The 55737-nt window shown below is 65.7% G+C and carries 55 protein-coding genes and 1 tRNA gene (2 of these 56 only partly in view); 39 read left to right on the forward strand and 17 right to left on the reverse strand.

Annotated features, from left to right (window positions below):
* A protein-coding gene (locus tag ACP97_RS11435; protein WP_049997940.1) for a TspO/MBR family protein crosses the window boundary here: on the reverse strand, positions 1 to 299 show its 5' portion. The gene continues 205 nt to the left of window position 1, outside the view; 299 of the gene's 504 nt are visible here — the first part of the coding sequence; its start codon is at positions 297 to 299; the stop codon falls past the left edge of the window.
* Between the two features lie 152 nt (positions 300 to 451).
* Between ACP97_RS11435 and alaS the strand changes: the two genes are divergently transcribed.
* From alaS to ACP97_RS21060, 6 genes are all read left to right on the forward strand, one after another.
* A complete protein-coding gene (gene alaS / locus ACP97_RS11440; protein ID WP_049997941.1) occupies positions 452 to 3232 on the forward strand; it encodes an alanine--tRNA ligase in 2781 nt (926 codons plus the stop codon).
* Between the two features lie 72 nt (positions 3233 to 3304).
* Positions 3305 to 4816 carry an NADH-ubiquinone oxidoreductase-F iron-sulfur binding region domain-containing protein gene (locus ACP97_RS11445; protein ID WP_049997942.1) on the forward strand — a complete coding sequence of 504 codons (1512 nt, stop codon included), beginning with the start codon at positions 3305 to 3307 and terminating at the stop codon, positions 4814 to 4816.
* Position 4817: 1 nt separating this feature from the next.
* A complete protein-coding gene (locus ACP97_RS11450; protein WP_049997943.1) occupies positions 4818 to 5768 on the forward strand; it encodes a 2Fe-2S iron-sulfur cluster-binding protein in 951 nt (316 codons plus the stop codon).
* Positions 5761 to 8109: a formate dehydrogenase subunit alpha gene (fdhF, locus tag ACP97_RS11455; RefSeq protein WP_049997944.1), complete on the forward strand. Its 2349-nt coding sequence runs from the start codon at positions 5761 to 5763 to the stop codon at positions 8107 to 8109. The genes ACP97_RS11450 and fdhF overlap by 8 nt, the downstream gene beginning before the upstream one ends.
* A complete protein-coding gene (locus ACP97_RS11460; RefSeq protein ID WP_049997945.1) occupies positions 8109 to 8378 on the forward strand; it encodes an FmdB family zinc ribbon protein in 270 nt (89 codons plus the stop codon). Before fdhF ends, ACP97_RS11460 begins: the two co-directional genes overlap by 1 nt.
* A gap of 56 nt (positions 8379 to 8434) precedes the next feature.
* The gene (locus ACP97_RS21060) at positions 8435 to 8569 is read left to right on the forward strand and encodes a hypothetical protein (protein WP_272913450.1); all 135 of its coding nucleotides are present in this window, start codon (positions 8435 to 8437) and stop codon (positions 8567 to 8569) included.
* Positions 8570 to 8587: 18 nt separating this feature from the next.
* On the opposite strand, the gene ACP97_RS11465 is transcribed toward ACP97_RS21060, so the two are convergent.
* A tRNA-Gln gene (locus tag ACP97_RS11465) sits at positions 8588 to 8660 on the reverse strand.
* A 90-nt stretch (positions 8661 to 8750) separates the two neighbouring features.
* Between ACP97_RS11465 and ACP97_RS11470 the strand changes: the two genes are divergently transcribed.
* The 6 genes from ACP97_RS11470 (at position 8751) to ACP97_RS11495 (ending at position 14803) form a co-directional block, all read left to right on the forward strand.
* Positions 8751 to 9323 carry an IMP cyclohydrolase gene (locus ACP97_RS11470; protein ID WP_049997946.1) on the forward strand — a complete coding sequence of 191 codons (573 nt, stop codon included), beginning with the start codon at positions 8751 to 8753 and terminating at the stop codon, positions 9321 to 9323.
* A 25-nt stretch (positions 9324 to 9348) separates the two neighbouring features.
* A complete protein-coding gene (locus ACP97_RS11475) occupies positions 9349 to 10008 on the forward strand; it encodes a metallophosphoesterase family protein (protein ID WP_049997947.1) in 660 nt (219 codons plus the stop codon).
* Between the two features lie 136 nt (positions 10009 to 10144).
* Complete coding sequence (locus tag ACP97_RS11480) at positions 10145 to 11119, forward strand: TackOD1 domain-containing metal-binding protein (protein WP_154020001.1); 975 nt, start codon at positions 10145 to 10147, stop codon at positions 11117 to 11119.
* The gene (locus tag ACP97_RS11485) at positions 11116 to 12234 is read left to right on the forward strand and encodes a DUF2334 domain-containing protein (RefSeq protein WP_049997949.1); all 1119 of its coding nucleotides are present in this window, start codon (positions 11116 to 11118) and stop codon (positions 12232 to 12234) included. The genes ACP97_RS11480 and ACP97_RS11485 overlap by 4 nt, the downstream gene beginning before the upstream one ends.
* Entirely contained in the window at positions 12231 to 13697 is a 1467-nt protein-coding gene (locus tag ACP97_RS11490) for a glycosyltransferase family 2 protein (RefSeq protein WP_049997950.1), read from the forward strand. Before ACP97_RS11485 ends, ACP97_RS11490 begins: the two co-directional genes overlap by 4 nt.
* Positions 13643 to 14803, forward strand: coding sequence for a glycoside hydrolase family 26 protein (locus ACP97_RS11495; RefSeq protein WP_049997951.1), 1161 nt, complete (start codon positions 13643 to 13645; stop codon positions 14801 to 14803). Before ACP97_RS11490 ends, ACP97_RS11495 begins: the two co-directional genes overlap by 55 nt.
* A 79-nt stretch (positions 14804 to 14882) precedes the next feature.
* On the opposite strand, the gene ACP97_RS11500 is transcribed toward ACP97_RS11495, so the two are convergent.
* Positions 14883 to 16064 carry an aspartate kinase gene (locus ACP97_RS11500; protein ID WP_049997952.1) on the reverse strand — a complete coding sequence of 394 codons (1182 nt, stop codon included), beginning with the start codon at positions 16062 to 16064 and terminating at the stop codon, positions 14883 to 14885.
* A gap of 157 nt (positions 16065 to 16221) precedes the next feature.
* Between ACP97_RS11500 and ACP97_RS11505 the strand changes: the two genes are divergently transcribed.
* Positions 16222 to 16605, forward strand: coding sequence for a GNAT family N-acetyltransferase (locus ACP97_RS11505; protein WP_049997953.1), 384 nt, complete (start codon positions 16222 to 16224; stop codon positions 16603 to 16605).
* Positions 16606 to 16611: 6 nt separating this feature from the next.
* Here ACP97_RS11505 and ACP97_RS11510 read toward each other — a convergent pair whose 3' ends face one another.
* Positions 16612 to 18168, reverse strand: a complete 1557-nt coding sequence (locus ACP97_RS11510; RefSeq protein ID WP_049997954.1) for a DNA-directed DNA polymerase II small subunit — start codon at positions 18166 to 18168, stop codon at positions 16612 to 16614.
* A gap of 85 nt (positions 18169 to 18253) precedes the next feature.
* On the opposite strand from ACP97_RS11510, the gene ACP97_RS11515 reads away from it, so the two are divergent.
* On the forward strand, positions 18254 to 19183 hold the full coding sequence (locus tag ACP97_RS11515; protein WP_049998493.1) for a S24/S26 family peptidase: 930 nt from the start codon (positions 18254 to 18256) through the stop codon (positions 19181 to 19183).
* A gap of 8 nt (positions 19184 to 19191) precedes the next feature.
* On the opposite strand, the gene ACP97_RS11520 is transcribed toward ACP97_RS11515, so the two are convergent.
* Entirely contained in the window at positions 19192 to 20778 is a 1587-nt protein-coding gene (locus ACP97_RS11520) for a Cdc6/Cdc18 family protein (protein WP_049997955.1), read from the reverse strand.
* A gap of 749 nt (positions 20779 to 21527) precedes the next feature.
* Between ACP97_RS11520 and ACP97_RS11525 the strand changes: the two genes are divergently transcribed.
* The 5 genes from ACP97_RS11525 to ACP97_RS11540 all read left to right on the forward strand — a co-directional run bounded on the left by ACP97_RS11525 (position 21528) and on the right by ACP97_RS11540 (position 24472).
* Complete coding sequence (locus ACP97_RS11525; protein WP_049997956.1) at positions 21528 to 22160, forward strand: Era-like GTP-binding protein; 633 nt, start codon at positions 21528 to 21530, stop codon at positions 22158 to 22160.
* Positions 22160 to 22558 carry a DUF2073 domain-containing protein gene (locus ACP97_RS11530; protein ID WP_049997957.1) on the forward strand — a complete coding sequence of 133 codons (399 nt, stop codon included), beginning with the start codon at positions 22160 to 22162 and terminating at the stop codon, positions 22556 to 22558. The genes ACP97_RS11525 and ACP97_RS11530 overlap by 1 nt, the downstream gene beginning before the upstream one ends.
* A 69-nt stretch (positions 22559 to 22627) precedes the next feature.
* Positions 22628 to 23221 (forward strand): OapC/ArvC family zinc-ribbon domain-containing protein, encoded by a 594-nt coding sequence (locus tag ACP97_RS11535; RefSeq protein WP_049997958.1) that lies wholly within the window; start codon positions 22628 to 22630, stop codon positions 23219 to 23221.
* Positions 23222 to 23602: 381 nt separating this feature from the next.
* On the forward strand, positions 23603 to 23692 hold the full coding sequence (locus ACP97_RS21430; protein WP_449404922.1) for a hypothetical protein: 90 nt from the start codon (positions 23603 to 23605) through the stop codon (positions 23690 to 23692).
* On the forward strand, positions 23693 to 24472 hold the full coding sequence (locus ACP97_RS11540; RefSeq protein ID WP_049997959.1) for a DUF7089 family protein: 780 nt from the start codon (positions 23693 to 23695) through the stop codon (positions 24470 to 24472).
* Here ACP97_RS11540 and ACP97_RS11545 read toward each other — a convergent pair.
* Both ACP97_RS11545 and ACP97_RS11550 read right to left on the reverse strand, forming a co-directional pair.
* Positions 24469 to 25047 (reverse strand): DUF7090 family protein, encoded by a 579-nt coding sequence (locus tag ACP97_RS11545; RefSeq protein WP_049997960.1) that lies wholly within the window; start codon positions 25045 to 25047, stop codon positions 24469 to 24471. The genes ACP97_RS11540 and ACP97_RS11545 overlap by 4 nt on opposite strands.
* A 41-nt stretch (positions 25048 to 25088) precedes the next feature.
* Positions 25089 to 25514 (reverse strand): DUF2391 family protein, encoded by a 426-nt coding sequence (locus ACP97_RS11550; RefSeq protein ID WP_049997961.1) that lies wholly within the window; start codon positions 25512 to 25514, stop codon positions 25089 to 25091.
* A gap of 105 nt (positions 25515 to 25619) precedes the next feature.
* On the opposite strand from ACP97_RS11550, the gene ACP97_RS11555 reads away from it, so the two are divergent.
* Entirely contained in the window at positions 25620 to 26297 is a 678-nt protein-coding gene (locus ACP97_RS11555) for a class I SAM-dependent methyltransferase (protein WP_049997962.1), read from the forward strand.
* Between the two features lie 14 nt (positions 26298 to 26311).
* Here ACP97_RS11555 and ACP97_RS11560 read toward each other — a convergent pair whose 3' ends face one another.
* Positions 26312 to 26449 carry a YHS domain-containing protein gene (locus tag ACP97_RS11560; protein ID WP_049997963.1) on the reverse strand — a complete coding sequence of 46 codons (138 nt, stop codon included), beginning with the start codon at positions 26447 to 26449 and terminating at the stop codon, positions 26312 to 26314.
* Between the two features lie 247 nt (positions 26450 to 26696).
* Here ACP97_RS11560 and ACP97_RS11565 point away from each other — a divergent pair, with 247 nt between their 5' ends.
* The 7 genes from ACP97_RS11565 (at position 26697) to ACP97_RS11590 (ending at position 34628) form a co-directional block, all read left to right on the forward strand.
* Entirely contained in the window at positions 26697 to 27584 is an 888-nt protein-coding gene (locus ACP97_RS11565) for a sulfurtransferase (RefSeq protein ID WP_049998494.1), read from the forward strand.
* Between the two features lie 50 nt (positions 27585 to 27634).
* Entirely contained in the window at positions 27635 to 28045 is a 411-nt protein-coding gene (locus ACP97_RS19925) for a hypothetical protein (RefSeq protein ID WP_154020002.1), read from the forward strand.
* A gap of 75 nt (positions 28046 to 28120) precedes the next feature.
* Entirely contained in the window at positions 28121 to 30190 is a 2070-nt protein-coding gene (uvrB, locus tag ACP97_RS11570) for an excinuclease ABC subunit UvrB (RefSeq protein ID WP_049997964.1), read from the forward strand.
* An 84-nt stretch (positions 30191 to 30274) separates the two neighbouring features.
* A complete protein-coding gene (locus ACP97_RS11575) occupies positions 30275 to 32818 on the forward strand; it encodes a ribonucleoside-diphosphate reductase subunit alpha (RefSeq protein WP_079977621.1) in 2544 nt (847 codons plus the stop codon).
* Positions 32818 to 33813 carry a ribonucleotide-diphosphate reductase subunit beta gene (locus ACP97_RS11580; protein ID WP_049997966.1) on the forward strand — a complete coding sequence of 332 codons (996 nt, stop codon included), beginning with the start codon at positions 32818 to 32820 and terminating at the stop codon, positions 33811 to 33813. Before ACP97_RS11575 ends, ACP97_RS11580 begins: the two co-directional genes overlap by 1 nt.
* A gap of 95 nt (positions 33814 to 33908) precedes the next feature.
* A complete protein-coding gene (locus tag ACP97_RS11585) occupies positions 33909 to 34364 on the forward strand; it encodes an acyl-CoA thioesterase (protein ID WP_049998495.1) in 456 nt (151 codons plus the stop codon).
* A gap of 57 nt (positions 34365 to 34421) precedes the next feature.
* Positions 34422 to 34628, forward strand: a complete 207-nt coding sequence (locus ACP97_RS11590) for a hypothetical protein (protein WP_049997967.1) — start codon at positions 34422 to 34424, stop codon at positions 34626 to 34628.
* Between the two features lie 38 nt (positions 34629 to 34666).
* On the opposite strand, the gene ACP97_RS11595 is transcribed toward ACP97_RS11590, so the two are convergent.
* From ACP97_RS11595 to ACP97_RS20820, 3 genes are all read right to left on the reverse strand, one after another.
* Positions 34667 to 36403 (reverse strand): excinuclease ABC subunit C, encoded by a 1737-nt coding sequence (locus tag ACP97_RS11595; RefSeq protein WP_049997968.1) that lies wholly within the window; start codon positions 36401 to 36403, stop codon positions 34667 to 34669.
* 26 nt (positions 36404 to 36429) lie between these two features.
* Positions 36430 to 37599, reverse strand: coding sequence for a helix-turn-helix transcriptional regulator (locus ACP97_RS11600; protein ID WP_049997969.1), 1170 nt, complete (start codon positions 37597 to 37599; stop codon positions 36430 to 36432).
* A 215-nt stretch (positions 37600 to 37814) separates the two neighbouring features.
* A complete protein-coding gene (locus tag ACP97_RS20820) occupies positions 37815 to 38372 on the reverse strand; it encodes a hypothetical protein (RefSeq protein ID WP_237561154.1) in 558 nt (185 codons plus the stop codon).
* A gap of 209 nt (positions 38373 to 38581) precedes the next feature.
* On the opposite strand from ACP97_RS20820, the gene ACP97_RS11610 reads away from it, so the two are divergent.
* Together ACP97_RS11610 and ACP97_RS11615 are read left to right on the forward strand one after the other, a co-directional pair.
* Positions 38582 to 39535, forward strand: coding sequence for an ABC transporter ATP-binding protein (locus ACP97_RS11610; RefSeq protein WP_049997970.1), 954 nt, complete (start codon positions 38582 to 38584; stop codon positions 39533 to 39535).
* Complete coding sequence (locus ACP97_RS11615) at positions 39532 to 40371, forward strand: ABC transporter permease (RefSeq protein WP_049997971.1); 840 nt, start codon at positions 39532 to 39534, stop codon at positions 40369 to 40371. The genes ACP97_RS11610 and ACP97_RS11615 overlap by 4 nt, the downstream gene beginning before the upstream one ends.
* A 15-nt stretch (positions 40372 to 40386) precedes the next feature.
* Here ACP97_RS11615 and ligA read toward each other — a convergent pair whose 3' ends face one another.
* Positions 40387 to 42516 (reverse strand): NAD-dependent DNA ligase LigA, encoded by a 2130-nt coding sequence (gene ligA, locus ACP97_RS11620; RefSeq protein ID WP_049997972.1) that lies wholly within the window; start codon positions 42514 to 42516, stop codon positions 40387 to 40389.
* Positions 42517 to 42634: 118 nt separating this feature from the next.
* Between ligA and ACP97_RS11625 the strand changes: the two genes are divergently transcribed.
* Complete coding sequence (locus ACP97_RS11625) at positions 42635 to 43804, forward strand: pyridoxal-phosphate-dependent aminotransferase family protein (protein ID WP_049997973.1); 1170 nt, start codon at positions 42635 to 42637, stop codon at positions 43802 to 43804.
* Between the two features lies 1 nt (position 43805).
* Here the strand turns inward: ACP97_RS11625 and ACP97_RS11630 are convergent, their stop codons facing one another.
* On the reverse strand, positions 43806 to 44279 hold the full coding sequence (locus ACP97_RS11630; protein ID WP_049997974.1) for a hypothetical protein: 474 nt from the start codon (positions 44277 to 44279) through the stop codon (positions 43806 to 43808).
* A gap of 125 nt (positions 44280 to 44404) precedes the next feature.
* Between ACP97_RS11630 and ACP97_RS11635 the strand changes: the two genes are divergently transcribed.
* The 3 genes from ACP97_RS11635 to metX all read left to right on the forward strand — a co-directional run bounded on the left by ACP97_RS11635 (position 44405) and on the right by metX (position 47547).
* On the forward strand, positions 44405 to 44887 hold the full coding sequence (locus tag ACP97_RS11635) for a peroxiredoxin family protein (RefSeq protein WP_049997975.1): 483 nt from the start codon (positions 44405 to 44407) through the stop codon (positions 44885 to 44887).
* Positions 44888 to 45055: 168 nt separating this feature from the next.
* Positions 45056 to 46339, forward strand: coding sequence for an O-acetylhomoserine aminocarboxypropyltransferase/cysteine synthase family protein (locus tag ACP97_RS11640; RefSeq protein ID WP_049998497.1), 1284 nt, complete (start codon positions 45056 to 45058; stop codon positions 46337 to 46339).
* Positions 46336 to 47547, forward strand: a complete 1212-nt coding sequence (metX, locus tag ACP97_RS11645; RefSeq protein ID WP_049997976.1) for a homoserine O-acetyltransferase MetX — start codon at positions 46336 to 46338, stop codon at positions 47545 to 47547. Before ACP97_RS11640 ends, metX begins: the two co-directional genes overlap by 4 nt.
* Positions 47548 to 47549: 2 nt before the next feature.
* Here the strand turns inward: metX and serB are convergent, their stop codons facing one another.
* Positions 47550 to 48182 carry a phosphoserine phosphatase SerB gene (gene serB, locus ACP97_RS11650; RefSeq protein WP_049997977.1) on the reverse strand — a complete coding sequence of 211 codons (633 nt, stop codon included), beginning with the start codon at positions 48180 to 48182 and terminating at the stop codon, positions 47550 to 47552.
* Positions 48183 to 48297: 115 nt separating this feature from the next.
* Here serB and ACP97_RS11655 point away from each other — a divergent pair, with 115 nt between their 5' ends.
* Genes ACP97_RS11655 through ACP97_RS11670 form a run of 4 tightly spaced genes read left to right on the forward strand, consistent with a single transcriptional unit; the run spans position 48298 to position 52215 of the window.
* Positions 48298 to 48687: a hypothetical protein gene (locus tag ACP97_RS11655; RefSeq protein ID WP_049997978.1), complete on the forward strand. Its 390-nt coding sequence runs from the start codon at positions 48298 to 48300 to the stop codon at positions 48685 to 48687.
* Between the two features lie 59 nt (positions 48688 to 48746).
* A complete protein-coding gene (serA, locus tag ACP97_RS11660; RefSeq protein ID WP_049997979.1) occupies positions 48747 to 50339 on the forward strand; it encodes a phosphoglycerate dehydrogenase in 1593 nt (530 codons plus the stop codon).
* Positions 50340 to 50389: 50 nt separating this feature from the next.
* Positions 50390 to 51952: a Na+/H+ antiporter NhaC family protein gene (locus ACP97_RS11665; RefSeq protein ID WP_049997980.1), complete on the forward strand. Its 1563-nt coding sequence runs from the start codon at positions 50390 to 50392 to the stop codon at positions 51950 to 51952.
* Positions 51949 to 52215, forward strand: a complete 267-nt coding sequence (locus ACP97_RS11670) for a DUF7513 family protein (RefSeq protein ID WP_049997981.1) — start codon at positions 51949 to 51951, stop codon at positions 52213 to 52215. Before ACP97_RS11665 ends, ACP97_RS11670 begins: the two co-directional genes overlap by 4 nt.
* A gap of 6 nt (positions 52216 to 52221) precedes the next feature.
* On the opposite strand, the gene thrC is transcribed toward ACP97_RS11670, so the two are convergent.
* A complete protein-coding gene (thrC, locus tag ACP97_RS11675; RefSeq protein ID WP_049997982.1) occupies positions 52222 to 53475 on the reverse strand; it encodes a threonine synthase in 1254 nt (417 codons plus the stop codon).
* An 89-nt stretch (positions 53476 to 53564) separates the two neighbouring features.
* Between thrC and ACP97_RS11680 the strand changes: the two genes are divergently transcribed.
* On the forward strand, positions 53565 to 54674 hold the full coding sequence (locus tag ACP97_RS11680) for a S1C family serine protease (protein ID WP_049997983.1): 1110 nt from the start codon (positions 53565 to 53567) through the stop codon (positions 54672 to 54674).
* A 6-nt stretch (positions 54675 to 54680) separates the two neighbouring features.
* Here ACP97_RS11680 and ACP97_RS11685 read toward each other — a convergent pair whose 3' ends face one another.
* Positions 54681 to 55073: a helix-turn-helix domain-containing protein gene (locus tag ACP97_RS11685; protein WP_049997984.1), complete on the reverse strand. Its 393-nt coding sequence runs from the start codon at positions 55071 to 55073 to the stop codon at positions 54681 to 54683.
* A 122-nt stretch (positions 55074 to 55195) separates the two neighbouring features.
* Between ACP97_RS11685 and ACP97_RS11690 the strand changes: the two genes are divergently transcribed.
* Positions 55196 to 55669: a hypothetical protein gene (locus ACP97_RS11690; RefSeq protein WP_049997985.1), complete on the forward strand. Its 474-nt coding sequence runs from the start codon at positions 55196 to 55198 to the stop codon at positions 55667 to 55669.
* A 51-nt stretch (positions 55670 to 55720) separates the two neighbouring features.
* On the opposite strand, the gene ACP97_RS11695 is transcribed toward ACP97_RS11690, so the two are convergent.
* On the reverse strand, positions 55721 to 55737 hold the final stretch of the coding sequence (locus ACP97_RS11695) for a YbhB/YbcL family Raf kinase inhibitor-like protein (protein ID WP_079977636.1). Its footprint extends 697 nt past the window's final position; only the last 17 of its 714 coding nucleotides appear in the window; its start codon lies beyond the right edge, outside the window — the gene reads right to left on this strand; its stop codon occupies positions 55721 to 55723.

Here is a 55737-nt window from a genome sequence, read left to right on the forward strand (position 1 = left end):
AGGACGAACTGAATGGTGAACAGTGCGAGCGCGATTCGTACCCGCCGGCGGTCGAGACCCGCTTTCCAGACGAGCCACGCGGCCAGTCCCTGAAGGGCGTACAGCACCGTCCAGACCGGCCCGAAGACCCAACTCGGCGGCGTGAAGCCGGGCTTGTCGAGCGTCGAATACCACGTCTCGATCTGTGGGGCCGTGATGAGACCACCGGCCGCGCCGAGGAGGATACAGGCGACGACGACCGACGAGAGCGTGACGAGCGGACGGCGGTCGGGGAGCGAGCGCCAGTCGACCGTGGACATGGATTCGATAGATGAGCCAGCGATTTAGCGTTGCCGCCGGACGGGTGGCGGGCGACGATCGATTCGCCCGAAATCGCCCGACGAGGCGGCGAGCAGGCCGTTCCGAAACGGTACGCAACTGTTTTAGGCAAACGGTGGCTTGAGCGGATACCATGAGTACGCTCGAAACGGAGTATCGCCTGAAGTATTTCGAGGAAGAGGGGTTCGTCAGGAAGGAGTGTCCCGACTGCGGCGATTTCTTCTGGACGCGCGACGAGAGCCGCGAGAACTGCGGCGAGCCGCCCTGTGCGGAGTACGCCTTCATCGGGAACCCGAGCCTCGACGAAGAACATAGTTTAGAAGAGATGCGCGAGGCGTTTCTCTCCTTCTTCGAAGACCACGACCACGAGCGCATCGAACCATATCCTGTAGCGGCCAACCGCTGGCGCGACGACGTCCTGTTGACCCAGGCGTCGGTCTACGACTTCCAGCCACTCGTCACGTCGGGCGCGACGCCGCCACCGGCGAACCCGCTGACGATCAGCCAGCCCTGCATCCGGATGCAGGACATCGACAACGTCGGGAAGACGGGCCGCCACACGATGGCCTTCGAGATGATGGCCCACCACGCCTTCAACGCGCGTGAGGACCTCGACGACCCAGGCCAGTACGCCTACGAGGGTGAGGTCTACTGGAAGGACCAAACCGTGGAGTACTGCGACGAGTTCTTCGAGGCGATGGGAGCCAACCCCGAAGAGATCACCTACATCGAGGACCCGTGGGTCGGCGGCGGCAACGCCGGCCCGGCCATCGAAGTCATCTATCGCGGTGTGGAACTCGCCACGCTCGTCTTCATGTCGATGGAACAGGATCCGGATGGTGAGTACGAACTGAAGGACGGCAACACGTACTCGAAGATGGACACCTATATCGTCGACACGGGCTACGGGCTCGAACGCTGGACGTGGGTCTCACAGGGCACTCCCACAGTGTACGAGGCGATCTACCCCGAGATGATCTCCTTTTTGAAGGCAAATGCAGGAATCGACCACACCGACGAGCAGGAAGAACTCGTCACGCGCGCGGCGACCTTGGCTGGCCACATGGACATCGACGAAGCCGAGGACGCCGAACGCGCCCGCGGGACGATCGCCGAGCAGCTCGGCGTCGACGTCACCGAACTCCGCGAACTGCTCGAGCCGCTGGAGGCGATCTACGCCATCGCCGACCACTGCCGGACGCTCGCCTACATGCTCGGCGACGAGATCGTCCCCTCCAACGTAGGGACAGGCTATCTCGCGCGGATGGTGCTCCGGCGGACGAAACGACTCTGTGATACAGTAGGAGTGGACGCACCGCTCGACGAGTTGGTGGACATACAGGCCGAGCGGCTGGGCTACGAAAATCGGGATACGATCCGTGACATCGTGCGCACCGAACTCGAAAAGTACCGCGAAACGCTCGAACGCGGCGGGCGGCGGGTGCGCCAGCTCGCCGAGCAGTACGCCGACTGGGGCGAACCGATCCCTACCGACGAACTCATCGAGCTGTACGATTCCCACGGGATCCAGCCCGACATGGTCGCCGACATCGCCCGCGAGAAGGGGACTGATGTATCCGTGCCGGACGACTTCTACAGCCTCGTGGCCGCCCGCCACGGCGACGAGGGTGTGGTCGAGGAGACGGGAGAGAAAGCCGACGAGCGCGTGACCGGCCTTCCCGAGACGGAACTGCTCTACTACGACGACCAGAGCCGGATGGAGTTCGAGGCGATGGTGCTCGACGTCTTCGAGCGCGACGCGGGTTACGACGTGGTGCTCGACCGAACCCTGTTCTATCCGGAGGGTGGCGGTCAGCCAGCCGACACGGGCACCCTGAGCACGGACGACACGACCATCGACGTCGAGGACGTCCGCCGCGAGGGGAGCGTGGTGGTCCACCACACCGACGGCGACCCCGGCACCGGCGAGTTCGTCCGCGGGCAGGTCGACGCCGACCGGCGGCGACAGCTCATGCGCAACCACACCGCGACCCACATCGTGATTCACGCCGCGCGGCGAGTGCTCGGCGAGCACGTCAGACAGGCCGGCGCGCAGAAAGGCACTGACAAATCGCGCATCGACGTGCGTCACTACGCGCGCATCGACCGCGAGCAGGTGCGCGAGATCGAGCGCATCGCCAACGGCATCGTCACCGACAACGTCTCCGTGAGTTCGGAGTGGCCAGACCGCCACGACGCCGAGGACAGGTACGGCTTCGATCTCTATCAGGGCGGGATTCCGCCGGGCGAGCGCATTCGACTGATCCACGTCGCCGACGACGTCCAGGCCTGTGGCGGCACGCACGTCTCACGGACGGGCGACATCGGCACGATAAAGATCCTGAACACCGAGCGTGTCCAGGACGGCGTCGAGCGCCTCTCCTTTGCGGCCGGCCCGGCGGCCATCGAGGCGACCCAGCGGACCGAAGAGGCGCTCTCCGGGGCGGCCGAGACCCTCGACGTGACCCCCGAAGAGGTCCCCGAGACCGCCGCGCGCTTTTTCACCGAGTGGAAGGAGCGCGGCAAGCGCATCGAGGACCTCGAAGAACAGCTCGCCACGGCGCGCGCCAGCGGCGGCGTCGAGGGCGAAGAGGTCGCCGTCGGCGAGACGAGCGCCGTGATCCAGCGCATCGACAGCGACGTCGAGGAGCTGCGCGCGACGGCGAACGCGCTCGCGGAAGGTGGGCAGGTCGCGGTCGTCGCCAGCGGAACCGACGGCGCACAGTTCGTCGTCGCCGTGCCCGACGGCGTGGGCATCGACGCCGGCGAAGTGGTCGGCGAACTCGCCGGGCGCGTCGGGGGTGGCGGCGGCGGCCCGTCGGACTTCGCGCAGGGCGGCGGTCCCGAAACCGGGGCGCTCGACGGGGCGCTCGACGAGGCCCCCGACGTGCTGCGACAGGTGCTGAACGCCTGAGAATCGCGTTCGATCGTTCGTGTACGGTAGCTGTGAACAACGCTTTTGGTTCTCACGATGAAAGCTCGTCCGATGGTAGGCACCGAGGACGCAACGACGCCGGCGGTTCGCGTCGCCGTCGGCTCGGCGGAGTACGAGCGTGCGCAGGCCGTGCTTTCGGCGGCGCGCGAGGCGGCGGACGCCCCCGTCCACGAGACCGGCCCGACCGGTGCGGCGGCTCTCGCCCCGGTGGTGCTGGTCACGGCGGACGAACGGACGGCGTTTCACGCGAACGTCACGCCCGCCCGCGCCCGCGAACTGGTCGCGGCGCTCGACGATGGGGAATTGCCGACCGACGGCGCACACGCGGTCGTCGATCGTGACGAGAGGCTACCGACGCCCGATGCGGGACCGCTCGCGGTCGGTCGGCGGCGCGTCCTCGCGCGCTGTGGCTGGGCCACACCGGCGGCGCTCGACGAGTCGCTCACCGAACGAACGCGCGACGACCCGGACGATCTCCGGGAGGCCGTGGCCGGTACGGGCCTGCTCGGACGCGGGCGCGGCGACGGCCACACCGACGAGCCGATTTCGGAAGGCTGGAAGAACGCCCGCGGGAGCGACGGCGAGGCGGTGGTCGTCGTCAACGGCAACGAGAGCGATCCCGCCGTGGACGGCGACCGACTGCTGCTCGAAAGCCGTCCCGCGGAGATCGTCGACGGCGCGCTGGCGGTCGCGGCGGCCGTCGAGGCGACCGACGTCGTCGTCTATCTGAGCGACGAGGACGACCTCGCGGCGCGGCGGGTCCGCGAGGCCGTCGAGAGCGTCGATGCGGGCGGGACCGGCGTCGACATCGTCGCCGGACCGGACAGCTACATCGCCGGCGAGATGACGATGGCGCTCGAAGCGATGGAGGGTGCCGACCGTCTCGAAGCCCGCCTCCGCCCGCCGGGGCCGAGCGAGGTCGGGCTCTACGGCCGGCCGACGGTCGTCCACACGCCGCGGACGCTCGCACAGATACGCGCGTTCGCGGCCGCTCCAGACGAGTTCGAGACGAGCGCTGCCGACCCCGGCACCCGACTCCTCACCGTGACGGGCGACGGCGTGGCCGGGCCGACGACGGTCGAACTGGCCACCGACACCGCGCTGGCGGAGGCGGTCGCCAGTAGTGACGAGTACAAGATGGCCTGCGTCGGCGGGCGTTTCGGGGGTATCACGCGCTCGCTCGACGTGCCCGCGAGCGCGCCCGCATTGACCGGTGCGCGCCTCGGCACCGAAGGAGGGATCGAACTGTTCAACGGGGCGACGTGTGCGCTCGAACTCGCCGGTTCGCGCGCGAAGTTCGCCCGCGAGGCGAACTGCGGGCGCTGCGTGCCCTGCCGCGAGGGGTCGAAACAGCTCGTCGACCTCTTGCGCGACGTCTACGAGGGGCAGTATCAGCCGAGCGAGCTGCGCGAGCTGAGTCGTGTCGTCGCGGAATCGAGCACCTGCGAGTTCGGACAGGCCGCCCCACGACCGATAACGACGGCGATGGACGCCTTCGAGCGCGAGATCGCCGCTCACGCCGAGGGGCGCTGTCCGAGCGGCGTCTGCATGGAGAGTAACTAACATGAGTACTGACCAGACCGAACGGGCAGAATCGCTCCCGAGCGTGCCGTCGATCGACGATCCGCGGCCACAACCGCCGCTGACCGAGCATTTCAACCCGGGTACCGCGACCGACCCCGACGTGGGCGCGCGCGAGACGAGCAGCCTCACCGTCGACGGCGAAGAGGTGAGCGTCGGCGAAGAGGCGACGATCATCGACGCGCTCGAAGAAGTGGGAGCCGACGAGGACCTGTCGGCGCTATGCTATTACGACCGCGAGGACACCGACAGGATCGGCCCGCGCAGCGAATGTCGGACCTGTATGGTCGAGACCGACGAACACGGCCTGGTACCGTCGTGTAGCTTCCCCGCCGAGGAGGGGCTGACGGTGCGGACGGATAGTACAGAGGCCGAAGAGGCACGATCGGTCAATCTCGACCTCGTGCTCTCGGACCACAACCTCCGGTGTACGACCTGTGGGAAGAACGGCCGCTGCGAGCTCCAGGACGCCGCCATCGAGGCGGACGTCGAGGTGCCCCGGTATGGGGTGTTCGACGACCGCGACGAGTACGAACCCATCGACGAGTCCTCACCGTTCATCCAGATCGACCGCAACAAGTGCATCCTCTGCAATCGCTGCGTCGAAGCCTGCAACGACGTCCAGGTCGAGGGCGTGCTGCGCATCGAGGGGAGCGGCCCGGACACGCGCATCGGCTTTCAAAATGGTGCCGACGAGATGATGGACTCGACGTGTGTCTCCTGTGGCCACTGTGCGACGGTCTGTCCGACCGGTTCGCTCGTCGAACAGGACTACACCGACGCGGCGACGATCCCGCTGCCGGGATTCACCCAGGAGAACTCCATCGGGAAGACCATCGGCGAGGACTACGACGGGCAGCCGAACCCGGCGACGCCGATGAAGGGCAACCAGACCTACGAGGACGACGCGCTCGGGGAGGCCAACGATGACTGAACAGCAAAACGGCGGCGGGGAGGGTGGGGAGGACGAGAAGAAGGGCGTCGCGGGCTTCATGCAGCGCGCACGCGAGCAGGCCAGCGCGGCGAGCGAGACGGACGTGACGAAGACGGCCCCGTTCAAGGCGTTCGAACACGCCACCGAGTCGGTCGCGCTGAACACGATGACCGAGGGGCGACTGTTCGACGTGGCCGACGCGCTCTCCGATTACCGTCTGCAGGACGTGGACGTGACCGACACAACCTGTGGCTACTGCGCCGTAGGCTGTCGGTTCGATCTCCACACCAAAGATGGAGAGGTGCTCGGTGCACGACCGACCGATCCCGAGAAAGCGCCGATCAACGGCATCTCGACCTGCGTGAAGGGGAAGTTCAGCTACAATTACGTGAACAGCGACGAACGCCTCACCGAACCGCTCGTCAAGGAAGACGGCGAGTTCCGGGAAGCGTCGTGGGACGAGGCGCTCTCGCGGGTAGTGGAGGGACTCGGCGACATCATCAAGGAAGATAGCCCGGACGCGCTCGGGTTGATCTCCTCGTCGAAGGCGACCAACGAGGACAACTACGCGATGCAGCGGTTCGCCCGCGAGGTCATCGGGACCAACAACGTCGACAACTGCAACCGCCTCTGTCACGCGCCGACGGTCGCGGCGCTCAAACAGACCGTCGGTTACGGCGCGGCCTCGGTGGGGATGGACGACCTCGAAAACACCGACTGCTACCTGCTCTCGGGGTCGAACACGACCGAAGCCCACCCCGTGCTTGCGACGCGCATCAAACAGAACGTCGCCGACGGGGCTGACATGGTGGTCTTCGACCCCCGGAAAGTCCAGATCGCCGAGTACGCGACCCAGTACACCAGAACAGAACCGGGCTACGACACGGCCTGGATCAACGGACTCACTCGCTATATCATCGAACACGACCTCCACGACGAGGAGTTCATCGACGAGCGCACCGACGGCTTCGACGACCTGAAGGAGCATCTCGACCAGTTCACCCCCGAGTACGTCGAGCGGGTGTCGGGGGTCCCACCGGAAGAGTTGGCGTCGGCAGCGGAGACGATCGCCGAAGCGGAGTCGTGCTGTTTCTGCTGGACACTCGGGCTGACCGAGCACACGAATGGTACAGAAAACATCATCTCGATGTCGAACCTCGCGCTCGTCACCGGCAACATCGGCAAGCCCGGTGCGGGGCTGTCGCCGTTTAGAGGACAGAACAACGTCCAGGGTGGCGGCGGGGACATGGGCCCGCTGCCGAACAACTTCCCGGGCTACCAACCGGTGACCGACGACGAGATCCGCGAGAAGTTCGAGGAAGCCTACGGGACGGAGATCCCCGAAGAAGAGGGGTGGCGGACGACCGAACAGTTCCTCGCGGCCGACCGGGGCGACCTCCGCGGGATGTACATCATGGGCGAGAACGCCTCGCTCTCCGAACCCGGCGTCGAGCACGCCCAGGAGGTCTTGGACGATCTCGATTTCCTCGTGGTGCAGGACATCTTTCTCACCGAGACCGCCGAACACGCCGACGTCGTCCTGCCGGCGACGACCGCCGTCGAATCGAACGGGACGTTCACGAGTTCGAGCCGGCACGTCCAGTTGGTGAAGCGCGCGATCGAGCCGAAGGGCAACAGTCGCGGGGACTGGGAGATCCTCCAGGCGCTCGCCGGTCGGTTCGGCCACGACTGGGGGTTCGAATCGCCATCGGAGATCATGGACGAGATCGCCGAGCTGACACCCATCTACGGGGGAATCAGCCACGAACGCCTCGAAAGCGGTGCGGAGCTCCAGTGGCCCTGCTGGGACGACGACCACCCGGGCACCACGCGACTGTACGAGGAGGAGTTCAACACCGCGGACGGCAAGGCGTCGCTCATCCCGACGGGACCGAACGAGCCGGCCGACCTCACGGACGACGAGTTCCCGCTGACGATGACCACCGGACGGGTGCTCTACCAGTACCACACGGGGACGATGACCCACCGCGAGGAGGGGATCATGTCCTACGTCGGCGAGGACTTCGTCGAGATCAACCCGCGGACGGCCGCCGACGCGGGTATCGAAAACGGCGAGTACGTCCGCGTCGAGTCGCGCCACGGGACGATCCGCGTCAAGGCACAGGTCACCGAGCGGCCCGGTCGCGACACCGTGTTCGTCCCGATGCACTTCGCCGAATCGGCCGTGAACACGCTCACCGACGAGAACGACCTCGACGCGGCGGCGCGAACGCCCGAGTACAAGGTGACGAGCGTGCGGCTTCGCTCGGGTGAGGAGAGCGACCCGGCGCGCACGACGCGCGAGACCGGCGACCGAGCGCTCGCGGAGTCAGACGACTGATGACGCTCACACGACGCATCAAGCAGGCGGCGGGGCTCGCCGACGGCGAGGTCGGCGTCGAGAGCGACCGCGAACACGACGTTCGGGAGTGTACGGTCTGCGGGGAGCACTTCGACCCCGATACGACGACGTGTCCGGCCTGCGGCAGTCGGCTGAGCCGGACGAAGACGGTCGTGCCGCACGCACGTTTGAATCTCCTCGTGGTGCTCGCGGCGACCGGCCTGCACGCGATCCGGAACGTGCTCACGGGCAACATCCCGCCGGAATAGCCCTCGATTTTTCCCTGGCCAGCGCCCTTATCCGTTTTCCGTCCCGAAAAGCATGCATGACACGCCACGAGGATCAACCGACGCCCGACGGGAGCGACGAGTTGTTCGTCTGTCTGGACTGTGGCTACGAAAGTATCGAAGAGACCGAGAACTGTCCGGAGTGTGGCGGTGAATTGGCGGTCAAACACTGACCGCGGGTCGGAAGAGAGTAGTCCCACCAGGAGTCGAACCTGGGTCGAAGCCCCCAGAAGGCTTCAGGATTGGCCGCTACCCCATGGGACTGTACACCCACCTATTTCGCCGACCCACCTAAGCGTTGCGCGTTCGACCGACGACCGCCAGCTACTTGCGGCCGAAAGCGGGAGGACTGCCATGTACGTCGGACGATTCCTCGTCGTCGGTCCCGACATCGGTGCCTACCGCGTCTCCTCGCGGTCGTTCCCCCATCGAAAGATCGTCGAACGCGACGACGCCCTCACCGTGGTGCCGACCGACGCGGCCGACGAGACGGACAACCCGTACGTCTCATACAACTGCGTGCGACCGGTCGGCGAGCGGGTCGTCGTCGGCAACGGCTCGCACACCGACCCGATCGCCGAGAAACTCGCGCTCGGCTATCCCGCCCGCGACGCACTCGCCCTGTCCTTGCTCGCGCTCGATTTCGAGAAGGACGACTACGACACTCCGCGCATCGCCGGCGTCGTCGGTCCGCAGAGTTTCATCGGAACGGTCCGCCGCGACGGACTCGTCGTCGAGGAAGTGACGGAGCCGACGCTGGTGGCGACCTACGAGAAAGACAGTCCCGAGCCAACGGAGTTCGACGTCGAGGGTGCGAAAGAGGCGGCGAGCGCCGTCTACGAACGGGAGTTCGAGCATCCGGTCTGTGCGGCCGGCGTCGCACGGGTTGGTGGAGGATTCGAGACGGCCATCGAAAACGGCGATTGAAGTCCCGCGAGGTCCTACACGGAGCATGAACGTCGGCGTCATCGCGGACATTCATGGCAATCGGGTCGCGCTCGATGCGGTCCTCGACGACATGCTACCCGTCGATGGACTGATCTGTGCCGGCGACGTGGTGGGCTACAACCCGTGGCCCGGCGCGTGCGTCGATGCGGTGCGCGAGCGGGAAACCCCGACCGTGATGGGCAACCACGACCGCGCGGTCGCGACCGACACGAGCTTTTCGTTCAACAGCATGGCCGGTGCCGGCGTCGCGTACGCCCGCGAGCAACTCGACGACGAGCAGATGGCGTGGCTCGCGGAACTGCCCAACGAGCGCACCGCGTTCGATGGACGAATGAAGATCGTCCACGGCCATCCCGAGGATCCGGACCGCTACACCTACCCCGATATGTTCGCCGCGGACATGCTCGGCGACGAGGACGTGCTCGTGCTGGGCCACACGCACGTCCAACACTACGAATCGTACGACGAAGGTATCGTCCTGAACCCGGGCAGCGTCGGTCAACCGCGCGACGGCGACCCGCGGGCGGCGTACGCAGTTCTCGATTCGGATGCGATGACCGTCACCGAACACCGAGTCGAGTACGACATCGAGAGCGTCGAGCAGGCGGTGAGCGAGGCGGGGCTACCCGACGCGATCGGGAGCCGACTGTGGAAGGGCCGCTGACGCGCGTGCGCCACAAACGCGGTTGTTCTCGTCGAAATCCGGCCGGAGAGATGATCGTCTTTCCTCGAACTTCCTGAAATTTAATAGCCTAGATACTCACGTTAACGGAGTTCTGTCCATCCGATATGGTGTAATGATGGGACGTCTTTCGTTGCTGAATCAACTCGCCGCGGGGTCGACCGAATGGCTCGAACCCGCCTTCGACTCGACGACGGGCACCGTGCGCTATCCGGGTGTCGAAGGGGACGGAGCCGGCGAGAGTCTGCCGACGGCGCTCGAAGCGCTGGCGACGCGGGGAGTGTTGGACGAGGAGTTCGACGAACGGGTCGTCGCGTGTCCGGACTGTGGATCGGGCGGCCTCGACGTCCGGCCGTCGTGTCCCAACTGTGAGTCACGGAACACCACGGCGGTCGCGGTGGTCGAACACGTCGTCTGTGGCTGTGTCAGGCCGCGGGCGGAGTTCGAGGCGGACGGGGAGTTCGTCTGTCCGAAATGCGAGAGCGAGATCGACTCGCTCGACGAGGGCTGCGAGCGGATGGGGACGATGCAGTGCTGTCGTGACTGTGGCGAGCGCTCGGACGCGCTCACCCATCGCCTCGACTGCGCCACCTGTGGCAGTTGCACGCCCGAGGAGGCGAACGACGTCCGACTCTACCGCTATCGCTTCGACGACGACCGGCGCGATTGGCTCGAAACGCTTCTCGGCGTCAGGGAGGGCCTGACCGACGCGCTCGAAGCACGTGGATACGACGTGCGCCGGGACGTCGCCGTCGACGGTGACGCCGGCCAACGGTACATCGATTGCTACGCCAGCGACACGACGTTCGGCGTCGAGATCGTCGCCGCCGTTCACGACGCCGTCGACGTCCAGGCCATCGAGGAGTTGCGGGCGGTCGCGGACGCGACCGGAGCGCGCCCCGTCATCGCAACCCCGGTCACGGGGCGGAACGGCGCGGCGGTGGCGCTCGCCGAAGCGAAGGGCATCACCGTGATGGCAATCGACGAAAGCGGCGCGGTGGTGGGACAGTCCCCGGTAGCCGCTCCCGCGAGCAGCGTTTCCGGACCCGCCACGGCCGCGACGGGCGCTTCGACGGCGTCCCGGTCCCGATGAGTTCGCGCGCACGCGTCGTCGCGGTCTCGGTGGCGCTGCTCGCGCTCGTCACGGTCGCCTCGGTGACGGTCGGACTGTCCTCGCTCGGCGTCTCCACGGGCGACGCCACCGACGCCGGCGTGGCGACCGACACCGCCTCCGACACGACGCCGATGGCGGAAGAGGCACTCCTCGACCGCTCGACGCTCCCCGAACGGACGCCCGACGGGAGATCGTATCAATCGATAGTTATCTTCCGCAACGACGACATCCAGGGCAACTACCGCCCGGCGACGATGCGGGCGGTCGACGACATCTTCGTCGAGGAGGAGGTGCCGGTGACGCTCGCGGTCATCCCGCGCATCGGCGATCGGCCCATCACCGACAGCGAGGGGACGTGTTCGTATCTCGTCGAGACCAAACGCGCCCACCCGAAACTGTTCGAGTTCTCGCTACACGGCTACACCCACGACTCGGCGACAGAGTTCTACGAGGAAAGCGAGTTCGGCGGTCTGCCCGCCGCCGAACAGGCGGACCGCATCGCCAGCGGGAAGCGGACCTTGGAGAACTGCACCGGTCTCACACCGCGGACGTTCGTGCCACCGTTCAACACCTACGACGCGAACACGACCGCCGCGCTCGGCGCACAGGACATCACGACCGTCTCGGGCGGCGACTGGTTCACCGAACAGTACTACGGACAGGGAGAGCCGTTCACGAGCGGCGGGGCCGTCCACGTCCCCTCGACGCACTCGTTCGTCGGGAACTGGACGACCGACGAGTTCCATAGTCAAGCGGAGATGCGCCGCGGGTTCGATGCCGCCTACGCGAACGGGTCGGTGTACGTCCAGATGCTCCACTACCCGACGTTCAACACTACGGAAAAGCGCGAGCGCCTGCGCTCGTTCGTCCGCTACACGAAGTCTCACGACGACGTGAAGTTCATGACCGTCGAGGAGTTCGGGCGGGCGACACACGAAGGAACGCTCCAGCGTACGTCGGAGGGGTGGTACTACGGGAACCGGAATAGTGCGACCCCCTCGGCGTTCGCGGCGAACGCCAGCGTTCGAGACGTGAACGCGACGCCCGGAGCGGTCAAGGCGAGCGAAGGCGACGGACGGAGGGCCGGGGCGTGAGCCGGTTCGAGCGGGCCGCCGCCATCGTGGGCATCGTGGTCGTCTTCTGTTCGTTCGGCCTGCTGTATCTCCTGATGAACCGGTACGTGTTCTTCATCTGTGCCGGCGTCGGGGTCGTGACGGCCGCCGGGAGCCTGCTCGCGATCGCCGTACTCGACCGGACCGACAACCGCGAGGAGATGTGGCTGCTCGGCTTCTTCTATCTGCTGGCCATCCTCACCCCGCCGGTGTTCGCGTTTGCACTGTTCGACGGCGTGCTCGCGCCGCTGTCGGTCGTCTTCCTCGTCGCGCTGACGCTCGTGTTCTTCTACTACTCGTACTTCCTCCCGATTGCGCTGTTCGACGTGAGCACGACCGAGAGCCACACCGCGAGCGCGCCGTATCCGACGGTGTCGGTGCTCGTCCCGGCGTACAACGAGGCGGGCGGTATTGGCGCGTGCATCGACGCGCTCCGGGCGAGCGAGTATCCTGAAGACAAACGCGAGATCATCGTCATCGACGACGGCTCGACCGACGGCACCTACGAGGAGGCGCTAGCACACGCCGGCGAGGGCGTGAAAGTCGTCCGCAAGCGAAACGGCGGGAAGCACTCGGCGATGAACTACGGGATGCTCTACGCCGACGGCGAGATCGTCGTCACCGTCGATGCCGACAGCGTGGTAGCTCCGAACGCGCTCGACAGGCTGGTCGGGGCCTTCCAGGCCGACCCGGACCTCGGCGCGGTCGCGGGCAACATCAAGGTCGACAACCGGGGCAGCCTCGTCACGAACCTCCAGTCGCTCGAATACATCGTCGGCATCCTCGTCTTCCGGCGGGCGTTCAGCGCGCTCGGCTCCGTGCCGGTGGTGCCCGGCGCGCTCGGTGCCTACCGCCGCGAGGTGCTCGACGCCGTGGGGCTGTACGACCCCGACACGCTGACCGAGGACTTCGATACCTCCATCAAGACGCTGAAGGGGGATTGGAAGATCCGCTCGGTCGATGCTCTGTGCAAGACCGAGGCCCCGATGACGTGGACGGACCTCTACAAGCAGCGTCTGCGGTGGTATCGGGGCAACTTCATGACGCTCATCAAACACCGCGACGTGTTCACGAACACGCGCTTTGGCTACCTGCAGGGCGGGGTCTTCCCGATGATGCTGCTGAACCTCACGGTCGTCCCGCTCGCGGGGTTCGTCATCGTCGCCTCCATCCTCCTGCAGGCGCTCGCGGGCGAGTTCCTCACGCTGCTGTCGATGTTCGCCTTCTTCGCGCTGTTGCAGGGCCTGCTCTCGCTCATCGCGCTGTGGATGGACGGCGAGCGCGCGTCGCTCGCGCTGTACGCGCCGCTGTTCATCGTCGGCTATCGCCAGTTCATCGATACCGTCGTGTTGAAGGCCGTCCTCGACGTGCTCACCGAGCGCGACCTGCAATGGACGAGCGCGAAACGCAGCACCGAGCGGCTTCGAGCGAGGGAGGGCGACTGACCCAGTCCGCATCCCGACCCGAGCCGACGCGCCGGGCGTTCCTACGAGCCGGGGCGGTCGCGGGGCTGACGGTCGCCGGTGGCTGCGGGCGGCTCGGATCGGATAGAAGTCAGCCGTGGACGGTGCTCGGGGCGTATCCGGGAGCGAACCCGACGCGCCGGGCAACGTTCGGCCCGTTCGAGCGGTGGCTCGGGCGGCGACACGCGGTCATCGTCTGCTACGTCGATGCGGGCGGGGAGTCGCCGGCGGCCATCGAACGCTTCGTCGACGGGCTGACGCGGCTCTGGGAGAGCGGTCACGTCCCGATGGTGACGTGGCAGCCACGACCGCGGACACCAGAGGAGCGCCGGAATCTCACTCGGACCATCGAGCGGGGGAACTACGACGCGGTGGTCGACCGGTGGGCCGAACGGCTCGCCGCGTGGGTGCGTGCGGACCCGAATCGGCGGTTCTACTTCCGGCCGCTGCCCGAGATGAACCGTCCGGGAGTGGTGTGGGGCGGCGCGAACGCGACGCCCGCGAGCTACGTCGGCGCGTGGGTGCGCCTCCGCGAGCGGTTCGCGCGGACGAGTTTGGGGAAAGAAGAAATCCAGTGGATATGGAACCCGAACGCGACCGACGTCGGCGACGTGCGTGCCGAGCGGTACTATCCGGGCGACAGTCACGTGGAGTGGGTCGGCATCGACGGCTACAACTTCGGCGACAGTGCGCCGTGGTCGACGTGGCAGGAGCCGGAAGCGGTGTTCGCGCCGATGGTCGAGCGCATGCGGGCACTCGCCGACAAGCCGCTCGCGATTCCGGAGTTCGCCAGCACCTCGTTGCGCGGCGGCCGGTACGAGCCACGGAAAAAGGCCGAGTGGATCGCCGATGCGTTCGCGTACGTCCGCCGCGAGCGCATCCGGATGGCGTGCTGGTTCGACATCGACAAGGAGACCGACTGGGCGGTCTTCGGCGGCGAGCGCGGAACCGACAGCTACCGCCAATCGGGCGCGCGCTATCGTGTCTACGGAAGCTACCGGCGGGCCGCGAACGAAGAACACGTTCTCGAAGCGAGACCGGCGTCCGAGGGCGTGCTCTCGGATGAAACGTTCACCGGAACCGACTGATGTCGCACGGTCGATTAGCTCGGAAACCGGCGAGCCGCGACCGTATCGGTTGTCCACAGGTGCGTTTCGTGGTGGCGATTCAATCGAACGTCTCTTGAATCAGTGACAGCGCCTGCTCGCGGTCGTCCCAGTCGACGAACACCGCCACCGAGGTCGCGCTCGTGATCACGTCGTGAACGACGATGTGCTCGTCGGCGAGAGTCTCGATCATCCCCTGTGCGACGCCCGATTGGGTGGGGAGTTCGCCGCCGGTGACTCGGAGGGCGGCGACGTCCGCATCCACTGTGACGCTGGAGAGGGCGTCCTCGTCGATGACGCGCTCGTGGAGCACCGTCTCGGCCTCGGTCGCGTCCTCGGTGTAGACGTAGAAGGTGATCGAATCGAGACCGCTCGCGGCCGCGTCGATGTTGATACCCACGTCCGAGAGTGCGCCCGACAGCGCCGCGAGGATGCCCGGGCGGTTCCTGATGGCCCGCCCGGCGACCGTGAGACACGACAACGGCATCTCCTGGAGGTCGATGAGCGTCTCGAAAGTGCCCTCGATGCTGGTTCCGCCCTGTAACAGGTCGCCGTGTTGGTAGTGGACGACCCGAACCCCGAGGTCCGAACCCTTGTAGTTGAGCGCGCTCGGCGCGATGACTTCGGCCCCGCGAAAGGAGAGGTTGCGCAGTTCGTCGACGCTGATCTCGGCGACGTTGCGTGCACCCTCCACGACCCGGGGATCGCCGGTCATCACGCCCTCGACGTCGGTGACGATGACGACCTCCTCGGCGTCCATGTAGTTGCCGAGCATCACGGCAGTGGTATCCGACCCGCCGCGGCCGAGGGTGGTGACCGAACCGGCGTGGTCCTCGGCGAGAAAGCCCGCGATCACCGGGACAGTGTCGCCCATCCGGTCGGCGAGCGCCTGCGCGCGACGGGTGGTCTCCTCAACGTCGACTTCTCCCCGCGAGTCGGTGACGACGGGCCAACCCTCGCCGCCGGGTTCGAGGAACTCGGCATCGACGCCGCGCGCCGAGAGGGCGGCCTTGACCATCCGGGCGGAGGTGCGCTCGCCCATGCTGACGATTTCGGCTCGATCGCCCTCCTCGGCGTCGAACTGGATCTCGCGCAGCAGGAAGTCCGTGGTGGAACCCATCGCACTGACGACGACCGCTATCTCGTGACCGGCCTCGACGGCGGCCGCGACCGAATCCGCAGCCCGGTTCACCCGGTCGCCGCTGCCCAAACTCGTGCCCCCGAACTTCGCTACGACGCGCATTCGATCCTCCGCCGACGAACGCCTACCGTGTGAGTGTGGTGCATGGTTTGCGGTGGTCTCGATGGAGGATAACTGCTTTCATCTACGGTGTCTCGCCGGTCGGCCACCGACCGTGGTCCGTGTCAGGGTTTAACTACCTCCGTCCCGACGGCGTGGCATGGAGGTGCGCGATGCCGTCGAAGCCGACGCCGGACGGCTGGCCGCGCTCGGCGACGCGCCGGCGGAGACGATGCGAAACCTGGTCCACGATAGAACGGTGCGCGTGGCTGACGAGGGCGACAGCGTCGTCGGGTTCGTGAGTTTCGATGCCCGCCGCGACGCGGTCCACGTCACCCAGTTCGACGGCCAGCCGAAGGCGGTCGAACGCCTGCTCGACGAACCCGCACGGTTCGCCCGAAACGAAGGGATGGCCGCCGAACTGCTCGTCGAGGCGTCGAACGAGGGTCTCAGACGTGCCGCAACCGAGGCGGGGTTTCGAGAGGTCGGCTCGGGACCACGCTTCGACGGTGCGGCGACGGTGAAGTTCCGACTCGATGCGTAGCGGGGATTACCGGAACTTCTGAATGGTGAGGTCGAGCGTGTCGAGGTCAACGATGGGCGCGTAGCCCACGTCGGGGTCGATGTTGACGCTCTTTTGGAAGCTCGTCTGCTCCTGCCAACAGCCCGAATTCAGTGCGAGCACGTTGTGATACTTGCCGTAGCCGAGTTTGTGGACGTGGCCCGTGTGGAAGACATCGGGGACCTCCTCCATCACGAGGTAGTCGCGTTCCTCGGGCGCGATGCGCGTGTGACCGCCATATTGGGGTGCGACGTGGCGTTTCTTGAGGAGCTGGTACATCGGTTTGTGAGGTTCGTCGTAGTTCGCCTTCTCCTCGGGGAGTTCGGCGATGACCTCGTCGAGGCTCACGCCGTGATACATCAGGATCGAGACGCCTTCGACGGTGACGGTCGAGGGATTGCCCGAGATGTGGGGGTCGTGGGCGCTCATGATCTCCCGGAGGTCGTCGTCGAAGCCGGGTTGGGGTTCGGCGAGGCGAACGGCGTCGTGGTTGCCGGGGATCAAGAGGATCTCCATGTCGCCGGGCACTTCCTTCAGATACTCCGCGAACTGCTCGTACTGCTCGTAGATGTCCACGATGTCGAGTTCCTCGTCTTGATTCGGATAGACGCCCACGCCCTCGACCATGTCGCCGGCGACGAGGAGGTACTCGACGGCGCTCGCTTCCTCGGTGTGGAGCCAGTCGGCAAAGGCCGACCACGCCTCGCGGGCGAACTCCTGGCTTCCCACGTGAACGTCCGAGATGAGCGCCGCGCGGACGTGGCGGTCGGCCGTCGAGGGTCGGTAGGTGCGCGGGACGTCGGGAAAGTGGAGGTCGTCGACGAACAGAATGCCGCCGTCGCCGGCGAGGGTTCCCTCGACGGCGATTACCTCGTCGAGCAGAAGTTCGTCCACGACGCCGGCGAGTTCGCGGTCCTTCATGACGAGACACGGGAAGGTGCCGGTCGTGTCTTCGAGTTCGACCAGCCAGTGGCCGTTCGCGGTCGAGCGGATGTCCGAGATCATCCCGACGATGGCGGCGTCGCTGCCGCCCGCCATCGCGTGGACGGCCTCGGTCGGGCGGTGGTTGACCCGCGAGCGCAGTAGTTTCGAGAGGCGCTCGTAGCGGTCGCGGAAGGTGCCCACGAAGTCGGCGTACTCGCCCGTGCCGGTCGAACGACCGGTAATGTCGCCGTCGATGGCGAGCGAGCGCAGCTCCGGGTCGGCGGAGCGGCCGGTCGGTGCGTCGGCTTTTCCATCGGCCTCGCCAGACCCCTCCGTTTCGACTGGAGCAGTAGTTTCGGTTTCGACCGGTGTATCGTGGTTTCCACCCGAAACAGAGGGGTTGTGAGTCGCTGTCGTGGAGGCGGGTTCGTCGGCGTCGATACTGCGTCGGACGTGTTCGGCCGAGATGGTGAGTGCGTTCTCCGGGACCGATTCGACGGCACGCTCGATGGTGCGTTCGGGGTCGTTCGCGCCCGCGATGAGCGTGACGGCCTCGCGCTCGGCGTTGTAGCCGCGGCTGGCGAGTTCGGTGACGACGCGGACCGAGGTCGAACGCGGCACGGAATCGGGTTTCGCGGCGGGAACCAAAAGGATAGCGGAGGGTGGGAAGGAAACGTTGAAACGACCGCCGGAGATAGGGGAGTCAATGGGTTCCGGAGACGGGGACGAAGGATGGCCCGGGCGCTGGGACGGCCGGGGGACCGACTCCGGAGCGGACGAGGCGGCCAACGAGGGCGAGGGTGGATGGAACGCCGACGAGGTCACGGACGACGAACGCGAGGACCGTGACGGCGCGATCGAACGCGACGAGGGCGGACCGGTCGCGCGTGCGCGCTGGTTCATGAACACCGACGAGGAGTGGGTGGTGTTCGTCCGCGAGGTGGTTTCGAGCCTCGCGGTCGTGGCGATAGTCGGCCTGCTTCTGTTCGCTGTGTCCGGTCTCTGGCCGCCGATGGTCGCCATCGAGAGCCCGAGTATGGAACCCCACATGGAACGGGGTGACCTCGTCTTCTTGATGGAGGAACACCGCTTCGCCGGCGGGGCGGCCTACGACGAAACCGGCGTCGTCCCGTATCAGGCGGGTGCTGCCGCCGGCTACAAGGAGTTCAGCGAGTACGGTGACGTCATCGTCTACCAGCCCGACGGCGACGAGGCGACGACACCCATCATCCACCGCGCACGGTTCTGGGTCAACGACAGCGAGAACTGGTACGAGAAGGCCGACGAGGAGTATCTCGGCGGGGTCGAAGACTGCGAGAAGTTGGCGAACTGTCCGGCCCCACACGAGGGATTCGTCACGAAAGGCGACAACAACGGTCTCTACGATCAGGTCGACACCGGCAGCGGGCCGATCAGCGGCCCCGTCAGGTCCGAGTGGGTCATCGGGACCGCCGAGTTCAGGATCCCGTGGCTCGGCCAGATCCGACTGCTGTTCGGTTCGGCCGGAACCAGTATCGGTTCGCCCGCGAGTTCCGTTTCGTCCGTGGGTTCCGTTTCGCCTGCGGATCCGCAGGCGAGCATCGCCGTCGGCGGAGTTGGAACTAGCGTCGGAACCGAAAACGCACTCGCCGGCTGAAAGGACGGTTAGCTGTCGAAGCGTGCCTGCACGAACGGCTGGACGTCCTCGATGTCGCCGAGTCGAGAGTCGCTCGTGAGCACGGCCTCGGTGTCGTCGATGGGCACTGAAAGATTCATCTCCTTGGTGCGACCGTATCTTCCCTTCGAGACCACGACCGCGTTGACGATGCCGAGCATGTCGAGTTCGGAGATGAGGTCCGTGACGCGGCGCTGGGTGAGCACGTCGGCGTCGATCTCGTCACAGAGCCGGCGATAGATGTTGTAGACTTCGCCGGTGTTGATGTTCTGTGCGCCGTTACGTTCGAGCAGGATGACGGCGAAGAGGACGACCTTCGACTGGGTCGGGAGGGTGCGGACGACCTCGACCACCCTGTCGAGTTCGATCTTCTCCTGGGCGTCGCGGACGTGCTCTTCGTCGACGCGCTCGGTCTGGCCGCGCTCGGCGAGTTCGCCCGCCGTCCGGAGGAGGTCGAGCGCGCGCCGGGCGTCGCCGTGTTCCTGGGCGGCAAAGGCCGCACAGAGCGGGATGACGTCCTCCGAGAGGGCGTTCTCGACGAAGGCGATGTCCGCGCGCGCCGAGAGGATGTCACGCAGTTGGGTGGCGTCGTAGGGCGGGAAGACGATCTCCTCTTCGCCCAGGGAGGATTTGACCCGCGGGTCGAGGAATTCGGTGAACTTGAGGTCATTCGAGATGCCGAGGATCGAGACGCGCGAGTTCTCCAGTTCGGAGTTCATCCGCGAGAGGTTGTAGAGGGTGTCGTCGCCGCTCTTCTCGACGAGCTTGTCGATCTCGTCGAGCATGATGACGACGACGCGCTCGTGGTAATCGACCGCCTCGAAGAAGGTGGAGTAGACGCGGTCGGTCGGCCAACCGGTCATCGGGACGGGTTCGAAGTCGTCGAGGTCGGCCTCCAATTCTTCGATGCGACGCTCGATTTCGTCGACGGAATCGAATTCGGCGTCGACGTCGGGGTTATCGAGTGCCGTCGGGTCGGTCTCGGCGCGGTCGGCGAGGGTACGGAGGTCGTCGAGGCGCTGTTCGATGTGGGTCTCGTTGGCCTCGATGAAGGTGTTCGCGAGCTGGGCAAGCACCCGGTACTGGGTGTCGGTCACCTCGCAGTTGATGTACTCGACCTCGCAGGGGACGGCGTACTTCCGCGAGGTGGTTTCGAGTTCGTTGCTGACGAACTTCGCGCTCGCGGTCTTCCCAGTACCGGTTTTCCCGTAGATGAGGATGTTCGAGGGGGTCTCGCCACGGAGCGCGCCGACGAGCACCGTCGCCATCGTGTTGATCTGTTCGTTGCGATGGGGGAGTCGTTCGGGCGTGTACGACGGCCTGAGCACGTCCTTGTTCTCGAAGATCGGTTCGCCGCTGAGGAGGTCGTCGAACAGTCCCGGTTCGGCCTCCGTTCGTGGCTCGTCGGCGTCGTCGGGTTGGTCCCCACGACTCGAAGTCTCATCGTCGTCTTCGGACAGGATGCTCGTGTGGTCGGTGGATGGCTCGGACGGTGTGTCGCCGCCGGCATCCTCGTCGGAGTTCTCCAGTGGGTCCCCGGCGGTGCGGTCGTCGGTTGGTCGGTCGTTCCCTGTCATTGCCGTTCGGTTCCCGATGTGACCCCCTTCTTTCGGATGGAGGACCCCTCACGCACCGGCGAAAGCAGTCCCAAACCACCGAGAGAGGATCGCTGCGGCGGTATGTGGTGCTGAAGGCCATCGATACGTTTGGTAAATCGTGCAGCGGAACCAGAGGTTGGGTGTACATTAATCTTGTTGATTGGGACGGACATGCCGCGGAAACGAACAATCGTATCGAAGGGTCTGAACGAATCGACCCGTAGAAACGAGCCGGTGATCCGAACCCCCCACCCCTTCGTTTCGGGTGGAGCGGCCGAGAGGGTGAGGAGGGGGGTAGAGGCAGTCCCTGATTTGGGAAAGTATTAAGTAAAGACGCTTTGAACAGCAACCGAAGTAGAAAAGGAAGCTACTATGGACGACACACTTTTATTACTCTAGCAATCGTGTCGACTTCTTGATACTGTACCGGACTCTCTAGAGGAATTCTTGATCGAACGTCGTCATCTTCGGCGCTTCTCACTGCCGAGAGTCCGTCTTCGCTCACCGAAACGTCGGCGTTCCACCTGAAACGAAGGGGTGGGGGTCGACTATAGTGTGCTAGTATGTCATACGAAGAGTCCTCGGACCGGTCGACTCGAAACGGTGGGGGTTCGAGCGAGCGGCCGTCAGAACGAATCAGCAAGCCTGATACGTGTCTGACGTGGGTTTATGTGTATGCAGTATCGTTGTACGCCCGAATTCGCCCGACGGGCGGGTGGGAGAGACTAATGGGACTACTCGCAGGACTCAGAGACAGCATTTCGGACCTCTTTTCGGGCGGGCAGAAACAGCGCCGCATCGGCATCTACGGACCGCCGAACGCGGGCAAGACGACGCTCGCGAACCGCATCGCGCGCGACTGGACCGGCGACGCCGTGGGGCCGGAGAGCCACATTCCCCACGAAACGCGGCGCGCCCGGCGAAAGGAGGACATCGAGATCGAGCGCAACGGCAAGTCGGTGAACATCGACATCGTCGATACACCAGGTGTGGCCACGAAGGTCGACTACGAGGAGTTCATCGAGCACGATATGGAGAAGGACGACGCCGTGCGCCGGTCCAGAGAGGCGACCGAGGGCGTCGCCGAGGCGATGCACTGGCTGCGCGAGGACGTCGACGGCGTCATCTACGTGCTCGACTCGGCCGAAGACCCCTTCACTCAGGTGAACACGATGCTCGTCGGCATCATCGAGAGCCAGGACCTCCCCGTCCTGATCTTCGCCAACAAGATCGACCTCGAGGACGCGAGCATCCAGCGCATCAAGAACGCCTTCCCTCAACACGAGACCGTTCCCCTGTCGGCGCTCGAAGGTGAGAACATGGACGAGGTGTACGAGAAAATCGCGGAGTACTTCGGCTGATGTCCGAAGCAGACGACTCCACCGGCGACGCCGACGGCAGCGGCGTCCAACTGGACATGATCAGCGGCGAGCGGATGGACCAGCTCGCAAGCATGGAGAAGATTCGACTGATCCTCGACAGCGTCCACGACGGTAACATCGTCATCCTCGAAGAGGGTCTCGACCCCGACGAGGAGTCGAAGCTCATCGAGGTGACGATGACCGAGATCAGCCCCGACGAATTCACCGGCATCGAGATCGAGACCTACCCCGGCTCGACGAAATCCGGTGGGGGATTCCTCGACCGGCTGATGGGTCGCGAGACGGAGACGAAACTCACCGTCATCGGGCCGGCCAACCGTCTCGAAACCCTCCACAAGGACGAGACGCTCATCTCGGCGCTCGTCACGCGCAAGTGATCGCCCACCCGTCACTTCCCCTGCAACGCCGCCGACGCCCTCTTTGCGCTCGGCGGCCACGTCCCGCTAATGCCCCACCAGTGCACCGACTGCGGCCACACGTTCCCCGACGGCTCGAAGGAGATGCTGTCGGGCTGTCCGGACTGTGGCGGCAACAAGTTCCGATTCGAACCGGCGGCCGACGCGCGCGCATCGAGCGCCACACAGTCGGCGGCCGACACCGCAGACACGCCCGAATCCCGCTCTGCCGACGGCCAAGCACCGACTCAGCCCCCACCAACCGGCGATTCATCCGTCGACGGCCCGACAGCCGTCGACACCGAAGACAGCGCACAGGCCGACGCCCGGCGCGACGTCGCCTCACCCGACGAACTCGCCGCGGGCGCAACCTCCGAGACCGGCGGCGAACCTAATACTTCCTCCGCAGCCGAAACCGACCCCTCGTCCGACACCGGCGACGACGGGAACGACACGGATGACGATTCGGAGATGGCGGCGCTCCGGCAGGAACTCGACGACCAGTTCGAGAGCATCAAGATCCTTGAACCCGGCCAGTACGAACTCAACTTGATGGAACTCTACAACCGCGAGGAGTACATCATCGCCCTCCAGGAGGACGGCCAGTACGTCATCGAAGTGCCCGAATCCTGGCACGGCGACTAACCCGAAAGCCCTCGCTCGCGCTTGGCGCGCTCGTTCGCCCTTTTTATGTCCACCAGGCCGCAACCGCAACGCATTGCGCGCGCCGGGCGCGTGGCCCGGCCTGCGCCGAGTCCGTTATCTGCTGCTACTGCTCTGCACAGCAGGTCCTACCTTTCCCGTCGTCGCGCGCCCGGCCGACGCCGGACACGCTCCAGCCACCAGCCCCGCAACCACCACAACTCCACTACAGCCCCGCAACCGCCCGCGCAACCGCAAACCGCCACAGCACCGCAACCACGACCGCGACCCGCGCCGCAACCGCCACCGCACGCCGCCACACCGCCGAAGCGCTCCGACGCGGGGATTGAAGCACTTAACAGGGGGCCGCGAGAACCCCTCTCCATGAGTCAGGCAACCAAAATCGTGCTGGGGACGGTCGGCGTCGCCGCGCTACTCTCGGTGGGCATCATCGTCGCGCTCGCGCTCGCGTAGATGTTCGACCCGCGCGACCTCTCGGGCGAACTCGCGGCCGTCCGCGACGAGCACGCCCCCGACGCGCTGGTCCTCGACACCGAACGGGACTTCGAGACGCTCGACCCGGCGGTCGCCGAATCGCTCGGGCCGCTCTGTGAGTCGCTCGACCCCGTTTCCTACCCCGCCGAGTGGCTTCCATCCGATGCGCCCGAACCCCTCCGCGACTACGCCAGCAGCTCGTTCACGGTCGGCATGCCCGGCGACGGCGGCGTCGCGTGGACTACCCAGACCCATCCACCCACGGTGTTCGTCAAACCTCGGCTCGCGGGCTCACCCGAGTCGTTCGTCGACTTCCTCGTCGCCGAGGCGCTGGTCGAAGTCGGTCTCGGCGAACCGGAGCAGTTCCTCGGCTTCTTCGGCGAGCGCTACCGCGACCTCGACGAGGCAACCTCGCTCGACCCCGCAGGCACGTACCAACTCGCCGCCGCGCTCTACGACGCCTGTCTCGGCCGCGCAACATACGATATCTTCGCCGACTGGGAGGACGATTATCCGGAACTCCACGCCGCGTGGACCGACGCCGGCGAACGCCTCGCGCCCCGGCTCGCCGACCTACCGGGCGAGATCGCCGCCGGCGAGACCTCCTTTGCGGCGGCCGCCGAACTCGCTTGTAGCGGGGTCAAACACGACGTCGCGATTCCGACGCCCTTCGGTGCGCTCGACACCCGTGCCTACCGCGAGTACGGTCCCGACTACGCCGTCGAGTGGGCGACGAAGACCTTCGAGAAACTCGATTAGAACGTGCCGCGAACCTCGCCGTCGATATCGAGCGAAATCACGCCGTCGAACAGTTCCCGATAGTCCTCGACGACCGACTCGTCGTGGACTTCCTCCGCGAGGTGGAACAGTCCGACGGCGTCGTGAGTCTCCAGGAGGTCGAGCAGCGCCGCGACGGCCTCGCGGGCGCGCTCCTCGTCGGCGTAGTAGGCCATCTCGGTGACCGAGTCGACGCTCACGCGGAGCTTTCCCGAATGCGTGTCGAGAAACTCGCCGACGGTCTCGACGATGCCCTCCAGATCGTCCGGCGAGGAGACGTAATGGACTCCTTCGCCGGACCGCCGCGAGTAGCCGCGCTCGATGCTCAGGGCATCCAGAATCGTCGCCTTCTCCCGGTCGACGTCGTAGTGTTCGAGTTTCTGTTCGACTTCGCGGGCGGTGGTTCGTGTCGAGACCACCAAAAAGTGGTCCGTGTCGGTCTTGAGGAAGTCGGTGTCGATTCTGTCAGTTTCACCCGTGCTCGGGTGCACCAGGAGCACGCCGGTCCCGCCGGCGATCGTCTCGGGAGTGTCCTCGACTGCGAGCGCGTAATCCATGCACCGAACGGCGGCGGGGGGCGTCTTAATCCCTGCGCATATCAGAAAACGCTGTCGGCGGTGGCCGCCCCGACGACGCTGAACACCGCTCCCACCGAGATGGCCCGCAGCGTCGTCAGCAGCCGCTCCTCGGGCGCGATCGTTCCGAGAAACGTCTCCGGCGCGTCGAACACCATCGCGAGGATGACCACCGACCCGAAGGCGACGCCCATCAGCGAGATGAATCGCACCGGCACCCCCACGACGGCGTGCTCACGCTCCGGGTCGCGGTCGTCGTCGGCCTTGTAGAGCGCGCCGTAGCCGATGGTGAGGACGATGGCAACAGTGAACACGGTGTTCAGCGGCCCCATGTTCGTCGCGAGCGTCCAGACCTCCTCGGTGACGACGAACGGTCCGGCGAGCAAGAACCCGCCGACGACCTGCTGGGCGATGTCCGCCACCTGAAAACGGGGCCTCCATCTCGCCATACCGATGGCTCACGGTCCGGCCTCAAGACGCCTGCGCTCTCACGACCGTCTCCCGTCCCCGCCGTCCGTCGAACGGGTTTTCACCCCCGCCCGCTTCGTCCCGCCATGACCGTCAGAGAGGAGTTCGACGCGTGGGCCGCCGAGGGGCGCGACCGCGGGATGGAAGAGCGCCACTGGCACACCGCCAAACACGCCCTCGCGCGGATGCCCGTCGAGCCGGGTGAGCGCGTGCTCGATCTGGGCACCGGCAGCGGCTATGCCGGACGTGCTCTCCACGAGGCGACGGGTGCGTCCGTCTGCGGTCTCGACGGTTCACCCGAGATGGCACGCAACGCCCGGTCGTACACCGATTCAGATAATATCGAGTTTCTCGTCGGCGATTTCGACCACCTCCCGTTCGCCGAGAACTCCCTCGATCACGCCTTCTCGATGGAGGCGTTCTACTACGCCGCCGACCCCCACGCGGCTCTCCGTGAACTCCGGCGCACGCTGCGCCCGGGTGGGACGTTCTCCTGTGCGGTCAACTACTACGAGGAGAACGTCCACAGCCACGACTGGGAGGATTCGATCAGTGTGGCGATGACCCGCTGGACGATGGCCGAGTATCGGGAGGCGTTCCGCGAGGCGGGCTTTCACGTCGCCGCGCAGGACACCATCCCCGACCGCGACATCGAGATTCCACCGAGCGAGGAGTTTCCGACCGACGAGTTCGAGAGCCGCGAGGCGATGGTCGAGCGCTATCGTACCTTCGGGACGCTGCTCACCGTCGGCGTCGTCCCCTGACCGAATGCCCGTCGTCAGGCGTACTCGCCGGGATTCTCCTCGAAGCGCTCTTGGCACTCCGTCGAGTCGAAGTAGTACGTCTCGCCCTCGTGTTCGGCCTGCTCCGGTTCGTCCTCCTTGTGGATGTCGGCTCCACAAACCGTACACTGCATACTCGATACTGGGAATCCGTGCAAATACGCTCCGTGCCGGCAGGCGCAGGCACTTCCGTGAGAACATCCGATACCGGCAACCGAACCCGCCTTTCGTCCTTCTCTGTGATTCCGAGCGTCGCTTTGTGCACGGCGGGCCGTGAACGCACGAATATACGGGAAAAAATTGCCGGGAAGTGCGCAGTAGTGGCGGAACCTGCCGAAAGTACCGGTAATATATACCTTCGCGTCGAAGGGAGGGATGGTCATGAGTGATTACGCGAACGACGTGCTCGTCTCGGCTGACTGGGTCGAGGAGCACCTCGACGAGTTCCAGAGCGACGATTCCGACTACCGACTGCTAGAAGTGAACAACCCCACCGTCACGGCGGACTCGGAGTACACCGCCTACGAGGAGGGTCACGCGCCCGGCGCGATCTTCTTCGACTGGGAGGAGGACTTCACCGACCAGCACAACCGCGACATCCTCTCGAAGGACGCCTTCGAGGAGACGATGGGCGAGGCGGGCATCACCGAGGACGACACGATAGTGTTCTACGGTGGTGGCCGGGTTCCCAACTGGTTCGCGCTGTTCGCCTACTGGCAGGCCAAATACTACGGCCACGAGGACGCGAAGGTGCTCGACGGCGGGAAGGGCTACTGGGTCGCAAACGACTACCCGCTCACCGACGAGGTCCCCGACTTCAGTGCCCAGGATTACAACGCCCGTGGTCCCTTCGAATCGATCCGTGCCTACCGCGACGACGTCGACACGGCCATCGAGCAGGGACTGCCGATGGTCGACGTGCGCTCGCCCGAGGAGTTCTCCGGCGAGGTCATCGCCCCCGAGGGACTGCAGGAGACCGCCCAGCGCGGCGGTCACATCCCCGGTGCGTCGAACGTCCCCATCGCGACCATTCTGAACGACGACGACACGTTCAAAAGTGCCGACGAACTCCGCGAACTCTACGCCGAGGCCGGCGTCGACGGCGAGGAGTCGACCATCGCCTACTGCCGCGTCGGCGAGCGCTCTTCGATCGAGTGGTTCGCGCTGCGCGAACTGCTCGGCTTCGAGGACGTGCGGAACTACGACGGCTCGTGGACCGAGTGGGGCAGCATGATCCGCACCCCGATCGAGACCGGCGAGGGCGACTGAGTCGACACGCCCACTATTATTTTATTAGCCGCTGAGTGGTCAGTAGTCGTATGACTACATCGTTCTCATCGCGATGGTGGTACGGAATCGCCACGACGCTCGTACTGCTACTGTTTGTCTGGGTCGCATGGGCAGGTGTCAAGCTCACCACTGCTGTCGTACCCGAAACTGACCCGAGCCAGCTTGCTCCCCAAGGAATCGAATCACTCCTTTTTCTCCTTGGAACGCTCGTTTTCGTGGTAATAACGTGGGCGAGCGCGCCGATATTTTCCATCAGTTTATTCATGGATGCTCGCGTCGTCCATCGGGGCAATCTCGATTGGCAACCGAATCAGTATCTGTACGGTCTCATCGGTTTGCTCCATCTCGGTGCGCTATTCACCGTCGTCGTTTACGCCGTTAGCGTGCCCGTCGCGCTGTTCTATCTCTATCGTCGGCATCGGTACGTCGGAATTCCCTGATTGTTCCGCACGTCGATCGGTGGCTGATTCACCCCGAGCGAGCGCGTCAAGTGGCTCCAGCCCCTCTATTGGTCAATGAGTGATACCCAGTCCGGCCCGCTCCAGCCGGACCGTCCCGGAAAGGAGATCCCGTTTCGCGTCGAGGCACCGTTCGATCCCGCGGGCGATCAGCCCGAAGCCATCGAACAGCTCGCGGCGGGGTTCGAGCAGGGGATGGACGCCCAGACCCTGCTCGGGGTCACGGGGTCCGGTAAAACGAATACCGTCTCGTGGGTCGTCGAGGAAATCCAGAAACCGACGCTCGTCATCGCGCACAACAAGACCCTCGCCGCACAGCTCTACGAGGAGTTCCGCAACCTCTTCCCGGACAACGCCGTCGAGTATTTCGTCTCGTACTACGACTACTACCAGCCCGAGGCCTACGTCGAGGCCAGCGACACCTACATCGACAAGGACGCCTCGATCAACGACGAGATCGACCGGCTCAGACACTCCGCGACGCGCTCGCTGCTCACCCGCGACGACGTGATCGTGGTCGCCTCCGTCTCCGCGATCTACGGGCTCGGTGACCCGAAGAACTACATCGATATGAGCCTCGAACTCGAAGTGGGTCAGGAGATCGACCGCGACGAGTTGTTGAAGGGTCTCGTCGATCTGAACTACGAGCGCAACGACGTCGACTTCACGCAGGGCACCTTCCGTGTTCGGGGCGATACGGTGGAAATCTTCCCGATGTACGGCCGTTTCGCCGTTCGGGTCGAGTTCTGGGGCGACGAAATCGACCGCTTGACGAAACTCGACCCGCTCGAAGGCGAGGTCAAAAGCGAGGAGCCGGCCGTCCTCATCCACCCCGCAGAGCACTACTCGATCCCCGAAAATCGCCTCGAAACGGCCATCGGGGAAATCGAGGAGCTGATGGACGAACGGGTCTCCTATTTCGAGCGCGAGGGCGACCTCGTCGCGGCCCAGCGCATCGAGGAGCGCACCACTTTCGACCTCGAAATGTTGCGCGAGACGGGCTACTGCTCGGGCATCGAGAACTATTCGGTGCATCTCTCCGACCGCGATTCGGGTGACGCGCCGTTCACCCTCCTGGACTACTTCCCCGACGACTTTCTGACTGTCATCGACGAATCCCACCAGACCGTGCCCCAGATCAGGGGTCAGTTCGCGGGCGACAAATCCCGCAAGGACTCGCTGGTGGGCAACGGTTTCCGCCTGCCGACGGCCTACGACAACCGTCCGCTCCGCCAGCCCGAGTTCGCCGAAAAGACCGGCCAGACTCTCTACGTGAGCGCGACGCCTGCCGACTACGAGCGTGAGCAGTCCGAACAGATCGTCGAGCAGATCGTTCGGCCCACCCATCTCGTCGATCCGAAGGTCGAGATCTCGCCGGTCGACGGCCAGATCGACGATCTCCTCGAACGGATCGACGGGCGCGTCGAGCGCGACGAGCGGATCCTCGTCACCACGCTCACCAAGCGGATGGCCGAGGACCTCACCGAATACCTCGAAGAGGCCGGCATCGCCGTCGAGTACATGCACGACGAGACGGACACGCTCGAACGCCACGAACTCGTCCGCGGCCTTCGTTTGGGGGAGTTCGACGTGCTCGTGGGCATCAACCTCCTCCGTGAGGGCCTCGACATTCCCGAAGTCTCGCTGGTGGCGATCCTCGACGCCGATCAGGAGGGGTTCCTCCGCTCGGAAACCACGCTCGTCCAGACGATGGGTCGCGCAGCGAGAAACGTCAACGGCGAAGTGGTACTCTACGCCGACGACGTGACCGACTCGATGGAGTCGGCGATCGACGAGACCCAGCGCCGCCGCGAGATCCAGCAGGAGTACAACGCCGAGCACGGCTTCGAGCCACGGACCATCGAGAAGGAGGTCGGCGAGACGAACCTCCCCGGATCGGAGACCGATACTGGAGGCACGGCGACCCTCGAACCGGACTCAACCGAGGAAGCCAGAGAACTCGTCGCCGACCTCGAAGATCGGATGGACGAGGCCGCCGGCAACCTGGAGTTCGAGCTCGCGGCGGACATCCGCGATCGCATCCGCGAACTCCGCAACGAGTTCGATCTCGAAAGCAAAGGGGGCGTTCCACCCGAAGAAGACGTGCCGCCGGAAGCCGAGTTCTAACCGGTCGTCCGTTCCGAACCCACCGTAACACAAACATAGTTGTATTACTGAAAGCAGTATTGGAAAGGTTTATGCGAGTTCCGCGTGCCCGTTCGATACGGACGCGGTTCCCGGTCGACGGAAACCGCCGGACAGCGATCGACAGCGAGTCACAACCATGTGCCGACAGTCAGCCACACCATGAGCGAAGGAGCACAGGCCACCCAAGCGGACGTCGTTCGCCGGGCGCTCGACCGAGCGCGCCCGGACGGCGAGGAGATCATCACCGAGAGCGCCGCCGCGGACGTCGTCGCCGCGACCGAACGCGACCTCTACGCGGGCGCGGCCGACGTGGCGGCCCGCGAGGCGCTGATCGGGGTGTTGACCGCCCGCATCGAGCACGAGCCGGGGTACAAACGGCTCGCCGCCGCGGTGTTCCGCCATCAGCACTACCGCGACGTCACGGGCGAGGAACCCGGCCCGGAGGAGATCCCCGAAACGGGCTACCGCGAGACATTCAGATGGGGGATCGAGCGCGGCATCGAAGCGGATCTCCTCGACGAACGGATGGGCGAGTACGATCTCGACGCACTCGCCGACCACCTCGATCCCGCGCGCGACGACCGACTCGAATACATGGCGATGACGACGCTCGCCCAGCGGTACTTCCTCACCATCGACGACGAACCGATCGAGCTTCCACAGGCGTTCTGGATGCGCGTCGCGATGGGCATCGCACTCGCCGAACCCGCAGGCGAGCGCCTCGCGCGCGCGAAGGAATTCTACAACGAACTCTCCACCCTCCGCTTCGTCTTCTCGACGCCGACGCTGTTTCACGCCGGGACGACCCACCCGCAGCTCTCGTCGTGCTATCTCACGACCGTGCCGGACGATCTAGAGGGGATCTTCGATTCGTACAAGGCCCACGCGAAGCTCTCGAAGTGGTCCGGCGGGCTCGGCAACGACTGGACGAACGTCCGGGCGGCGGGCGCACGCATCGCATCGACGGGCGTCGAATCGACGGGCACGGTCCCGTTCCTCAACATCTCGAACGACGTGACCGCGGCGATCAACCGGTCGGGAAAGCGCCGCGGTGCGGCGTGTGCCTATCTCGAACCGTGGCATCTCGACTTCCCGGCCTTCCTGGATCTGAAGCGCAACACGGGCGACGAGCGCCGGCGCACCCACGAGATGAACACCGCGGCGTGGGTGCCCGATCTGTTCATGAAGCGCGTCGAGAACGACGAGCGATGGACCTTGTTCTCGCCCGACGAAACGTCCGATCTCCACGGAACCTATGGCGAGGCGTTCGAGCAACGCTATTGCGAGTACGAGCGCCAGGCCGACGAGGGCGAGATCGACCAGTACGAGCGCCGCGACGCCACCGAGCTCTGGCGAACGATGCTCACCCGCCTGTTCGAGACCGGCCATCCGTGGCTCACGTTCAAGGACGCCTGCAACGTCCGTTCGCCCCAGAACCACGCGGGCGTCGTCAACTCCTCGAATCTCTGTACCGAGATCACGCTCAACACCTCCGCCGAGGAGACCGCGGTCTGCAATCTCGGCTCGGTGAATCTCGCTCGCCACGTCGGCGAGGACGGGATCGATCGCGAGCGCCTCGCCGACACCATCGAGACGGCGATGCGGATGCTCGACAACGTGGTGGATCTCAACTTCTATCCCACCGACCGCGCCGAGCGCTCGAACACCCGCCATCGACCCGTCGGTCTCGGCATGATGGGCTTTCACGAGGCGCTGATCGAGCAGGACATCCCGATGGCGAGCGACGAGGCCATCGACTTCGCCGACCGCATCGCGGAGTTTCACTCCTATCACGCTATACTCAATTCCTCACGCCTCGCTGCGGAACGCGGCCCCTACGACTCCTACGAGGGTTCGAAGTGGGATCGCGATCTCTTCCCGCAGGACACCGTCTCGCTGTTGGAGGACGAACGCGATCGCGAGATCCCGATCGACGTGACCGAACGCCTCGACTGGGGACCAGTTCGCGAGCACGTCGCCGAGCACGGGATGCGCAACTCGAACACGATGGCGATCGCGCCGACGGCGACGATCTCGACGATCGCCGGCACCACCCCCTCGATCGAGCCGCTCTATTCGAATCTCTACGTCAAATCGAACATGAGCGGCGAGTTCACCGTCGTCAACGACCGCCTCGTCGCCGATCTCGACGAGCGCGATCTCTGGGACGAGGAGATGCTCGATCGGATCAAGTATCACGATGGCTCGATCCAGGATATTCCCGAAATTCCCGAGGAGATCCGCGAGCGCCATCGCGGCGCGTTCGAGATCGACCCGCGCCACCAGCTCGAACTCGCCGCTCACAGGTGTATCTGGCTCGATCAGAGCCAGTCGGTCAACGTCTTCTTCCCCTCGACGGACGGCTCGCTGCTCGACGACGTCTACCGAACGGCCTGGAAACTCGGCCTGAAGACGACCTACTATCTCCGTACGCTGGGCGCGAGCCAGTTCGAGAAATCCACTATCGACATGGCCGAGTACGGCCGGACGCAGACGCGCGACGTGGAGGACGACGGCACCGAAGACACCGACAGCACCGACGACGGTGACGGAGACGAAACCGACCTTCCGACGGTCGAAGATCCGACCTGCGAGGCCTGCCAGTAATGCCGATCACCTACACCACCGATTCGGATGGACACGACCCGAACAAGATCCTGCCGATCGACTACGAGTGGGCGCGCGAATACTACCGCGACGGCGTGGCGAACAACTGGGTTCCCGAGGAGATCCCGATGGGCGAGGACGTTCGCCAATGGAACGAGGGTGAACTCACCGACGCCGAGCGCCAACTCGTCGAGTGGAACCTGGGTTTTTTCTCCACCGCGGAATCGCTGACCGCGAACAACATCGTGCTCGCGGTCTACGACCACGTCACCGCCCCCGAGTGTCGCCAGTATCTCCTCCGTCAAGCCTACGAGGAAGCCGTCCACACGGACACGTTCATCTACTGCTGCGACAGTCTGGGCTTCGATCCGGACTATCTCTACGGGATGTACGACCGGATTCCCGCCATCGAGGAGAAAGACGAGTTCGTGGTCGATCTCACCAGAGTAATCGACCGCGACGACTTCGAGATCGATAGCCAAGACGACGTTCGAGCGTTCATGCGCGATCTGATCGGCTTTTACGTCATCATGGAGGGCATCTTCTTCTACGCCGGCTTCGCGATGATGCTCGGGCTCAAGCGCCAGGGGAAGATGACCGGCATCGGCCAGCAGTTCGAGTACATCATGCGCGACGAGTCCCTGCATTTGGGATTCGGCGTCGATCTCATCGATGCCATCCGCACGGAGACCGGCGCGTGGACCGCCGACTTCGGTCGTGAGGTCCGCGAACTCGTCACCGAGGCCGTCGATCTCGAACGCCGCTACGCCCGCGAGGCCTGCCCGGAGGAGATCCTCGGGATGGGCCCCGACCAGTTCGCCGAGTACGTCGAGTACGTCGCCGACCGCCGGCTCGGCCAGCTCGATCTCGACCCCGAGTACGGAACTGACAACCCGTTCCCGTGGCTCTCGGCAGCCGCCGACCTGAATAAAGAAAAGAACTTCTTCGAGACCCAGGTAACGGAGTACCGCACCGGCGGCTCGCTGGAGTGGTGAGCGTGGCCGAAGCGAACGCCGCGGCCGATCGCACGACTGTCAACGATGAGGGGAGTACCGGTGACGGGAATGTCGACGACGAGAACGCTGGCGAAATGACCCTCGGCGCGTCGTACACGGAGATGAGCGAGATCCTGATGCCGACCGATACCAACAATTTGGGATGCGCGCTCGGCGGACGGGTGCTCCACTGGATGGACATCTGCGCGGCGATCGCCTCACGGCGGTTTTCGGGTGGGTTGACCGTCACCGCGGCGATGGAGGGCGTTGCATTTCTCGCGCCGATCGAGCAGGGCGAGATCGTCACGCTCTCGGGCTACGTCTTCGCGACGGGGCGGACGAGTATGGACGTGAAAGTCACTGTCACGGCCGAACGCCCGGCGGCCGACGAACTCCGCGAGACGACGACCTCGTTTTTCACCTTCGTCGCCGTCGACGGCTCGCATGGCACGCGACCGGTGCCCGACCTCGTCTGCGCGGGCGATCACCAGCACGCGCTCCGCGATCGTGCTCTCGAACAACGCCGCGAGCACCGCAAACGTACCGGATAACGGTCGTCCCGCCGAAAACGGAGCTTTAACTTATTACGGACTGATGGTTCTGCAATCATGGTCGATCCGTCCTCGCTGGAAACCGAACGTACGTCCGCGTTCGCGTTCGAGACCCGCTCACAGCTGGACATGCTCGTCTTTCTCGTCGCACTCGTCGGTGCCGGCGTGACTCTTGGCCCCACGATCGGCTTTCTGGCCGGACTGGTCTGTGTCGGGATCGCCGTCATCACGCTCGGGCGACTCTACCGTCGCGAGTTTCGGTGACGTGGTTTTCCATCCGCGAACGGTCCAGCGCCGCGAGCTCAGAGCCGTCCCTGGATCGTCGTGGCGGTCTTCTCGCCCACTCCAGAGACCGACTGCAGTTCGTCGGGCGAGGCCGCGCGCACCCCGTCGACGCTGCCGAAGCGCCGGAGCAGACGTTTTCTCGTTTCCGGGCCGATGCCGGGGACGTCGTCGAGCACGGTCTTCACCTCGTCGCGCAGGGTCTGGTGGTACTGCACCGCGAACCGATGGGACTCGTCGCGCACGCGCTGGAGCAGGTGGCGCTCGGGCGCGTCGTCGGGCCACGCGAAACTCCCCTCGGGGGTGACGACGCGTTCTTCGGCCTTCGCCAGTCCGATCGCGGGTACGTCCCAGCCGACCTCGGAGAGCGCATCGCGCGCGGCGTTCAACTGCCCTTCGCCGCCGTCGATGAGCAGCAGGTCGGGTTCCGGCCTATCATCTCGCCCCTCGACGGCCCGCCGAGCGCGCCACGCCACAAGCGCGCGCATGTTGGCGTAGTCGTCGTTTTCGTCTTGCAATTTCTTTCGCCGGTAGTCGGATTTCTCGGGACTACCGTCGACGAACGTCACGTCGCTGCCGACGGCGGCCCGGCCCTGTGCGTGGCTCACGTCGAACCCCTCGATCCTGTTCGCCCGTTCGATGCCGAGGCGTTCGGCGAGTGCCGCCGTCCCGTCGGCCTTTCCGCGTCCGCGGCGGGCGTTTTTGAGCGCCAGCTCCACGAGGGTCGCTTCGCGCCCCGCACCGGGAACGCGCACCGCGACGTTCTCACTACTGAGCCAGTCGTCGAGTTCGTCGTCCACGAATCGCTCCGAGAGCAGCAGTGCATCGGGCAGCGAGCGCTCGGCGTAATACTGGACGATGAACGCCGCGAGCACGCTCCCCACACCCTCCTCGCCGTCGTCGGGCACCGAGAGTGTGTGGCGGTCGCGCTCGACGAGCTGGCCGCCCTCGCTGTGTAATCTGGCGACCGTCGCGCTCTCACCCTCGACGACCGCGCCCAGCACGTCGACCCACTCCTCACCGGTTTGGGCCGACACGGCCTCGCCGCCGCCCTCGTGGAACGATTCCACGACCTGAAGCTTATCGCGCAGGTTCGCGGCCCGCTCGAAGTTTTTCTTCTGTGTTGCGCGCTCCATCTCCCGAGTGAGGGGATCGGCGAGCAGTCCCGGACTCCCCTCGAAAAAGCGCTCGACGGACTCGACGTCGGCGATGTACTCCTCACCACCGATCTCGCCGGTACACGGCGCGGTGCAGAGTCCGAGGTCGTGGTCGAGACAGGGCCGATCGCGTCCGGAAAACTTGTGATCCGAACAGCCCCGCACGCCGTAGGTCTCCCGGAGTGCCTTCACCACGGTCTCGACGCGCCCGCGCTCGGTGTACGGCCCGAACGCCACGGCACCCGGGTTCGGGTCCCGTGTCACCTCGATGCGCGGGAACTCGTGATCGGTGAGTTGCACTAATGGATACGACTTGTCGTCCTTCAGGCGGACGTTGTACCGTGGCTGGTGGCGCTTGATGAGGTTCGCCTCCAGCAGGAGGGCCTGCGTCTCGGTGTCCGTGACCGCACACTCGATCTCTTTCGCGCGCTCGACCATCTTCCCGATGCGGTACGAGCGCGGGTCGGCGTACGAGCGCACCCGCTCGCGGATATCGACGGCCTTCCCCACATAAAGGGTCGTCCCGTCCGCTCGAAACTGATAGACGCCCGGTTCGCGCGGGAGGTCGGCGGCGCGCTCGCGGACGTGCGCTGCGTCCATCGACTAGTGCAGGCGCGCGAGGCGCTTCAGTCTGACGCGTTCTCCTCGTGTGGCGAGCGCGCGGCCTCCGGGCCGTGGCCGTCGAGGCTGATAATGTTCTCGCGGCCGATCGAGAGCTTCTCGACGGTGCCCTCGTCGTTCATCGCCGAGAGCAGTCGGCTCACCTTCGCCTTCGACCACTCGGTCCGCTCGACGATGTGGGACTGTTTCATCCGTCCGCCGTGTTCGCGCAGCAGCGCCAGCACGCGGTCCTCGTCGGTCATCGGCATCGGCTCGGCGACTTCGGTCTGCGGACTCGGATCATCAGTCCCATCCACTTCCTCGGGGTCGGCCGTCGGCTCGGAGCTCCCATCCGCACCTAGATTCAACAACCCACTGGCGTGTTCGCGCCACTGTCGACGGACGAACGCGCCGAGGGCTACGAGGACGCCGACGACGAGCAACACCCCGACGACGAGCCAGACGGGCGTCAGGTCGTTCGTGGGGTTCGTCCCGAGCGTCGCCTCGACGTCGTCGGCGAGTCCGTCGCCGTCGGTGTCGCTCGCCGTCGGGTCGGTCCCGCGCTGGATCTCGATGCCGTCGCGGATGCCGTCGCCGTCGCTGTCGGGGTCCTGTGGGTCCGAGCCGTACTGGTTGACCTCCGCGCCGTCGGTCAGCCCGTCGGAATCCATGTCCGGGTTCGAGACGTTGTAGCCCGCCCCGACCTCGCGGGCGTTCGCCAGGCCGTCGCCGTCGACGTCGCCCTGTCGTCGGAGTACGGTCACCGGGACGGTCTTACGGTCGAGCACCGTCGCGTTGCTCTCGTTCGAGAGCTTCTGGAGTTCGACGACTAGCCCCTGTCGGCCGGTGGCGTTCGCCGGCCACGTGACGTTCGTGAACTCGGCGGTGCCGTTGGCTCCGTTCGGGAGCGCTTCGAGACCACAGTCGAGCTCGCGGGTCGCCTCCTCCCGGTTGGCACCGAGACAGACGCGGTAGTTGCGCGCGTCGGGGTCGTCGGTGAAGCCGACGCTGACGTTGACCGAGTCGTCGCTCCAGAGATAGATCGAGCCGTTGGTGGATTCGGGGCCGATGACGCCGCTGCCCGAAACCTCGACCGTGCCGATGCCGCTTTCGGACTGGGCGACGGCCGGGACGGCGGCGCTGGCGAGCACCACCAGACAGAGCACTCCCGCCAGTACGCGCGCGCCGTCGCTCATCTTTCGCGTACTCTCGGCGTGCACTCGGTATTATACTGTCGGTCAGCAGGTATCTGGAAGTTTTCGCCACGAACGGCCGCGTCAGCGGTCGTCGTGCCGGGCTGGCACCCGATCGTTGGCATCCGAACGGTCTCGCCGCTGGTGGCGATCCGTCGTCGATAAAAGCGAACGGTCGGCAGCACCGACCGCGTGTCCTGAGAGGGCTGGGGACCGAATTAGGCCGCCATCTCGGTCGTCGTGTTGCCCATCATTTCGGTACCCATGTCGGTACCTTCCATCTCCGTCTCCTCCATCATCTCGGTACCTTCCATCTCCGTCTCCTCCATCATCTCGGTACCTTCCATCTCCGTCTCCTCCATCATCTCGGTCTCTTCGGCCATCTCGGTCTCTTCGGCCATTCCGGTCTCTTCGGCCATCTCGGTACTTTCGCCCGCGGTTGTTCCTTCGCCTTCACCGCCACCGCCGCCACCCATACAGCCAGCGAGGATGAGCATTGCGGCGACGAGTCCAACAGCCAGTACGCGTTTCGGGTTCTCCCGACACACGCTGAGTAGTTTGCTTGTCATGCGTTCTGCACTCGACACCAACACCCTTGGCCACATAAATAGCCCGTCCTGTTCCGACTGTTGCGCACCGTTGCGGCCGCTGTGGCGCGTCTCCGGTGGTTTTCGTTCGCCCGAAACGACATTCGTCCGACGGACGACTGACGCCCGGCAGTCGCCGCCGTCCGCGACCGACGACTGGTGGACCGACAGCAGCGTTTCGCGACGCATCGATCCCGAAAACGTGCCCGGCGAACGGCATGAAATGTCCCTATGAGTTCAACTGTCTTACCGTTTCAGCCGTGAAACGGTAATATATGCTACATTAGCGGCGCTCGAACGCCGTCGAAAGCGACCGAGTCCATCGTCGTCACCCTCTCGATGGAGCCTGGGACGAGCGAAGGGGAAAGCCCATAATCCGGACTCGAAAACACCCCCACATGGCAGCCATCGAACTCGACGGGGTGACGAAGCGCTACGGCGACGGGTCCGGCCTTCCGGGGCGCTCGACCGCTCCCGTCGAGGCGCTCTCGAACCTCGATCTCGCGGTCGCCGAGGGCGACATCTACGGCTTTCTGGGTCCCAACGGGGCGGGGAAGTCGACGACGATCAACGTGCTGCTCGATTTCATCCGGCCGACGGCGGGGAGCGCGCACGTGCTCGGTCTCGACGTCCAGCAGGACAGCAAGCGGGTCCGCGAGCGCGTCGGCGTGCTTCCTGAAGGGTTTTCGCCCTACGACCGCCTGACCGGCCGCCAGCACCTTGATTTCGCCATCGAATCCAAGGACACGGACGACGACCCGACCGCGATCGCCGAGCGAGTGGGAATCGCCGACGCACTCGACCGGAAAGCGGGTGGGTACTCGAAGGGGATGGCCCAACGCCTCGTCCTCGGGATGGCACTGGTCGGCGAGCCGGACCTCCTCATCCTCGACGAACCCTCGACGGGACTGGACCCGAACGGCGCACGCGAGATGCGCGATATCGTGCGCGCCGAGCGCGACCGTGGCGCGACGGTGTTCTTTTCGAGCCACGTCCTCGGACAGGTCGAGTCGGTCTGTGACCGGGTCGGCATCCTTCAGGATGGAGAGCTCGTCGCCGAGGACACCGTCGAAGGGCTGCGCGAGGCGGCCGGCGGCGAGACCGCTCTCACAGTCGAGGTCGAACGGCTTCCCGAGGAGGCGGTGGCGGCGGTCCGCGCGCTCGACGGCGTCTCGACGGTCCGGACGGACGAAACGCGGCTGACCGTCGACTGTGCGGACGGCGCGAAGACCACCGTATTGTCGACACTCGAAGACAACGGCGCGCCGGTGGCCGATTTCGACACGACGGGGGCCTCACTGGAGGAGGTCTTTGCGAGCTACACCACCGGGGAGCGGGAGGTCCGCGCGTGAGCGCGCTCGCCGTCGCACGGAAGGACTTTCAGGACGCGATCCGCTCACGGGTGCTGCTCGGGTTGACAGGGCTGTTCGTGCTGTTCGTCGCGGGCGCGTCGTACTTCTTCGCGCGGATCCAGCCGGGACCGGGCGGTGGCGACCCCACAGCCTTGGTACTCCTCTTTTCGTTGCTCGCGCCCGCAGGCCTGCTCGTGCCGATACTCGGGCTGGCGCTCGGCTACAAGGCCGTCGCCGGCGAGCGCGAGAGCGGCCGCATCAAGCTCCTGCTCTCACTCCCTCACTCTCGCCTCGACGTTGTTCTCGGGAAGGCACTCGGCCGCACTGGTGTCCTCGTCGTACCGATCATCGTCGGCTTCGCGGTCGGCGCAGCCGTGATCTTCTGGCAGTCGAGTCGCTTCACGCCCGCGAACTATCTCGCGTTCGCGTTCGTGACCGTCCTGCTCGGGCTGGCTTACATCGCCATCGGGGTCGCGGTCTCGGCGGCGACGACCTCGACGTTTCGGGCACTCATCGGCGGCGTCTCGCTGCTGGTCGTCTTGGAGTTCCTCTGGCGGCAGGTGCTCCTCGCCGTCGTCTATCTCGTGAACGGTCTCAGCCTTCCTCAACAACGGCCCGGCGACTGGTACTACTTCCTGCAGAACCTCCCGCCCGGCAGCGCCTACGACAGCGCCGCACGGTCGCTACTGCCCGAGAACCCGACGACGCTCGCCATCACGGGCCAGACTCCCGACGCGTTCTACCTCCAAGACTGGTTCGGGTTCGTGCTTCTCGCCCTCTGGATCATCGTCCCGCTCGCGCTCGGTTACCTGCGCTTCGAGCGCACCGACCTCTGAGTTCCAGACCGTTCTCTAGACCTCGATGTCGTGCTCGTCCAGTAGTTCTACGAACTCTCCTTCGGTGAGTTCAGGTACGTCCTCCTGTTCGGCGTCCTCGCGTTTGGTCTGGCCCGGACTTTCGCCGACCACGAGGTAGTCGGTGTTGCTCGAGACGCTGCCTGTACTGTTCGCGCCGTGCTCCCCGACGAGACTTTCGGCTTCCTCGCGCGTCAGTGCCGACAGCCCGCCGGTGAACACGAACGTCTCGCCGGCGAGTTCGTCGCTCCGTTCCCGTTCGACTGATTCGGGTTCGACGCCGCGCTCGCGCAGGCTGGCGACGGTCTCCCTGTTTTGCTCGCTGTCGAAGAAGTCCCGAATCTCGCTGGCGACCCGCGGCCCGATGTCCGGCACTTCGCGGAGGTCTTCCTCGCTCGCGTCCATCACTCCATCGAGGGTACCGAACTCGCGGGCGAGGCTCTCGGCAGTCGTCGATCCGACCTCGGGCACGCCGAGCGCGGTGAGAAACTCCGCTAGTGGGGGCTCCTTCGCCGCGTCGAGTTCGGCACGGAGGTTTGCGGCGCTCTTTGCGCCCCAGCCATCCAACTGTGCGAGGTCCGCCTCCCGCAGATCGTAGAGGTCGGGAATCGATTCAACGAGACCGGCGTCCAACAACTGGTCGATGCGCTCCTCGCCTAGCCCTTCGATGTCGAGGCCCCCGCGGCTGGCGTAGTGTTCGAGCGCGCGCTGGAGCTGTGCCGGGCAGGCGATTCCCCCTGTGCAGAACGCGAGCGGGCCGTCGCGCTCGATTGAACTCTCGCAGACCGGACAGGTTTGGGGGAACTCGAAGACCCCCTTGCCGCCGTCCTCGACCACCTCGACGACGTAGGGAATCACGTCACCCGCGCGCTGTAGGCGCACCCGGTCGCCGGTATTCACGCCCAGCTCCTCGATCTCGCCAGGGTTGTGCAGCGTCGCCCGCGAGACCTCGACACCACCGACCTCGACGGGGTCGAGCAGCGCGACCGGCGTCGCCCGTCCCGTGCGACCGATCTGCACCGTGATGTCGGTGACGTTTGTGACTTCGCTTCGCGCGGGGAACTTGTAGGCGTACGCCCAGCGCGGGGCACGCGAAGTGGTTCCCAGCCGCTCGCAGTCGGCGAGGTCGTTGACCTTGAACACCGTCCCGTCGATCTCGTAGTTCAGGTCCTCGCGGGCCTCGCCCAACCGATCGCGGTAGTCGATGGCCGCCTCGATGTCCGGGGCGACCTCTGTTCGGTCGTTGACGGGGAGACCCCACTCGGGCAATTTTCGATACTGTTCTCGGTGACTGTCGAACCCGTAACTCGTTTCGAGCACGCCGAAGAAGAAACAGGCGAGGGGGCGCTCGGCGGTGATTGCGGGGTCGAGCTGGCGGAGGGTTCCGGCGGCCGCGTTTCTCGGGTTCGCAAACGGGTCGTCGCCGCGCTCGACGCGCTCGCGGTTGTGCTCGGCGAAGGCGTCGCGCGGCATGTAGACCTCGCCGCGCACCGCGAGGAATTCGGGATGGTCCCCACGCAGGCGCTGTGGAATCGACCGGATGGTGCGGACGTTCTGGGTCACGTCGTCGCCCTCGCGGCCGTCCCCGCGGGTCGCGGCGCGCTCGTAGACTCCATCCTCGTAGATGACCTCGATGGACAGCCCGTCGAACTTCGGCTCGCAGACGTACTCGACGTCGGGACCATCCTCGCCCTCGTCGGACTCGAAATCCGCGAGCGACTGCTGGCCGCCTCCCTCCCTGAGTTCGCGCCGGACTCGTTCGTCGAACTCACGGACTTCCTCCGGGTCGCCGCTGGAGTCGATGGAGAGCATCGGCGCGACGTGTTCGACGGTCGAAAGCTCATCGAGCGGTTCGCCGCCGATGCGCTGTGTTGGACTGTTCTCGGTGACGAGGTCGAACGCCTTCTCCAGTTCTTCGAGCCGGGAAAACAGCGCGTCGTAGGCCCGATCCGCGATTCCGGAGTCGGCTTCGACGTAGTAGCGGCGGTCGTGCTGGCGGATGGCCTCGCGCAACCGCTCGGCCTGCTCGCGGGCCTGCGCCTCGTCGAGCGCATCGGGGTCCGCGAACTCCGTCGGTGGGTCGTGGAGATAGGGGTTGTCCGCGTCCGCAGCGTCTGGTGTCGTCATTTGCTCGGGCTACTTCCGCACTCCGCTTAGATGGTTCGTCTCGCCGTGGCCGTCGTCGGCTGTGGCAAGTACGGGCGACAACGCCGACGTTTATGTGAGCTGAGACGGACATGCGGCCATGAGCGACAACTTTCTCCTGTTGAACCCCGGGCCGGTGCCGATCACCGATGCGGTCCGCGAGGCGATGGACGCGCCGATGGTCTCACACCGCTCGACTGAGTTCGAAGCGACCTACGAACGCGCTCAAGAGGGATTGGAGTACGTCTTCGAGCGCTCGACGCCACACGAGGAATCGACCAGCGCCGGCGGTACCGGTCTCGTTCTCAACGGGACGGCGACGATGGGGATGGAGGCTGCCGTCGCCAACCTCGTCGGCGAGGGCGACGAGGTGGTTGCGCTCGTCAACGGGAAGTTCGGCCGGCGGTTCAAACGCATCGCCGAGCGCTACGCACAGGTCGACCCGATCGAGGTCGAGTGGGGTGACTCGTTCGACCTCCCGACGGTCGCCGAGCACGTCACCGACGACACCGACCTCGTGACGATGGTCCACAACGAAACCTCGACTGGCGTCCTGAACCCCGTCAAGGAGGTCGGCGAGATAGCAGAAGAAAACGACGCATGCTTCGTCGTCGACGGCGTCACTTCCATCGGCGGCGACGTCTTCCGCGTCGACGACTGGAACGTCGACGTCGCCATCACCGATGCCCAGAAAGCGCTCGCCGCGCCACCCGGAGTCAGCGCGCTGTACGTGGCCGACCGCGCGGTCGACCACCTCGACGGCGAGCGCGCACCGTTTTACAGCGATCTGGAGTGGCACCTCCGGAAGGCAGCACAGAACCAGACGCCGTTCACGAGCGCCGTCCCGCTCTTCCGCGCGCTCGCGGTCGCCGTCGAGGAAATCGAAGCCGAGGGAATGGAGACCCGTATCGAACGCCACCGCCGACAGGCCGCCGCCTTCCGCGCCGGCTTTTCGGCGATGGGTCTCGAAAAATTCCCGTCACTCGACGACGCCAGCGAGTACTCGAACACCGTCACGGCAATCACCCTGCCCGACGAGATTCGCGAGACCCCGGAGGAGTTCTTCGACGCCGTCGGGGAGCGAAACGTCTCCATCAGCGGCGGACAGGCTCATCTCGGCGGGAAGATCTTCCGGGTGAGCAACATGGGCCACCTCGCCGACGAGCAGGTGCTTCGGGGCGTCGAGACGGTCGGCGAGGCACTCTCCGAGGCGGGCTACGACGCCGACTCCGCGGCGGGCCGCGACGCCGCGCGCGCGGAACTGGACTGACCTACTCCTCGCTTGCGTCCTCGACTTCGATTTCGGTCCAGTCGCTGCCCGTGGGTTCGGTCGCGCCGAACGCCGCGGTCGTTCCCCCGACCGCATCGCCGATTCCCTCGCCGAGACGGTCGAACCCGTCGCCGTCGCTGATGGTGCGGACCTGTTCGGCGAGCGCATCGATATCGACGTTCTCGACGAGCGCCACCGCGGCCGCCTCGCCGACCCGACCGCCGACCTCGCTGCCGGCCGATTCCTTCACGACGCGGCCGAGTATGCCGCTGCTGCTCGCACCCTTGGCGGCCGTCCGTCCGACGAGCGCGCCGAGGGCTCTGCCCAGTCGTTCGTACTCGACGGCGTCGTCGAGCGCCGCACCGTCGGCGAGCGCCTCGACGTCGACGCCCTCCAGCAGTTCCTTGATGGTGTCGCCCGCGAAGTACGCCGCCATCCCGCGCTCGATCGCCTCCTCGGGGGTGTCGTCTGCCATTGGGTGTTGCTGAAGCGGCCCACGCATATGACTGTTCCCAGCACACGCAACCGAAGGCGGCGCGGGTCTGTGCGAACGCCGCACAGTCGAGCGGGGTTTATCCGGCTGGTTCTCCTTCGCTAGCCGTGAGCAACGAATCGACTTCCGCACCCGATTTCACCCTCCCGAGCACCGCCGGTGGCGAGGTCACTCTCTCCGACACCCTCGAATCCGGTCCCACGATCGTCCTCGTCAACCGTGGCTACTGGTGTAGTTTCTGTGCCGAACAGTTGGGCACGTTCGACGATGTCGCCTACGACCTCTGGTTCAACGACGGCGTGGACGTCCTCCCCGTGGTCACGAGCGACCGCGAGAAACTCGTCGAGATGCGCGACCGCTTCGAGTTCGACTTCCAGTTGCTCGCCGACCCGGACGGCGAGGTCGCGGAACAGTACAGCGGCACCGAGCAGACGAGCCACGGGCTGACGGGCGTCGTCGGCACCTACGTTATTGATGGTGACGGCGAGATCCGATACGAACAGGTCGCCGACGGTCTCACCGACCGCACCTACGGCAACTGGGTCCGCTATTTCATCCGCAACGACTTCGAAGACCCCTTCGGCGACTGAGGCGGCCGTCGTCGTAACGTTCCGCGCTGAATCCGCCGCCTGATTCTCTCCGAATTTCGACCGTCCTCCACGGCCGCACGTTTCGACTGTCCACCTATCGGAATCGTCGACGGCGAGATTTGCCGTAACTCGTGGTTATAGATGGTCGGCGATATATGCACCACGTACATGACCGACGCAGCAGGGCGCGGGTTCGGCACGCGCTGTGTCCACGCCGGACAGCGCCCGGACACGGCAACTGGTTCCCGCGCGCCGCCGCTCTATCAGACGACTTCCTACACCTTCGAGGACGCCGACCGCGCCGCGGACCTCTACGCGCTCGACGCCGAGGGTGACGTCTATTCGCGCATCTCGAATCCCACCGTCAGAACGCTCGAAGATCGCCTCACGGACCTCGAAAACGGCGTGGGAGCACTCTGTACCGCTTCCGGGATGGCCGCCCTCGACGCCGCGACGCTGGTGCTCGCCAACGTGGGCGACAACGTGGTGAGCGCTGCCTCGATTTATGGGGGCACGCACGCCTACCTCTCACACACCGCCCGCAGGCGCGGCATCGAGGCGCGGTTCGTCGACACACTCGATCCCGATGCGTACGCCGACGCCATCGACGAGAACACCGCCTACGTCCATTGCGAGACGATTGGAAATCCGTCGCTCGTCACGCCGGACATCGAAGCGATCGCCGACGTGGCCCACGACCACGGCGTGCCCCTGCTCGTGGACAACACCTTCGCCACGCCCGCGCTCTGTCGCCCGCTCGACCACGGCGCGGACCTCGTCTGGGAATCGACCACGAAGTGGCTCCACGGCTCGGGAACCACCGTCGGTGGCGCGCTCGTCGACGGCGGCTCGTTCCCGTGGAGCGACTACCCCGAGAAATACCCCGAAATCGGCGGCGAGAACCCGGCCTTCCACGGGCTGAACTTCACCGAAGAGTTCGGTGAGCGCGCGTTCACCGCCGCCGCCCGCCAGCGCGCCCTGCGGAGCCTCGGCGACGGCCAGTCGCCGTTCGACGCGTGGCTCACCCTCCAAGGGCTGGAAACCCTCCATCTCCGAATGGAGCGCCACGCCGAGAACGCCCTCCGGGTCGCCGAGTATCTCGATAGCCACGACTCGGTCGCGTGGGTCGCCTATCCTGGACTGGAGGATCACGAGACCCACGCGAACGCCAGCGAGTACCTCGACGGCGGGTTCGGCGGCATGATAGCCTTCGGTCTCGATGGTGGATACGAGGCCGGCAAGCGCCTCTGCGAGGACGTCGAACTCGCCAGTTTCCTGGCGAACGTCGGCGACGCGAAGACGCTCGTGATCCATCCGGCGAGCACGACTCACGCACAGCTCTCGGAGGCCGACCAGCGCGCGTCGGGCGTGACACCCGACCTCGTGCGGCTCTCGGTCGGTATCGAAAATGCTCAGGACATCATCGCCGACTTGGAGGCAGCCATCCGATGACGACGCGCGAAACCCGCTCTGTGGGCCAGTTCACCTTCGAGTGTGGCGAGTCCATCCCGGACCTCGAACTCGCCTACGAGACCCACGGCGAGTTCACCGGCGACAACGCCATCCTCGTCTGTCACGCGCTCACCGGGAGTCATCACGTCGCCAGCGGCGGTCGTGAATCGGGCTGGACGGCCGAGACCGACGGCCAGGCCCGCGCGTGGTGGGACGGCATCGTGGGTCCCGGCAAGGCCATCGACACCACCGAATACTTCACGGTCTGTGTGAACGTTCCCGGCTCCTGTTATGGCTCCTCGGGACCCGCTTCGACGAATCCCGAGACCGGCGACCCCTATGGGACCGACTTCCCGCCGGTCACAGTCACTGACTGGACGCGCGCCCAACGCCGTCTGCTCGATGACCTCGGTATCTCCGAACTCGAAGCGGTCGTCGGGGGGAGCGTCGGGGGCATGAACGTGCTCGAATGGATAAAACGGTATCCCGAGCGCGTTGAGCGCGCCATCCCTATCGCGGCCGCTGCGCGCCTCGACGCCCAGTGTGTCGCGCTCGACGGCATCGCCCGCCGAGCCATCACGACCGACGCGAACTGGGCGGGCGGCGATTACTATGGAGGAGACGAACCGGACGACGGCCTGGCGCTCGCACGCCAACTCGGCCACCTGATGTATCTCTCGAAGGAGTCGATGGCACGGAAGTTCGGCCGGCGGGCCGCCGGCCGCGGCGCCGCCCGCGACGACTTCCCCGTCGACCCCGCGGCGGGATTTTTCCCCTACCGTGATGTCGAGTCGTATCTCGATTACAACGCCGGCAAATTCGTCGAGCGCTTCGACGCGAACAGCTATCTCTATCTCACGCGCGCGATGGACGACTACGACCTCGCCGCCAGCTGTGGCTCCGACGCGGACGCACTCGCCGCCTTCAACGGTGAAGTGCTCGTGATGAGTTTTACTGGTGACTGGCATTTCACGACCGAGCAATCCGAATCGCTCGCCGAGGCGTGCCGCACGGCGGGTGTCGACGTCGCCCATCATATCATTGACTCCGACCACGGCCACGACGCCTTCCTCGTCGAACCCGGCAACGTCGGCCCACCCATCACGGATTTCCTCGCCCACGGCACCGCTGGCCGCGCGATAACGGACACGCGAAGTCGAGGCAACGAGGAGTTCGCACCCGTCCACACCAGCCTATTCGGCGACTGATCTCAGTCGAGCCGCTCGGCGAGCAGTTCCTGTAACTCTGCCATCGAGGTCACCACGGTATCACAGTGTGGTTCGACTGCGGGTTTCGGCTCGTAGCCCACGGCGAAACCCGCTGCGCGGAGCATCGGCAGGTCGTTCGCGCCGTCGCCGACGGCGACCATCTCTTCGATGGCGACGCCAGCGTTGTCCGCCACCGCCCGGAGCGCGTCGTCTTTGGTTCCCTCGACGAGCGGGCCGGATACGTCGCCGCTGAGTTCGCTTTCTTCGAATTCGAGCTGGTTGGCGACGATGGTATCCACGGGGGTATCGGTCCGTGCGAGCACGCTCTCGACACCCCGGCCGAACCCACCAGTGATGATCGCCGTCACGACGCCGGCGTCGTTCAGTTCGTGAATCACATCGCTCGCCCCGGGGCGAAGTTCGACGCTCTCGAAGGCCGCCTCGCATCCCTCGACCGACAATCCCTCCAGCAGCGCGACCCGCTCGCGCAGGCTCTCGGCGTACTCGATCTCGTCGTTCATCGCCCGTTCGGTGATTGTGGCCATCTCCTCGGCGACGCCACACTGTTCGCCGAGTAGCACGCTCATCTCCGAGTCCGAGAGCGTCCCGTCGAAGTCGAATGCGACCAGTTTCATGTCCGACTCTCGGCGTGTGGGGGTTCAAAACGTTCGCATCCGTGGCCGCTATTCACGTTCCCGTTGGCTCGTCGTTTACACAAAATTTATGACTGGATAGCCTCCGGATTTTCGTATGGCGGAGCACGACTCGTTGTACGCGCGGTTCAAGGCCGACGTGTTCTCGTCGTCGTCGATGGTGATCCTCGTCGCCGCGGTGTTCGCGCTCGTCGGGGCGTACGCCACGCAGGCGTGGACCGCCGGGGCGGTTTCCGGTGTTGGCGCGCTGCTGGGCGTCGGCATCGGCGTTCCGTCGTTGTACGACGAGTGGAACACCGATATCGCCGCCAGGAAAGCATTCATCTGGGCAGTTCTCGCAAGCGCCGTCGCGCTCGGCGTCTACGCGCTCGCGTTCGTCGGTCTCACACGGCTCGGGGTCGGCGCGGGTCTCGGCGACGCGCTCGCCGGCGGGGCGACGGTCGCGCTGGCCATCGCCTACGCGCTCTATCGGACACACGTCGCGTAGCGGCCGGCGAGTCGTGCCAGTGAAGAAAGCGTTAACCTTCCTGCGTCGGAGGGTTCGCCATGAAGGTACTCGTCACGGACCCCATCGCCGAGCCGGGTCTCGCGCGCCTGCGCGAGGCCGGCCACACGGTCGCAACGGCCTACGACGCCGAGGGCGACGCCCTCTTCGAGGCTATCGCCGACGCCAATGCCTTGGTCGTGCGCTCGGGTACGGAGGTCACCGCAGAACTGCTCGACGCCGCCCCCGACCTCACCATCGTCGGCCGGGCGGGCATCGGGGTGGACAACATCGACATCGACGCCGCCACCGAGCAGGGAGTGATCGTCGCCAACGCCCCCGAGGGCAACGTCCGCGCGGCCGCCGAACACACCGCCGCCATGACCTTCGCCGCCGCGCGCTCGATCCCGCAGGCCCACGCCCGTCTCAAGGCCGGTGAGTGGGCCAAGGGCGACTATCTGGGCACGGAACTCGATGGCGCGACGCTCGGGGTCGTCGGTTTCGGCCGCGTCGGCCAGGAAGTCGCCAAAAAGCTCGACGGTCTCGGAATGAATCTCGTCGCCTACGATCCCTACATCTCCGAGGAGCGCGCCGCGAACCTCGGGGCGAAACTCGTCGACCTCGACGACTGTCTCGCGCGCGCGGACGTCCTGACGATGCACACGCCGCTGACGCCCGAGACGGAGGATCTCATTGGCGAGGAGGAGTTGGAGCGCCTCGGTGGTGGCTATCTCGTCAACTGCGCGCGCGGCGGCGTCGTCGACGAACGCGCGCTCGCGGCCGCCGTCGACGACGGCACGCTCGCGGGCGCGGCCATCGACGTCTTCGCCGACGAACCGCTCGACGCCGACAGCCCACTTCTGCGTGTCGAGGACGTGATCGTGACGCCGCATCTCGGCGCGAGCACGCATGCCGCACAAAAGAACGTCGCCACCGACATCGCCGACCAGATCCTGTCGGCCTTCCGTGGCGAGCCGGTGATGAACGCGCTCAACGCGCCCTCGATGGACGCGAGCGCGTTCCCGCGCGTTGAGCCGTATCTCGACATCGCCTCCACGGCGGGCAAGATCGCCACGCAGTTGCTTGACGGGCGCGTCGAGGGGGTCGAGGTCACCTACGCCGGCGACATCGCGAGTGAGGAGGTCGACCTCGTGACCGCGAGCGCCCTTCAAGGGGTCTTCGAACCGCTCGAATGGCAAGTCAACGCCGTGAACGCCCCACAGATCGCCGAAGAACGCGGCATCGACGTGACCGAGTCGAAGACCCACACTGCCGAGGACTTCCAGAGTCTGGTGACCGTCACGGTGCGCAACGGCGATACCGAGATCGGCGTCTGCGGGACGCTGTTCGCCGGCGAGGACCCCCGTATCGTCCGTATCGACGGCTTTCGGGTGGATGCGATTCCGTCGGGGCACATGCTCGTCGCGCGCAACGAGGACACGCCCGGTCTCATCGGCTTTATTGGAACCGTGCTGGGCGATGCGAACGTCAACATCGCGGGCATGTTCAACGCCCGCGAGACCATCGGCGGCGAGGCGCTGTCGGTCTACAACCTCGACGAACCCGTCACTGAAGAGCTGCGCGGGCAGTTGGAGGGCGACGAGCGCGTCATCGCCACCACGTACATCGCGCTCAACGGCACCGACGGCGAGTAATCGGGCGGGACCATAACTATATAGTGGTGGTTCGGTGTAGAGTCTGAGATATGAGTACCGACGGGGGCGACGACCCAGCCGAGGAGTACGGCGAGGGTCTGGCCGACGGCGACGACGACCGAAGCATCGAGTTCTACGGCGGGCGGTGGATGAGTGCGCTCCCACTGGCGATCTTCGTCGTCTGGGCGGTCTTCCAAAGTGGCGTGCTTCAGATCGGCGACACCACGGGGCTGGTCGCGGGCATGCTCGTCGCCCTCATTGTTGGGATGCTGTTCGCAAAGGGCGACTGGAAGCAGTACGCCAACACCATCTTCGAGGGGATGACCCAACCCGTGGCGGCGACGGCCATCGTCGCGTGGCTCTGGGCCGGCATGTTCGCCGACACCCTCCAAGTAGGGGGATTCGTCGACGGTCTCATCTGGGCGGCGACCGCGCTCAACATCGGTGCGGCGCTGTTCCCGGCGGCGGCGTTCGTTCTTGCAGGGTTGCTCGCAACCGGCATCGGCACCGGGTATGGTACTGTCGTCGCGTTCACGACCCTCTTCTTCCCGGCGGGCGTCCTGTTGGGAGCGAATCCCGTCCTCACCTTCGGAGCCATCCTCTCGGGGGCGGTCTTCGGCGACAACCTCGCCCCCGTGAGCGACACGACCATCGTCAGCGCCGTCACGCAGAACTCCGACATCGGCGGCGTGGTCTCCTCACGATTCAAGTACGCCATCGTCGCGGCGGTGCTCTCGCTGGTGGGATACATCGTCGCCGGGAGCACGATGGGCGGTCTCGACATCGCCCGACAGGCCGGCGGACTGCTCGCCGAGAACAGCAATCCACTGGGACTCGTCCACCTCCTCTCGGTCGCGGTCGTCATCGGCACGGCGATTCAGGGTCGCCACATCGTCGAGGCCATCTCGTGGGGGCTCATCGTCTCCGTGATACTGAGTCTCTTCACGGGACTGGCGAGCGTGAGCGACGTGCTCGTCTTTCAGGCCCCGCAGACCTCCGGCATCGCCCAGTCGCTGTCCGTGCTGCCGTTCATCGAACTCGTTCCGAGCGCCGAGACGGCCGTCGGCGGCAGCCTCTACTCCGGTGCGAGCGGCTTCTTCCCGCTGATCGTCCTCACACTCCTCATCGTCGCGGGTGCACAAATTCTGGTCCGAGGCGGCGGGTTCGAGGCGATGCAGGACCTCCTGCTCGGGTCGGTCGCCACGAGCGTCCGGCGTGCGGAACTGACGATGGTCCTCGGCACCGCTGGCGTCAACGCGATGATAACCATCAACACCGCCGCCGAAATCGCTATCGCTCCCTACATCGCCCGCATCGGCGAGCGCTTCAATATCAACGGCTACCGTCGTGCGAACATCCTCGACGCGAACACCTCCGCGCTCGGCTACATCTTCCCGTGGGGTGGCGGCCTGCTCGCGGGCTACACGGCCATGCTGGGATTGCCTGAACAGTACGATTGGTTCACCCAGTCGATGCTCGTCAATCCGGCGCAGGTCTGGCCGTTCGTCTTCCACGGCTGGCTGCTCTTTTTCGTCTTCATCCTCGCTGCCATCACGGGCTTCGGGCTCGAATACACGTCCGACCGCGAGACGGGTGAGGTGGCGCGGGTATGAGCCGTCTCGATGCCTTCCGGAAGGGACTCACGCTCCGGACGAACAAACCGATCTTCGAACCGGGTACGGAGTTCAAGGCGTTCGTCACCGGCTACGAGGGCGAGACGGCGCTCGTGCGCCTCGGCGACAGCATCCTCCGGGTTCCGGACGCCCCGGCAGGACTGCTCGACACGCAGGTAAACATCCGTGTCGAGGAGTTCGACGACAACGACCACACCGGGCGGGCGACAGTGCTCGAAGAACCCGGCGGCCGGTCGTCCTGAATCCGGTTACCCGTCCAGATGGTCGAGCACCGCCTCGGTGTCGTTCGGTACCGATTCGGGCTCCGACCCCGCGGCGGCGGCCGCATCGGGGTCTTTCAGCAGATGGCCGGTCGTCAGACAGACCACGTCTTCATCACTACCGACGACGCCCGACATCCGGAGTTTCCGCAGGCCGGCGACGCTCGCCGCCGAAGCGGGTTCGACGCCGATCCCCTCCTCGGCGAGCGCGCGCTGGGCGTCGGTGATTTCGGTATCCGAGACCGAGATGGTCGTGCCGTCGGTTTCCCGGATGCCGGGGATTGCTTTCGGCGCGTTCACGGGATTGCCGATGCGGATGGCCGTCGCGCGCGTCTCGACCGAGTCCCAGCGCTCGGTGTCGTCCCATCCTTCCTCGACGGCCTCGACCATCGGCGCGGCTCCCTCGGCCTGCACGCCGGTGAGCTTCGGCACCTCCTCTTCGGCGAGTGCCCCTGACGCGACGAGTTCGCGGAAGGCCTTGTAGAGCGCGGCGGTGTTGCCGGCGTTCCCGACGGGCAGGACGATGCGGTCGGGAAATCGGTCGTACTCGTCCCGAAAGGCTTCGAGAATCTCGAAGCCGATGGTCTTCTGGCCCTCCAGCCGGAAGGGGTTCAGCGAGTTCAGGAGGTAGGCCTCGCCGCGGTCGGCGAGGTCGCTCACGATGTCGAGACACGAATCGAAGTTGCCGTCGACTTCGAGGATGCGCGCGCCGTGGAGGGCCGCCTGTGCGACTTTGCCGGCCGCGACCTTTCCGTCGGGGAGCAAGACGAGCGTTTCGAGACCCGCCCGCCCGCCGTACGCGGCGAGCGCCGCGCTCGTGTTGCCCGTAGAGGCACACGCCAGCCGCGAAACGCCGAGTTCCTCGGCGACGCGCACCCCGACGGTCATGCCTCTGTCCTTGAAACTCCCCGTGGGGTTCATCCCCTCGTGTTTGATCCTGAGACTCCGAACACCCATCTCGGATTCGAGCCGCGGGACTCTGTGGAGGGGCGTGTCGCCTTCGGGTAGCGAAACCCCCTGTTCGAACGGCAGCGCCGCGGCGTAGCGCCAGACACCACGGCCCGCGAAACCCTCGAAGGTCGGATAGCTCTCGTAACGCGCTTCGAGCAGGCCCTCACACTCGGGACAGCGATATACGGGAGTATCGAACGGCGCGAGTTCGTGTCCGCAGTCGATACAGGCGAGCCAGACGCCGTTTTCCGCGCACGCGGGTGTGGTTGCGGCGAGGTCGAGGTCGGGCATGCGTGGGGCAGGCGCGGCGCGGGCAAAAGTGGGCTGGTCGAGACAGTCGCAAGCGTGGTGTTTACCCACGTGTGGGCGAACGTCCGGCCATGAGCCCCCAGCGGACGACGCGACGGCGCTACCTCGGCGCGCTCTCGGCGACGCTCGGCGCTTCACTCGCGGGCTGTTCGGGCGTGTTGGGCAGCGAGAACACGACGACGGACTCGGAGACGACGACCGCAGGGACCGAGACGCAAGCGGGGAACGCGACCACGGCGAACGGGAACGAATCGCCGAGTCCGTACACGCGGGTCTACCGCGAGGCCATCGACTCGGTCGTGCTCGTCCGCGTCACCGGCCGATCGGGTGGCGGACAGGGGTCGGGGTTCGTCTTTCGCGGCACCCACATCGTCACGAACGCCCACGTCGTCAGTGGTGCGAGCACGGTCGAGGTCCGGTTTTCGCGCGGCCAGTGGCGCTCGGCGTCGGTCGCCGGGGTGGACCCGTCGAGCGACCTCGCGGTCGTCGCAGTCGAGAACCCACCGAGATACGCGAAGCCGCTCCCGCTGGTCGCAAACGAACCCGCAATCGGTACCGAGGTGGTCGCCATCGGCAACCCCTACGGGTTCGAGGGATCGATCACCTCGGGGCTGGTCAGCGGGGTGAACCGCTCGATTCCCGCCCCGAATGGCTACACGATCCCCGACGCGATCCAGACCGGCGCGCCGGTCAATCCCGGTAACTCGGGCGGACCGCTCGTGAACCTCGATGGCCGCGTGGTCGGCGTCATCAGTTCTGGTGGTGGCGACAACCTCGCGTTCGCCATCTCGGCGGCGCTCGTCGGGCGAGTGATACCAACACTCATCGAAAACGGCGAGTACGATCACGCCTACATGGGTATCGGGCTGGCGACCGTCACGCCGGAGATCGCCGAACGGGTGGGTCTCGACCGTGCCCGTGGCGTGCTCGTCCGCGAGGTGGTGTCGGACGGACCATCGGCCGGCACGCTCAGGCAGGGTGACGTCATCGTCGGTCTCGGTGGGAAGCGAATCGACGGCCGCCAGCGGCTCTCGTCGTATCTCGCCCTGCGGGCTTCGCCGGGCGAGACGGTCGACGTGACGGTGCTCCGTGGCGGGAACCGTCGGACGCTCTCGCTCACGCTCGGCACGCGGCCCGACCGGCCCGGCGCGTTCGGACGCACGCCCGGTTCGGGATCGTAGTAGCACCTAATCGAGTGCCTCGTCGTCGAACTCGTCGATGCGCGAGTGGACGTAGGCGGTCCACTCGTCGAGGGTGTCGTGCATCAGCTCCTTGGCCTCGGGCAGCGGCGTCGCGGTGTACTGATAGATGTGGCCACCGCCGTCGAGCAGTCGCCGGCCGCGTTCTGCAAGCCCTTTCTCGCGCAGGGTCGACAGGGATCGATTGACGTTCGAGCGGTCGCGCTCTAGCTCCGCGGCGAGTTCCTCGACGGTGCTTCCCGGGCGGTCACAGAGCACCTGATAGGTCCTTGTCTCGTGGCGCTGGATGCCGAACACACAGACCATCACTTCCTCGAAGCCCGGTTCGGAATCGAGCATGAGGTCGCGAAAGCGCTGTGGGTCCGGGTCGGTCTCGACCATGCGAGCCGTTCGGCGGCTCGGAAAATAAACCCGGCCCTGCGGTCGTGTGTGGCCCGCGCCAATGCGTGTGCCATACCAACACGAGACACGGTTATCCCGGCCCGTTTCCTATCGCCTCGTGTATGAGCCAAGAAACTCGCACCGAAACGACGGCGGCGACCGGAACTGCACTCAGCGACTGGCAGGCGGGTGTCGTCGGCGGACTGGTCGGCGGCGCGGCGATGGGCGTGATGATTTCGATGATGATGCCGCCGGTCATCGAGATGGCGATTCCGGCGCTCTATGGGTTACAGGGCGGACTCGCCGGCTGGGTCGTCCACATGGCTCACAGCGCGATCCTGGGAGTGGTGTTCGTGGCGATAGCGACCACCACCGGACTCGGGAGCGGCGTCGGCCGGTCGGCGGTCGCCGGGTTGGTCTACGGGATCGTTCTCTGGGCCGTGCTCGCGGCGCTCGTGATGCCGATCTGGCTCGGGGCTCTCGGCTTCGCCGGTGCACCGCCGTTCCCGAACTTCGCGCTCCCTGGAAGCCTGCCGGCACACGCCGTCTACGGCCTGCTTCTCGGTGCGGTCGTTCCGTTCGTCAACGGTCGCTGAATCGTCGGCCATGTTCGCCGGGAGATCGCGAAACACACGAACCGGACCCCGTTATCCGCGCTCGAAGG

This window comes from Halococcus sediminicola (assembly GCF_000755245.1).
Classification (GTDB): domain Archaea; phylum Halobacteriota; class Halobacteria; order Halobacteriales; family Halococcaceae; genus Halococcus; species Halococcus sediminicola.

What these genes read in the sequence shown, in the direction of transcription:
- ACP97_RS11670 (WP_049997981.1), top strand. Translation starts at nt 51,949, where the DNA reads ATGAGCCGTCTCGATGCCTTCCGGAAGGGACTCACGCTCCGGACGAAC.
- alaS (WP_049997941.1), top strand. Translation starts at nt 452, where the DNA reads ATGAGTACGCTCGAAACGGAGTATCGCCTGAAGTATTTCGAGGAAGAG.
- ACP97_RS11535 (WP_049997958.1), top strand. Translation starts at nt 22,628, where the DNA reads ATGCCCCACCAGTGCACCGACTGCGGCCACACGTTCCCCGACGGCTCG.
- ACP97_RS11585 (WP_049998495.1), top strand. Translation starts at nt 33,909, where the DNA reads ATGACCCTCGGCGCGTCGTACACGGAGATGAGCGAGATCCTGATGCCG.
- ACP97_RS11520 (WP_049997955.1), bottom strand. Translation starts at nt 20,778, where the DNA reads ATGACAGGGAACGACCGACCAACCGACGACCGCACCGCCGGGGACCCA.
- ACP97_RS11460 (WP_049997945.1), top strand. Translation starts at nt 8,109, where the DNA reads ATGACGCTCACACGACGCATCAAGCAGGCGGCGGGGCTCGCCGACGGC.
- ACP97_RS11515 (WP_049998493.1), top strand. Translation starts at nt 18,254, where the DNA reads ATGGGTTCCGGAGACGGGGACGAAGGATGGCCCGGGCGCTGGGACGGC.
- ACP97_RS11560 (WP_049997963.1), bottom strand. Translation starts at nt 26,449, where the DNA reads ATGCAGTGTACGGTTTGTGGAGCCGACATCCACAAGGAGGACGAACCG.
- ACP97_RS11665 (WP_049997980.1), top strand. Translation starts at nt 50,390, where the DNA reads ATGAGTACCGACGGGGGCGACGACCCAGCCGAGGAGTACGGCGAGGGT.
- ACP97_RS11550 (WP_049997961.1), bottom strand. Translation starts at nt 25,514, where the DNA reads ATGGCGAGATGGAGGCCCCGTTTTCAGGTGGCGGACATCGCCCAGCAG.
- ACP97_RS11525 (WP_049997956.1), top strand. Translation starts at nt 21,528, where the DNA reads ATGGGACTACTCGCAGGACTCAGAGACAGCATTTCGGACCTCTTTTCG.
- ACP97_RS11640 (WP_049998497.1), top strand. Translation starts at nt 45,056, where the DNA reads ATGACCGACGCAGCAGGGCGCGGGTTCGGCACGCGCTGTGTCCACGCC.
- ligA (WP_049997972.1), bottom strand. Translation starts at nt 42,516, where the DNA reads ATGACGACACCAGACGCTGCGGACGCGGACAACCCCTATCTCCACGAC.
- ACP97_RS20820 (WP_237561154.1), bottom strand. Translation starts at nt 38,372, where the DNA reads ATGCGTCGCGAAACGCTGCTGTCGGTCCACCAGTCGTCGGTCGCGGAC.
- ACP97_RS11610 (WP_049997970.1), top strand. Translation starts at nt 38,582, where the DNA reads ATGGCAGCCATCGAACTCGACGGGGTGACGAAGCGCTACGGCGACGGG.
- ACP97_RS11595 (WP_049997968.1), bottom strand. Translation starts at nt 36,403, where the DNA reads ATGGACGCAGCGCACGTCCGCGAGCGCGCCGCCGACCTCCCGCGCGAA.
- uvrB (WP_049997964.1), top strand. Translation starts at nt 28,121, where the DNA reads ATGAGTGATACCCAGTCCGGCCCGCTCCAGCCGGACCGTCCCGGAAAG.
- ACP97_RS11450 (WP_049997943.1), top strand. Translation starts at nt 4,818, where the DNA reads ATGAGTACTGACCAGACCGAACGGGCAGAATCGCTCCCGAGCGTGCCG.
- ACP97_RS11495 (WP_049997951.1), top strand. Translation starts at nt 13,643, where the DNA reads ATGGACGAGCGCGAAACGCAGCACCGAGCGGCTTCGAGCGAGGGAGGG.
- ACP97_RS11445 (WP_049997942.1), top strand. Translation starts at nt 3,305, where the DNA reads ATGGTAGGCACCGAGGACGCAACGACGCCGGCGGTTCGCGTCGCCGTC.
- ACP97_RS11600 (WP_049997969.1), bottom strand. Translation starts at nt 37,599, where the DNA reads ATGAGCGACGGCGCGCGCGTACTGGCGGGAGTGCTCTGTCTGGTGGTG.
- ACP97_RS11625 (WP_049997973.1), top strand. Translation starts at nt 42,635, where the DNA reads ATGAGCGACAACTTTCTCCTGTTGAACCCCGGGCCGGTGCCGATCACC.
- ACP97_RS11555 (WP_049997962.1), top strand. Translation starts at nt 25,620, where the DNA reads ATGACCGTCAGAGAGGAGTTCGACGCGTGGGCCGCCGAGGGGCGCGAC.
- ACP97_RS11580 (WP_049997966.1), top strand. Translation starts at nt 32,818, where the DNA reads ATGCCGATCACCTACACCACCGATTCGGATGGACACGACCCGAACAAG.
- serA (WP_049997979.1), top strand. Translation starts at nt 48,747, where the DNA reads ATGAAGGTACTCGTCACGGACCCCATCGCCGAGCCGGGTCTCGCGCGC.
- ACP97_RS11680 (WP_049997983.1), top strand. Translation starts at nt 53,565, where the DNA reads ATGAGCCCCCAGCGGACGACGCGACGGCGCTACCTCGGCGCGCTCTCG.
- ACP97_RS11470 (WP_049997946.1), top strand. Translation starts at nt 8,751, where the DNA reads ATGTACGTCGGACGATTCCTCGTCGTCGGTCCCGACATCGGTGCCTAC.
- ACP97_RS11530 (WP_049997957.1), top strand. Translation starts at nt 22,160, where the DNA reads ATGTCCGAAGCAGACGACTCCACCGGCGACGCCGACGGCAGCGGCGTC.
- ACP97_RS19925 (WP_154020002.1), top strand. Translation starts at nt 27,635, where the DNA reads ATGACTACATCGTTCTCATCGCGATGGTGGTACGGAATCGCCACGACG.
- ACP97_RS11565 (WP_049998494.1), top strand. Translation starts at nt 26,697, where the DNA reads ATGAGTGATTACGCGAACGACGTGCTCGTCTCGGCTGACTGGGTCGAG.
- ACP97_RS21430 (WP_449404922.1), top strand. Translation starts at nt 23,603, where the DNA reads ATGAGTCAGGCAACCAAAATCGTGCTGGGGACGGTCGGCGTCGCCGCG.
- ACP97_RS11545 (WP_049997960.1), bottom strand. Translation starts at nt 25,047, where the DNA reads ATGGATTACGCGCTCGCAGTCGAGGACACTCCCGAGACGATCGCCGGC.
- ACP97_RS11630 (WP_049997974.1), bottom strand. Translation starts at nt 44,279, where the DNA reads ATGGCAGACGACACCCCCGAGGAGGCGATCGAGCGCGGGATGGCGGCG.
- ACP97_RS11690 (WP_049997985.1), top strand. Translation starts at nt 55,196, where the DNA reads ATGAGCCAAGAAACTCGCACCGAAACGACGGCGGCGACCGGAACTGCA.
- metX (WP_049997976.1), top strand. Translation starts at nt 46,336, where the DNA reads ATGACGACGCGCGAAACCCGCTCTGTGGGCCAGTTCACCTTCGAGTGT.
- ACP97_RS21060 (WP_272913450.1), top strand. Translation starts at nt 8,435, where the DNA reads ATGACACGCCACGAGGATCAACCGACGCCCGACGGGAGCGACGAGTTG.
- ACP97_RS11485 (WP_049997949.1), top strand. Translation starts at nt 11,116, where the DNA reads ATGAGTTCGCGCGCACGCGTCGTCGCGGTCTCGGTGGCGCTGCTCGCG.
- ACP97_RS11500 (WP_049997952.1), bottom strand. Translation starts at nt 16,064, where the DNA reads ATGCGCGTCGTAGCGAAGTTCGGGGGCACGAGTTTGGGCAGCGGCGAC.
- thrC (WP_049997982.1), bottom strand. Translation starts at nt 53,475, where the DNA reads ATGCCCGACCTCGACCTCGCCGCAACCACACCCGCGTGCGCGGAAAAC.
- ACP97_RS11540 (WP_049997959.1), top strand. Translation starts at nt 23,693, where the DNA reads ATGTTCGACCCGCGCGACCTCTCGGGCGAACTCGCGGCCGTCCGCGAC.
- ACP97_RS11505 (WP_049997953.1), top strand. Translation starts at nt 16,222, where the DNA reads ATGGAGGTGCGCGATGCCGTCGAAGCCGACGCCGGACGGCTGGCCGCG.
- ACP97_RS11685 (WP_049997984.1), bottom strand. Translation starts at nt 55,073, where the DNA reads ATGGTCGAGACCGACCCGGACCCACAGCGCTTTCGCGACCTCATGCTC.
- ACP97_RS11475 (WP_049997947.1), top strand. Translation starts at nt 9,349, where the DNA reads ATGAACGTCGGCGTCATCGCGGACATTCATGGCAATCGGGTCGCGCTC.
- ACP97_RS11655 (WP_049997978.1), top strand. Translation starts at nt 48,298, where the DNA reads ATGGCGGAGCACGACTCGTTGTACGCGCGGTTCAAGGCCGACGTGTTC.
- ACP97_RS11480 (WP_154020001.1), top strand. Translation starts at nt 10,145, where the DNA reads ATGGGACGTCTTTCGTTGCTGAATCAACTCGCCGCGGGGTCGACCGAA.
- serB (WP_049997977.1), bottom strand. Translation starts at nt 48,182, where the DNA reads ATGAAACTGGTCGCATTCGACTTCGACGGGACGCTCTCGGACTCGGAG.
- fdhF (WP_049997944.1), top strand. Translation starts at nt 5,761, where the DNA reads ATGACTGAACAGCAAAACGGCGGCGGGGAGGGTGGGGAGGACGAGAAG.
- ACP97_RS11590 (WP_049997967.1), top strand. Translation starts at nt 34,422, where the DNA reads ATGGTCGATCCGTCCTCGCTGGAAACCGAACGTACGTCCGCGTTCGCG.